The 57,671-nt window shown below is 44.1% G+C and carries 61 protein-coding genes, 4 tRNA genes and 1 pseudogene (1 of these 66 running past the window's edge); 5 read left to right on the forward strand and 61 right to left on the reverse strand.

Going from position 1 to position 57,671, the window contains the following annotated elements; translation table 11 throughout:
- Positions 1–777: 777 nt before the first annotated feature.
- Positions 778–2,049, reverse strand: a complete 1,272-nt coding sequence (umuC, locus tag KPL72_RS17960; protein ID WP_219703963.1) for a translesion error-prone DNA polymerase V subunit UmuC — start codon at positions 2,047–2,049, stop codon at positions 778–780.
- Positions 2,049–2,495, reverse strand: coding sequence for a translesion error-prone DNA polymerase V autoproteolytic subunit (umuD, locus tag KPL72_RS17965; protein ID WP_219703964.1), 447 nt, complete (start codon positions 2,493–2,495; stop codon positions 2,049–2,051). Before umuD ends, umuC begins: the two co-directional genes overlap by 1 nt.
- 522 nt (positions 2,496–3,017) lie before the next feature.
- Here umuD and KPL72_RS17970 point away from each other — a divergent pair.
- Positions 3,018–3,158, forward strand: a pseudogene (locus KPL72_RS17970) (transposase); the annotation flags it as partial.
- A 69-nt stretch (positions 3,159–3,227) separates the two neighbouring features.
- Here the strand turns inward: KPL72_RS17970 and KPL72_RS17975 are convergent.
- Positions 3,228–3,680, reverse strand: coding sequence for an Lrp/AsnC family transcriptional regulator (locus tag KPL72_RS17975; protein ID WP_182674547.1), 453 nt, complete (start codon positions 3,678–3,680; stop codon positions 3,228–3,230).
- A gap of 127 nt (positions 3,681–3,807) precedes the next feature.
- Between KPL72_RS17975 and KPL72_RS17980 the strand changes: the two genes are divergently transcribed.
- A complete protein-coding gene (locus KPL72_RS17980) occupies positions 3,808–4,431 on the forward strand; it encodes a LysE family translocator (RefSeq protein ID WP_219703965.1) in 624 nt (207 codons plus the stop codon).
- Between the two features lie 9 nt (positions 4,432–4,440).
- Entirely contained in the window at positions 4,441–5,286 is an 846-nt protein-coding gene (gene panB / locus KPL72_RS17985; RefSeq protein ID WP_219703966.1) for a 3-methyl-2-oxobutanoate hydroxymethyltransferase, read from the forward strand.
- A gap of 1,351 nt (positions 5,287–6,637) precedes the next feature.
- On the opposite strand, the gene KPL72_RS17990 is transcribed toward panB, so the two are convergent.
- Positions 6,638–7,075, reverse strand: coding sequence for an antitoxin Xre/MbcA/ParS toxin-binding domain-containing protein (locus KPL72_RS17990; protein WP_219703967.1), 438 nt, complete (start codon positions 7,073–7,075; stop codon positions 6,638–6,640).
- A gap of 54 nt (positions 7,076–7,129) precedes the next feature.
- Complete coding sequence (locus KPL72_RS17995) at positions 7,130–7,282, reverse strand: hypothetical protein (RefSeq protein ID WP_219703968.1); 153 nt, start codon at positions 7,280–7,282, stop codon at positions 7,130–7,132.
- Between the two features lie 222 nt (positions 7,283–7,504).
- Between KPL72_RS17995 and KPL72_RS18000 the strand changes: the two genes are divergently transcribed.
- Positions 7,505–7,864 carry a hypothetical protein gene (locus KPL72_RS18000; protein WP_219703969.1) on the forward strand — a complete coding sequence of 120 codons (360 nt, stop codon included), beginning with the start codon at positions 7,505–7,507 and terminating at the stop codon, positions 7,862–7,864.
- A 194-nt stretch (positions 7,865–8,058) separates the two neighbouring features.
- Here KPL72_RS18000 and KPL72_RS18005 read toward each other — a convergent pair whose 3' ends face one another.
- The 9 genes from KPL72_RS18005 to KPL72_RS18045 all read right to left on the reverse strand — a co-directional run bounded on the left by KPL72_RS18005 (position 8,059) and on the right by KPL72_RS18045 (position 21,503).
- A complete protein-coding gene (locus KPL72_RS18005) occupies positions 8,059–11,049 on the reverse strand; it encodes an AAA family ATPase (protein ID WP_219703970.1) in 2,991 nt (996 codons plus the stop codon).
- A complete protein-coding gene (locus KPL72_RS18010; RefSeq protein ID WP_219703971.1) occupies positions 11,046–11,639 on the reverse strand; it encodes an ABC-three component system middle component 1 in 594 nt (197 codons plus the stop codon). Before KPL72_RS18010 ends, KPL72_RS18005 begins: the two co-directional genes overlap by 4 nt.
- 1 nt (position 11,640) lies before the next feature.
- Positions 11,641–13,548: an ABC-three component system protein gene (locus KPL72_RS18015; protein WP_219703972.1), complete on the reverse strand. Its 1,908-nt coding sequence runs from the start codon at positions 13,546–13,548 to the stop codon at positions 11,641–11,643.
- Positions 13,549–13,678: 130 nt separating this feature from the next.
- On the reverse strand, positions 13,679–14,083 hold the full coding sequence (locus KPL72_RS18020; protein WP_219703973.1) for a hypothetical protein: 405 nt from the start codon (positions 14,081–14,083) through the stop codon (positions 13,679–13,681).
- Positions 14,083–16,332, reverse strand: a complete 2,250-nt coding sequence (locus KPL72_RS18025; RefSeq protein WP_219703974.1) for a hypothetical protein — start codon at positions 16,330–16,332, stop codon at positions 14,083–14,085. The genes KPL72_RS18020 and KPL72_RS18025 overlap by 1 nt, the downstream gene beginning before the upstream one ends.
- Entirely contained in the window at positions 16,325–17,866 is a 1,542-nt protein-coding gene (locus KPL72_RS18030; protein ID WP_219703975.1) for a site-specific integrase, read from the reverse strand. Before KPL72_RS18030 ends, KPL72_RS18025 begins: the two co-directional genes overlap by 8 nt.
- A 12-nt stretch (positions 17,867–17,878) precedes the next feature.
- Complete coding sequence (locus KPL72_RS18035) at positions 17,879–19,186, reverse strand: tyrosine-type recombinase/integrase (protein ID WP_219703976.1); 1,308 nt, start codon at positions 19,184–19,186, stop codon at positions 17,879–17,881.
- 175 nt (positions 19,187–19,361) lie between these two features.
- Complete coding sequence (gene ssb / locus KPL72_RS18040) at positions 19,362–20,105, reverse strand: single-stranded DNA-binding protein (protein WP_219703977.1); 744 nt, start codon at positions 20,103–20,105, stop codon at positions 19,362–19,364.
- Between the two features lie 39 nt (positions 20,106–20,144).
- Entirely contained in the window at positions 20,145–21,503 is a 1,359-nt protein-coding gene (locus tag KPL72_RS18045; RefSeq protein ID WP_219703978.1) for an MFS transporter, read from the reverse strand.
- 157 nt (positions 21,504–21,660) lie between these two features.
- Between KPL72_RS18045 and uvrA the strand changes: the two genes are divergently transcribed.
- Positions 21,661–24,483 (forward strand): excinuclease ABC subunit UvrA, encoded by a 2,823-nt coding sequence (uvrA, locus tag KPL72_RS18050; RefSeq protein ID WP_212916902.1) that lies wholly within the window; start codon positions 21,661–21,663, stop codon positions 24,481–24,483.
- Between the two features lie 120 nt (positions 24,484–24,603).
- On the opposite strand, the gene rplQ is transcribed toward uvrA, so the two are convergent.
- The 47 genes from rplQ to KPL72_RS18285 form a co-directional block, all read right to left on the reverse strand.
- Positions 24,604–24,981 (reverse strand): 50S ribosomal protein L17, encoded by a 378-nt coding sequence (gene rplQ / locus KPL72_RS18055; protein WP_113918294.1) that lies wholly within the window; start codon positions 24,979–24,981, stop codon positions 24,604–24,606.
- Positions 24,982–25,023: 42 nt separating this feature from the next.
- Positions 25,024–26,028, reverse strand: coding sequence for a DNA-directed RNA polymerase subunit alpha (locus tag KPL72_RS18060; RefSeq protein ID WP_012071911.1), 1,005 nt, complete (start codon positions 26,026–26,028; stop codon positions 25,024–25,026).
- 33 nt (positions 26,029–26,061) lie between these two features.
- On the reverse strand, positions 26,062–26,682 hold the full coding sequence (rpsD, locus tag KPL72_RS18065; RefSeq protein WP_212916903.1) for a 30S ribosomal protein S4: 621 nt from the start codon (positions 26,680–26,682) through the stop codon (positions 26,062–26,064).
- A gap of 16 nt (positions 26,683–26,698) precedes the next feature.
- Positions 26,699–27,091: a 30S ribosomal protein S11 gene (gene rpsK, locus KPL72_RS18070; RefSeq protein ID WP_012071913.1), complete on the reverse strand. Its 393-nt coding sequence runs from the start codon at positions 27,089–27,091 to the stop codon at positions 26,699–26,701.
- A 65-nt stretch (positions 27,092–27,156) separates the two neighbouring features.
- Positions 27,157–27,513 (reverse strand): 30S ribosomal protein S13, encoded by a 357-nt coding sequence (gene rpsM, locus KPL72_RS18075; protein ID WP_013797821.1) that lies wholly within the window; start codon positions 27,511–27,513, stop codon positions 27,157–27,159.
- 128 nt (positions 27,514–27,641) lie between these two features.
- Complete coding sequence (gene rpmJ, locus KPL72_RS18080; RefSeq protein ID WP_012071915.1) at positions 27,642–27,755, reverse strand: 50S ribosomal protein L36; 114 nt, start codon at positions 27,753–27,755, stop codon at positions 27,642–27,644.
- A gap of 19 nt (positions 27,756–27,774) precedes the next feature.
- A complete protein-coding gene (gene secY, locus KPL72_RS18085) occupies positions 27,775–29,106 on the reverse strand; it encodes a preprotein translocase subunit SecY (RefSeq protein ID WP_072841822.1) in 1,332 nt (443 codons plus the stop codon).
- Positions 29,107–29,541: a 50S ribosomal protein L15 gene (gene rplO, locus KPL72_RS18090; RefSeq protein ID WP_100637475.1), complete on the reverse strand. Its 435-nt coding sequence runs from the start codon at positions 29,539–29,541 to the stop codon at positions 29,107–29,109.
- Position 29,542: 1 nt separating this feature from the next.
- Positions 29,543–29,728, reverse strand: a complete 186-nt coding sequence (gene rpmD, locus KPL72_RS18095) for a 50S ribosomal protein L30 (protein ID WP_012071918.1) — start codon at positions 29,726–29,728, stop codon at positions 29,543–29,545.
- A gap of 6 nt (positions 29,729–29,734) precedes the next feature.
- A complete protein-coding gene (gene rpsE / locus KPL72_RS18100) occupies positions 29,735–30,235 on the reverse strand; it encodes a 30S ribosomal protein S5 (RefSeq protein ID WP_113918292.1) in 501 nt (166 codons plus the stop codon).
- A gap of 10 nt (positions 30,236–30,245) precedes the next feature.
- The gene (rplR, locus tag KPL72_RS18105) at positions 30,246–30,596 is read right to left on the reverse strand and encodes a 50S ribosomal protein L18 (RefSeq protein WP_168826650.1); all 351 of its coding nucleotides are present in this window, start codon (positions 30,594–30,596) and stop codon (positions 30,246–30,248) included.
- A 10-nt stretch (positions 30,597–30,606) separates the two neighbouring features.
- Positions 30,607–31,140: a 50S ribosomal protein L6 gene (gene rplF / locus KPL72_RS18110; RefSeq protein WP_212916905.1), complete on the reverse strand. Its 534-nt coding sequence runs from the start codon at positions 31,138–31,140 to the stop codon at positions 30,607–30,609.
- 8 nt (positions 31,141–31,148) lie between these two features.
- The gene (gene rpsH, locus KPL72_RS18115) at positions 31,149–31,541 is read right to left on the reverse strand and encodes a 30S ribosomal protein S8 (protein ID WP_212916906.1); all 393 of its coding nucleotides are present in this window, start codon (positions 31,539–31,541) and stop codon (positions 31,149–31,151) included.
- 129 nt (positions 31,542–31,670) lie between these two features.
- Entirely contained in the window at positions 31,671–31,976 is a 306-nt protein-coding gene (gene rpsN / locus KPL72_RS18120; RefSeq protein WP_110577373.1) for a 30S ribosomal protein S14, read from the reverse strand.
- A 12-nt stretch (positions 31,977–31,988) separates the two neighbouring features.
- The gene (gene rplE / locus KPL72_RS18125) at positions 31,989–32,528 is read right to left on the reverse strand and encodes a 50S ribosomal protein L5 (protein ID WP_012071924.1); all 540 of its coding nucleotides are present in this window, start codon (positions 32,526–32,528) and stop codon (positions 31,989–31,991) included.
- Positions 32,529–32,545: 17 nt separating this feature from the next.
- Positions 32,546–32,863, reverse strand: coding sequence for a 50S ribosomal protein L24 (gene rplX, locus KPL72_RS18130; RefSeq protein ID WP_212916907.1), 318 nt, complete (start codon positions 32,861–32,863; stop codon positions 32,546–32,548).
- A 17-nt stretch (positions 32,864–32,880) separates the two neighbouring features.
- Positions 32,881–33,249, reverse strand: coding sequence for a 50S ribosomal protein L14 (gene rplN / locus KPL72_RS18135; protein WP_067020125.1), 369 nt, complete (start codon positions 33,247–33,249; stop codon positions 32,881–32,883).
- Positions 33,250–33,300: 51 nt separating this feature from the next.
- A complete protein-coding gene (gene rpsQ / locus KPL72_RS18140) occupies positions 33,301–33,561 on the reverse strand; it encodes a 30S ribosomal protein S17 (RefSeq protein ID WP_013797833.1) in 261 nt (86 codons plus the stop codon).
- 1 nt (position 33,562) lies between these two features.
- On the reverse strand, positions 33,563–33,754 hold the full coding sequence (rpmC, locus tag KPL72_RS18145) for a 50S ribosomal protein L29 (protein ID WP_110577370.1): 192 nt from the start codon (positions 33,752–33,754) through the stop codon (positions 33,563–33,565).
- Positions 33,755–34,168, reverse strand: coding sequence for a 50S ribosomal protein L16 (rplP, locus tag KPL72_RS18150; RefSeq protein WP_110577369.1), 414 nt, complete (start codon positions 34,166–34,168; stop codon positions 33,755–33,757). It lies immediately after the preceding gene.
- 10 nt (positions 34,169–34,178) lie between these two features.
- Positions 34,179–34,859, reverse strand: coding sequence for a 30S ribosomal protein S3 (rpsC, locus tag KPL72_RS18155; protein WP_012071930.1), 681 nt, complete (start codon positions 34,857–34,859; stop codon positions 34,179–34,181).
- A 14-nt stretch (positions 34,860–34,873) separates the two neighbouring features.
- Positions 34,874–35,206 carry a 50S ribosomal protein L22 gene (gene rplV, locus KPL72_RS18160; RefSeq protein ID WP_012071931.1) on the reverse strand — a complete coding sequence of 111 codons (333 nt, stop codon included), beginning with the start codon at positions 35,204–35,206 and terminating at the stop codon, positions 34,874–34,876.
- 14 nt (positions 35,207–35,220) lie between these two features.
- Entirely contained in the window at positions 35,221–35,496 is a 276-nt protein-coding gene (rpsS, locus tag KPL72_RS18165; RefSeq protein WP_012071932.1) for a 30S ribosomal protein S19, read from the reverse strand.
- 15 nt (positions 35,497–35,511) lie between these two features.
- A complete protein-coding gene (gene rplB, locus KPL72_RS18170; RefSeq protein WP_114412702.1) occupies positions 35,512–36,336 on the reverse strand; it encodes a 50S ribosomal protein L2 in 825 nt (274 codons plus the stop codon).
- Between the two features lie 14 nt (positions 36,337–36,350).
- Positions 36,351–36,647 carry a 50S ribosomal protein L23 gene (gene rplW / locus KPL72_RS18175; protein ID WP_012071934.1) on the reverse strand — a complete coding sequence of 99 codons (297 nt, stop codon included), beginning with the start codon at positions 36,645–36,647 and terminating at the stop codon, positions 36,351–36,353.
- Positions 36,644–37,249, reverse strand: a complete 606-nt coding sequence (gene rplD, locus KPL72_RS18180) for a 50S ribosomal protein L4 (RefSeq protein ID WP_113918284.1) — start codon at positions 37,247–37,249, stop codon at positions 36,644–36,646. Before rplD ends, rplW begins: the two co-directional genes overlap by 4 nt.
- Before the next feature lie 12 nt (positions 37,250–37,261).
- The gene (gene rplC / locus KPL72_RS18185) at positions 37,262–37,900 is read right to left on the reverse strand and encodes a 50S ribosomal protein L3 (protein ID WP_212916909.1); all 639 of its coding nucleotides are present in this window, start codon (positions 37,898–37,900) and stop codon (positions 37,262–37,264) included.
- A gap of 128 nt (positions 37,901–38,028) precedes the next feature.
- Positions 38,029–38,340, reverse strand: coding sequence for a 30S ribosomal protein S10 (rpsJ, locus tag KPL72_RS18190; protein ID WP_012071937.1), 312 nt, complete (start codon positions 38,338–38,340; stop codon positions 38,029–38,031).
- Positions 38,341–38,548: 208 nt separating this feature from the next.
- The gene (tuf, locus tag KPL72_RS18195; RefSeq protein WP_212916910.1) at positions 38,549–39,772 is read right to left on the reverse strand and encodes an elongation factor Tu; all 1,224 of its coding nucleotides are present in this window, start codon (positions 39,770–39,772) and stop codon (positions 38,549–38,551) included.
- A gap of 35 nt (positions 39,773–39,807) precedes the next feature.
- Entirely contained in the window at positions 39,808–41,901 is a 2,094-nt protein-coding gene (gene fusA, locus KPL72_RS18200) for an elongation factor G (protein ID WP_219703979.1), read from the reverse strand.
- 21 nt (positions 41,902–41,922) lie between these two features.
- Positions 41,923–42,396: a 30S ribosomal protein S7 gene (rpsG, locus tag KPL72_RS18205; RefSeq protein ID WP_012071940.1), complete on the reverse strand. Its 474-nt coding sequence runs from the start codon at positions 42,394–42,396 to the stop codon at positions 41,923–41,925.
- A 99-nt stretch (positions 42,397–42,495) separates the two neighbouring features.
- Positions 42,496–42,870, reverse strand: coding sequence for a 30S ribosomal protein S12 (rpsL, locus tag KPL72_RS18210; protein ID WP_012071941.1), 375 nt, complete (start codon positions 42,868–42,870; stop codon positions 42,496–42,498).
- A gap of 137 nt (positions 42,871–43,007) precedes the next feature.
- Positions 43,008–47,210: a DNA-directed RNA polymerase subunit beta' gene (gene rpoC, locus KPL72_RS18215; protein ID WP_212916912.1), complete on the reverse strand. Its 4,203-nt coding sequence runs from the start codon at positions 47,208–47,210 to the stop codon at positions 43,008–43,010.
- A 65-nt stretch (positions 47,211–47,275) separates the two neighbouring features.
- Positions 47,276–51,376: a DNA-directed RNA polymerase subunit beta gene (gene rpoB, locus KPL72_RS18220; RefSeq protein ID WP_212916913.1), complete on the reverse strand. Its 4,101-nt coding sequence runs from the start codon at positions 51,374–51,376 to the stop codon at positions 47,276–47,278.
- A gap of 188 nt (positions 51,377–51,564) precedes the next feature.
- On the reverse strand, positions 51,565–51,936 hold the full coding sequence (gene rplL / locus KPL72_RS18225) for a 50S ribosomal protein L7/L12 (RefSeq protein ID WP_212916914.1): 372 nt from the start codon (positions 51,934–51,936) through the stop codon (positions 51,565–51,567).
- Positions 51,937–52,017: 81 nt separating this feature from the next.
- On the reverse strand, positions 52,018–52,518 hold the full coding sequence (gene rplJ / locus KPL72_RS18230; protein WP_012071945.1) for a 50S ribosomal protein L10: 501 nt from the start codon (positions 52,516–52,518) through the stop codon (positions 52,018–52,020).
- Positions 52,519–52,749: 231 nt separating this feature from the next.
- A complete protein-coding gene (gene rplA / locus KPL72_RS18235; RefSeq protein WP_212916915.1) occupies positions 52,750–53,451 on the reverse strand; it encodes a 50S ribosomal protein L1 in 702 nt (233 codons plus the stop codon).
- Positions 53,451–53,885, reverse strand: a complete 435-nt coding sequence (rplK, locus tag KPL72_RS18240) for a 50S ribosomal protein L11 (RefSeq protein WP_012071947.1) — start codon at positions 53,883–53,885, stop codon at positions 53,451–53,453. The genes rplA and rplK overlap by 1 nt, the downstream gene beginning before the upstream one ends.
- A 49-nt stretch (positions 53,886–53,934) precedes the next feature.
- Complete coding sequence (gene nusG / locus KPL72_RS18245) at positions 53,935–54,468, reverse strand: transcription termination/antitermination protein NusG (protein ID WP_212916916.1); 534 nt, start codon at positions 54,466–54,468, stop codon at positions 53,935–53,937.
- Between the two features lie 9 nt (positions 54,469–54,477).
- Complete coding sequence (secE, locus tag KPL72_RS18250; RefSeq protein ID WP_212916917.1) at positions 54,478–54,846, reverse strand: preprotein translocase subunit SecE; 369 nt, start codon at positions 54,844–54,846, stop codon at positions 54,478–54,480.
- A gap of 40 nt (positions 54,847–54,886) precedes the next feature.
- Positions 54,887–54,962 (reverse strand) — tRNA-Trp (locus tag KPL72_RS18255).
- A 116-nt stretch (positions 54,963–55,078) separates the two neighbouring features.
- Positions 55,079–55,154: transfer RNA gene (locus tag KPL72_RS18260), tRNA-Thr, on the reverse strand.
- Between the two features lies 1 nt (position 55,155).
- Positions 55,156–55,230 (reverse strand) — tRNA-Gly (locus KPL72_RS18265).
- 3 nt (positions 55,231–55,233) lie between these two features.
- Positions 55,234–55,317, reverse strand: a tRNA-Tyr gene (locus KPL72_RS18270).
- A gap of 150 nt (positions 55,318–55,467) precedes the next feature.
- Positions 55,468–56,172 (reverse strand): SPOR domain-containing protein, encoded by a 705-nt coding sequence (locus tag KPL72_RS18275; protein WP_219703980.1) that lies wholly within the window; start codon positions 56,170–56,172, stop codon positions 55,468–55,470.
- Positions 56,169–56,918 carry a type III pantothenate kinase gene (locus KPL72_RS18280; RefSeq protein ID WP_249422334.1) on the reverse strand — a complete coding sequence of 250 codons (750 nt, stop codon included), beginning with the start codon at positions 56,916–56,918 and terminating at the stop codon, positions 56,169–56,171. The genes KPL72_RS18275 and KPL72_RS18280 overlap by 4 nt, the downstream gene beginning before the upstream one ends.
- A protein-coding gene (locus tag KPL72_RS18285; RefSeq protein ID WP_212916919.1) for a biotin--[acetyl-CoA-carboxylase] ligase crosses the window boundary here: on the reverse strand, positions 56,887–57,671 show its 3' portion. It continues 169 nt past the right edge of the window; only the last 785 of its 954 coding nucleotides appear in the window; the start codon falls outside the window, past its right edge; its stop codon occupies positions 56,887–56,889. The genes KPL72_RS18280 and KPL72_RS18285 overlap by 32 nt, the downstream gene beginning before the upstream one ends.

Consider the following 57,671-nt stretch of genomic DNA (forward strand, 5'->3'; position numbering starts at 1 on the left):
CCTCTTTTTTTCTTATAATAGTACTATTAAAAGTACGGTCTGGACTTCCCAGACTTTACTAGACACTTGTGGTCTGTATGAGTATCTAAAAAAAACCACTAAAAAATGACTCATCCATCTTCAAGTACACCAATTATATGCAATTATATTTTTTCTTATAAATTATATGTTTTCTTATAATTGGCTACTTTCCTCTAGAGGTATGACATAAAACAACAAAGCCTCACCTTCTAAAAATTAATCATATAATTGATTTTTAAGGTTTTTTATTAAAACTGAGTTGTGGGTTCTTATAGCAACCCAATGCTTTGAGCATAAAACTATTTACACTCAATCAATAAGGCTTCACAAGTTAGAAGACATTGAAAATTCCACTGTCGATTGCTACCGGCACCCCAGACAGTTTCCAGCTATACTACATACCAACAATCAATGGTATTTTAGTTGATAGATGACAACCTCAATCAAGTATTCAAGCATATTTGAAGTAATTGCTGCCAATGAGGAGGAAGCACTGAGCCTAAAGGCTCAAGCAGAGATTCCAAGTTGAAACCATAATACCATCTAGAATAACTCTTGCCTGTTCATCAGATAAGTCCCAACGCTCCTGTGGACATTGTTACAATAGCTATAAGTCAACCGTTGCTATTATCTTGTCTGCTGGCACATTAGTGGCATTTTCTTTAGTACCTTTATCATTCATGGAACACTTCTCAATCAATCATTATAGTTTGAACTTTTGAACTAATAGCCCATTTCTATTTTCTACATTTTGGTTCAAAAAACCTTTGGTAACTCATCCCATCTAGTAGTGTAGGCTGGCGATAGATGTTCTCTTTTCATTGACCACTGAGGTGACACACCTTGCGAGGCGAAGAAGACGTTGCCGAGGCCGCTGTGGTTGATTTTGTCCACGACGTTCATTAAGGCTTTTGAGTTGATTTTTGTGTTGTCGGCTCGGAATAAATCTTGTTGGAATGCACCATGTTCATAGAAGTCGGCGAGCATTACGCCGCCTTTGGCGTAGCGATAACCTGCACGATAGATACGGCGAAACAGCACGTCGGCCACTTCTAATAAGTCTCGCGTGTCGTCTGTTGGGTTGGGGAGTTCTGCAGACAGGGTTTTCGAGTACTGCGGTTCGTTTGGAATGAACGGACTGGTACGAACGAACACACTCACCACACGGCAAAGGCGTTTTTCCCCGCGTAGTTTCTCGGCCGCTCTGGTTGTGTACTTGGCGATGGCTTCCCGTAGTTCTTGCTTGTCTGTCACCTTGTGACCAAATGACCGACTGCAAATGATTTGCTGCTTTGTTGGCCTGACTAATTCCAGATCCAAACACGACACCCCATTCAACTCTCGAATCGTTCGCTCCAACACCACAGAAAACTCGCTTCGAATCGATTTAGGATCAGCATTTGCTAGATCTAACGCGGTATGAATTCCCCTCGCCTTTAGCTTTGCCGTGGTACGACGGCCAACACCCCACACATCACTGACATCAACAATTGCCAATAAACGCTTTTGTCTGTCTGGGTCCATCAAATCTACCACCGAACCCGTGGCTGGGTACTTCTTCGCTGCGTGGTTAGCCAACTTCGCCAGCGTCTTGGTTGGCGCGATGCCCACGCCTACCGTAATGCCTGTCCATTGATCGACCTTGGCTTTTACTCGTTTGCCAAACTCCAGCAAATCGGTCACGTGATCCACACCGGTTAAATCCATAAAGGCTTCATCAATGGAATACACTTCCAGACGTGGCGCTTCCTCTTCTAATATCGTCATCACCCGATTCGACAAATCCGCGTACAGTGCATAGTTCGACGAAAAACACACAATACCGTGCTTTCTTATCTCGTCCTGAACCTGAAACATCGGCACACCCATCTTAATACCTAGCGCCTTTACCTCTTTGGAACGCGCGACAATACAGCCATCGTTATTCGACAACACCGCAACAGGCGTGTGCTTTAAATCTGGCCGGAACAACTTCTCGCAACTGGCGTAAAAGTTATTGCAATCGACCAAGGCAAAAACCGTCTTCATCAACCGCGCTCGTACTTACGAACCACACCCGTTACCACGCCGAAGATTTCCAGCTCAGACTCTTCGGTAATATGAATCGCTTTGTAGGCTTTGTTCTTCGGACGAAGTAACACATTGGGCTTCAGCTCCAACGTCTTCACCGTCATTTCCCCATGAATACAAGCAATCACAATATCCCCATGGCGCGCGGTTAACGACCGATCGACCACCAATACATCACCCGAATAAATGCCCACCTCGATCATCGAATCACCCTGAGCACGCACATAAAACGTCGCGTTCGGATGAGCGACACAGAACTCATTTAAGTCTAACGATTTTTCAACAAAGTCCTGAGCGGGCGAAGGAAAACCCGCCGATACCGAATCCACATAAAGCGGGATTCGCACACTATTGGCCGCGATAAACGCTGCCGACTCAGACACACCAAGATAAGTCACACGCATGATCAACACCAGAATACTGTACATATATACAGTATAGTTTTAAGCAGCGTGAATGACCACGTGAATTTTTTTAAGAGATATGATTTCCGATTTTACGACCAGAAATGAGGGGCCAAAGAGAGTTTTTCATCTGCCCCCAAATATCTACTATGTAGGAAACTGGGTCCATACCAATGAGCTAAAGCTCGAATTGTTATTTTAGATAATTTGCTAGTTTTGATATACAAAAGTAATAGGCGGCAAGAATCAAGGCCAGCCAGCCCCCCCCGCGATTCTCCATTAGATTTTTGAAATGTCGATATCCCGATACTCTAATGCGAAACAGTTATCTTGAGAGATAAAAGCTTCTCGCAGAGTTACTTTGGGCTCATGGCTTTCTCTGTTGGAATTTATGGTGTTAGCTATATTTGCTATTAGCTTTCTCTTATCATCAGGGAAGTCGCACCCTAGCGTAATACTGGACTTCCCAGACTTTACTAGACACCCATTAACGTTAAAATCTAGTTAATCAAGAGGTGTTTTATGAAGTCCAAACGTTACCCCGAAGAATTTAAAAGAGAAGCGGTTAAGCAAGTGACTGAACGTGGTTATTCTGTTGCTGACGTCGCTCAACGACTCGATACGACGACTCACAGTCTATATGCCTGGATCAAAAAGTTTGGAGAGCCACAGCCTAAGCCTTCATAAGTTACACGCATATTTCTAATAAAATCACCGGGAAATTTATGATGGCTACATGGGCAGTGGCTTGTCAGTCACAACCTCTTTCATCACAATAGTCGATGTTAGCCTTTTGACATAAGGTAGAGCCGAAAGCACAGAATCATACAATGCTTGGAAAGCATGGAGATCCTTCTCAACAATATGAAGTAGATAATCAGGTTCCCCAAATAAACGCTGTGCCTGAATTACTTGTGGAATACATCTAACTTCATTCTCAAATTTCGCAACAGCCATGTTATCTCCTTCCTTCATGGTTACAAATACCAGGGCAGAAAACCCTAAGCCGATGCGCGAAGCATTGAGTTGGGCTTTATACCCAGCAATAGCACCTGAGTCTTCCAACGTCTTTAAGCGCCGATGGCAAGGTGACACACTTAACCCTACACGCTCTGCTAAATCTGTGACTGACAATCGCCCGTCTATTTGCAACTCAGCAAGAATTTTCTTATCTAGACCATCCATTTGAAAATATTTCCCAATTTCAACGTAATTTCAGCAAAATATTGAAAGCACATTCTAACGAATACGACATACCATTCACAGTACATACACTTTAAAATTTCACATTCGTTTGGAATATATAAACAAAATGGCAATCAATCTGTTAATCGCGTTCTGGACTGTATCCATACTGTTCGTTATTACCCCAGGTGTTGACTGGGCTTATGCAATCTCTGCTGGTATGAAAGGGCGAGTTGTTGTGCCAGCCGTAACAGGTTTAATACTGGGGCATTTCATTGCAACCTTGATTGTTGCAGCCGGTGTTGGTGTCATTGTGTCGAGTATGCCTTTAGCAATGACCACGTTAACCCTCATCGGAGCAAGTTATCTGATGTGGATTGGGGTACAGCTCTCTAAGAATCCACCAAAGCCAGACGGCAACTCAGCATTGGAGCAACATTCTTGGTGGCGCTGGTTGACAAAAGGGACATGCGTCAGTGGTTTGAACCCGAAAGTGTTTCTGCTCTTTTTAGCTCTACTTCCTCAATTTACCGATCCGACGTCTGATTGGTCGATTTCCACTCAAATCGTCACATTAGGATTGATCCACATTATCAGCTGCACCATTGTTTACCTGATCGTGGGGTACTCCGCTCAGTTTATTCTTTCAACACGACCAAAAGCCGCATTGATGGTTGGTCGGGTTTCCGGTGTGCTCATGATTTTCATCGCACTGGGTTTACTCGCCGAACAAGCAACTTTATTTATCTAGGAGTTTTTTATGTATACAGGACACTTATCCCCTTATGGCAACGGTAATATCATTGATAAAGTTAGCAAAGTACGAATACCTCATTTGCAGCAGCTAAAAATTGAAGGGAAAAAATGGGCCATGTTGACTGCTTATGACATGTTCAGTGCCCAAATTTTTGAAGAAGCCGGGATCCCAGTCTTACTTATTGGTGATTCGGCATCTAATAACGTCTTAGGCAACAGTACTTCTCTGCCCATCACGGTTGATGAAATGTTACCGATGGTTAGGGCGGTCAGTCATTCAACTAAGAAACCGTTGATTATTGCTGACTTACCCTTCGGATCATACCAAGCCTCGGCTGAGCAGTGTTTCCATACAGCGGTAAGGTTTATGAAAGAAGGTGGCGCACACGCAGTTAAAATTGAAGGAAATTTGTCGATCTTACCTCAAGTAGAAAAACTTGCGCTCTCTGGGATCCCCGTCATGGCTCATATTGGTTTTACCCCTCAGTCAGAACACCAACTGGGTGGCTATAAAATTCAAGGTAAAGGTGACAGCGCAGATAAATTAGTTGAAGCAGCAAAAACATTTGAGAAAGCAGGTGCATTTGCACTCCTAGTTGAAATGGTTCCAAGCGACGTAGCAACCCGTATAACACAAGCGGTTTCGATACCGACAGTTGGTATTGGTGCAGGTTCAGGCTGTGATGCTCAAGTCCTTGTGTGGCAAGATATGGCTGGCATGAGAACTCAAGGTTTACCTCGATTTGTAAAGCAATATGCTGATATGCGGTCTATTTTATCCAATGCGGCTAAAGCTTATAGAGAAGACGTGGAACAAGGCACTTTTCCAGATAAAGAACACTCATTTTAAAGATCGTTTTGAAACTCGTTATCTATTTTTGATTAACAAGGTACTAACAGATTTATGCATTACTAAAATTTGGGCATCTTAAGGTCACTAGTCTCAACAATCTGGAACCCACCGACTCAGAATGGGGCATAAACGTTTTAGAAAAGGCAGAGTACCTATGTGATCGCTGCCATTTCAGTATAAAACTTTAATACTCAGTATGAATCTTTAATACTCAGTATGAATCTTTAATACTTAGTATCAAACTGATTACTCTCTCACAACAAGAGATCAAACCTTGTAAGTTTGTTCAGGCTTATCGGTTGGTTGATCTTTGATTAGTTTCACGGCATAACAGAAGGCGTTCGTGTCTGAAGGCCAAAAAATAAAAATTTTGAGACACGGTAATTCGTTTTACTAAGCGATATCTTAGTACGAAAATACAGAAACAAAAGGTGCTTATCGTGACGAAATTACCTACAAACTCACCAACTGACTTTTGCGTAGCCTTTATAGAAAGGGAACTTGAAGATAACCGAGAGAAAAAGATTTGGATGAGCCGCTGGCCACTTATGCAACGGATGTGTCGTGAAGTTACTTCGGCCATAACATCATCTAAGCATTCTTGCTTTAGATATTGGATAAAGTAATAAAACCCTAGATACCATCCATTCTCATGGGACTGCCAACAGTAATCTAAAAAAGTTAGCTTCGAAAATTCTTGTTTTTTAATCCAATTGATTATCAATTTATCATCAATATTGCTCATGTCATCCATTCTTTAAATCACTCGTATTATTAAGATTATGAACAACTAACGGTGTCAGGTCTCGCCTTTTGTTTAATTTGTAGAGTTACTAACAATCTTCAGTCCATCTTTGAGCCAGCTAGCTCATAGCTGACCAGAAATGAGCTTCAGCGGATGGTCAAAAAGTCATAAATACCTAGCGAGAAGTGAGCTGTGCTAGCGTCAGGAGTGGCTTTATTATTTTACTTTTCCACCATTCATCTAAATTCCCTTTTGGTAGAGTGTTGGTTTCTCACAGTGAAGTCATCGCATTGCAAGTCTTTAAGGCCAAGAAAGCGTACGCACTATTCTAAATGGTGTGTACGCTATAAAGATTTTCTGTAAGTATTGGTATAAAAAGGATAGAACTCACTCACACGCGAATACACATAGTTTTTACTATATACTCTCTTTAACGTGCTTTCTTATCTCGTCTTGGACCTGAAACATCGCCCTCCCCATCTTAATGCCCAGCGCCTTCACTTCTTTGGAATGCGCGACATTGCAACCATCGTTATTAGACAACACAGCAATTGCAGATCAAACGTCGAAGAAGTAAACATTTTTGATGAGACAATCGCTTCATTAAACATACTCCCCAAATTCCATTCTTCGAAGCGCTTGACGCACAACTTCGCGGCCAGCATGCGAATCAAGCATGCTCACTGGAGTTTCTCCTCCAAAGGCTGGAATAGACGAATGCATCCATTCCTTCGCCAAATCTAATGATTCATAGATTTTTGCAGCCTGAATATAAACTCGCAGTAGGTCAATTAAATTATCCGTTGCAGTAGAAGATAAGCGTTTAGTTTGATAACTCTTACTTAAATTTGAAGTGGTGCCGATTGACCGAGCAATTAACTCTTTTTCCCCTATAAAATCCGTAATCGCCTTCAATTGATCACCACTAACTCTTGATCGAACGATCGACAGACAACCAGTTGGCGACATGATATCGACACCAGAAAATAGATCATTAATAGAATCAAGTGAAAATTTATTCCTAATTCCAAGCGGTTTCATGGGCTATCCATCAGCTATTGTTTTGATGATATTGAATACTCTAGATCACAGACTTTAATAAAATTGAGACTCCAAATAGTCTTGCAGCTCTTCAATTCTTTCTGCTATCAGATGCTGCTTCTCTAAAGGAATTTTAGAAAGATCCTCAAAAGTGATCGATTTAACAGTAAAAAACAGTTCTAGAAGAAAATCATTTTGGGTAGTCATTTTTCAATCCTTGAATAAATTATCAACAATAGCAATTGCCCTTCCGTGGGCTTTATCTACCTTTTCGGTAGGTTTATGTTCATCGTTGCGGAATTTTACTTCCAGTCCTAATCTCAGCTGCCCATGCGGCAGTACACAAAAAATACTTTAAAAAATAGTTATAACTTACAATAATGTAAACCAATTTTATAAAAAACATCTAATTTCTTTGGTTATTTCTAGATGTCTACTCTTAATGGGTGTCTAGTAAAGCTTGGGAACTCCAAATGGATCATCAATATCGCCATGATCAGCGAAGGGACGGACATACCAAGGTTGCAAGTTTGCTGTAGTCTTACCGAGGTCACCACTGAGCTTTACTTCCGTCAGATTCTTGGTCGAATACTTCGGGTGACCGGACATAAAAAAGATTTAGCTTACATGCGTATACTGGCTAAGCCAAACCTAGTGGAGTTTGTAGAGCGACTAAATAAAGCGATCCTTGGTGCATACAATTACTATAAACTAGAGAAATTATTAGAAGACTTAATCCCTGCCAATATGCACCAATTAACCAAAGTGCTGGAGACTCCGAAAAATTAGAAATATAGTCAAATATATGCTCCTTAGGTTTTATTAAAAACACAGAAAGTCCTACACAACCTCTAACTTCAGATTTAGCAATGACAGCTTTCAACGCTATTAATAAGTTTATCTGTTGTTAGCATATACGCATTAGAGTTCACATCTAGTTTTTACAGATAGGCCTCATAGATTTTACAACACATTCAAACAGGCTAACCTTTACTGGGCCATGGGCTTTCAGAGACGGTGACACCGTCAGGAGTTGGTACGAGAGACAATATACGAGCTTCGATCCCATCATTTTGCAGCTTGCGCATGAAGTAACGCGCTTGCAGGGCGTCATGAGTTGCAATCACAACCTGAAAGCCGTGATCGACGACGTAATCACGAAGCACATCAAATACCGATGAAGCATGCACCAAGTCATGGTGCTGAGTTGGATCGTCTAGAAGTAGACACCGCCAAGAAGACCACTGATGATCAAGTGCCATTGACAGCAGGAAAGTCAACTGCAGATCCGTCAGCTGTGCCTCACTAGCTATCGAAGGTACAGGGACAGCCGCTCCATTTAGTGGAACAGATACTCCAGCATGCACCTTCTTATAAGAGCTACGAAAGTCTAGATTTGCATCGCTAAAGCGCCACTCTCTAACCACTCGTTTCAATAGCGCCTGCCAACGCGGAACTACAGCTAACACATGTTTTTGGACATTTTCGATTTCGCTGGATAGGTGCTGATTAAACGTATCTATCGCTTCAGATAGCAGCAACAGTTTCTTTTTACTCAGTTGTTCTTCTTCTATCAGCTGTTGCAGTTTAATAGTAAACTCATCCTCCGACAACTCGCCACGCCGACGATCTAGGACACCTTGAGCCAAGCTCACCTGCTCCAACTTTTTCCAACCACCAATCTCAATTTTGATGGTTTGGAGCATTTCTGTGTGTCGAACCAACTCGGTAACTGAGGACTGCAACTCAGACTCTCGATTATTAACAACTTCGGCAACTGGGTCTCCTAAGAACGATAGTTGACGCCATGAAGCTCGGATGGTAGCAAGTCGCGATTGTGCATCGGATAGCTTTGTTTCCAGATTTGAGACTCTATTCGCTGAGTCATTAAATTGAGCCTGCTGCCGATCAAAGGCAGATTGCTCGGCCGCTATATTAGCAGTCAGAGCATTGATCTGCTTGGCATTTTGACTACGATCTAGAGACAACTCTTCAACCGATTTGGTTGCAGGAGTGTCTGCATCAATTACTGCCAATGCTATGAACGCTTGCTCAAGCCTGCTACTTGCCTCTGACCGACTTTGCCTTGCTGAGTTCAATACACTAATTGCCGATTCGTAGGCAAGCTTGGTCCTATCACAAATATCTTGAGCTAATGGGAAAGGAAGATTTTGCAGCTTCTCGTCAAGCTGGAGCATTGCTGATGCATTTACATCTTCGCGGCGCCTGATCGACTCTTCTGCGACAGAGACGGTATCACCGCCGAGTAGAGTATTACTTTTGAAATCCCTAATATCTGCCTCTAAAGCCTCATACTGGGATTTCAACTCAACAACCTTTTCCTTGCATGCCTTCAACTCTGCTTCGGCAAGTCCTACCGCTTCTTTGCATTCACGCAAAGCATCAGTTGCTTTCTTGATGCGCAGTTCTGCATGGACAACATTTGGATCGATAGCCTCTAAAGCCTTTTTTATACGCTCATGAAGTTTTTCTGCCCCGTGCTCTTCGCCACATAGGGGGCAGTCACCTTGATTATTCGGCAAGTGAGCCGCGATGGATGCAACAGCTTGTCTTATAGAATCAGCAGCAGAGTTCAAAAACTCATAATGGCTTTTCGCATCTAACTCCTCAGTTTCAGCGGATACCTTTGACGAAATCGCGACGCTAAGGCGCTCTTGAAATACTTTTTCTTTCTTCTCTTCATCCTTGATCAAACTCTTAATATCATCAGCTCGCTGCAGCGACTGCTTCCAGCTTTCCATGAGTTGATTCGCGGTAATGAGGTCTACACTTATTTGCACCAAGCTCTTGCGTTGCTTGTTAATAAGGTCATGTTGGATACCAAGTTGCTCGTTGGCCTCATGCTCTACACGCAAACAAGATGCCTCAGATTCAGCGCTATTCAATTTATTATCAGCAATATCTAATAGCTTCTTGTTCTGATCAACAGTCTCTTTGGCTTTTGTTTTATTTATATGCTGATTTAGCTGTTGAGTGATAGTATTACGCTCACTCTCTGCATCGACCAACTCCAACTGAAGCTTTTCATGACTAGCAGCCAATTTATCCCGATCCTGTTTCTTCTGCACAAGATCCTGCCTAGCACTCACAAGCTCGTTACTAAGTAACTCTGAACGTGCTTGTTCAGAAATAAACTTGTCGATAAGCCCATCAACCTCAGCCAGCGCCGCGATCTGCTCACGAAGTCGATCGAGTTTTGTTTCTACCAATTGCTCAAGCGAGACAAGAGCCGTCTCTAGGCCTCCCTGGCTCGGGGACGACTCCAATAAGCCTGGGGGTAAAAGCTCGAAACTCTGAGCCTTGTGTGCGATGTCCGCAATAGATTTAGCGATAATATCTTTACTTCGAAGTACACCTTGAGACTGAGAGTCTGCCAAATCCCGCTCCAAAACTAGGCTTTGCCATTCACCAAATTCTGCTTCGAGAGTCGTGAGTGTACTCTTAGCTTGTTTTAGCTGCTCTGCAACTGCGCGTCGAATACTTCCAAGAGCTGAGCTAACTTGATCGCCATCTTTTCCGATCGGCAACCGAGCCAGCTGTGAGCCTGCAACCTTAGAATCAGCCTTTACTAACCACTCTCCTTCACGTTGATCAAGTAAATGGGTAAGCCTCAGCAAAAATGGAATATCTTCAGAGGGTATGTCCGGAAAAAGAGAACTAAGGTCACCTTCTCTTTGAACATCACCATTGCTGCTTACTTGAGCAGAAGCTTGTACATCACCAAAATTGAGACTCACCCGAGCCATCGTTTGAGAATCTCGAATGATGGGAGAAAGATTTCCACCAAGTCGAGAAATTTTACCGGTAAGTCCAAATTCGATGGCTTCAAAAATTGCGGTCTTTCCTGTGCCATTAGGAGCTAACAATATGGTTGCACCGCTACCAAGTTCAAGCGTGATGTCGTTACCAAACCTACGGATATTAGAAAGTGTAATGGATTCTAAATTTTTCATTTTGAACTCTCATCATCAAGTACCAAAGCCTTCAAATCTTCAGCAATTTCGCTGCCCGCCCTTCCAGATAAAAGTAACTCTCGCCACATATTAGAATCAACCCAAGAATGCGCCTTAACAAGAGCATTCAAAGAAACTAATAATGGATCGTTAATATTCTCTGAACTACTAGCAGGCGAAAGAGGTGCCAAAAAACCTCGGTTGAGAAATGAGTCAACATCCTCCCCTTCCCTTACCACTATTTTTCTACAGAAGCGATCATCTGTCTCAAGCCGCGCAGCGTCTTCTGACTCAATTCCCTCAATCAACATGAACATATAAAGGTCGGCTGTTTGTGGCTCAGCAAGATTGTCACGGACGTCCGCCGCCCACCTAAATGAGTCTTTTATTTTTTCCAAATCATAGGGAAAAGCTACGATCAACACAGTTTTCCAGCCCGCACCGTCCCGATTGATTCGCCTAAGCTGTAGCGTCTTAGAGTCGACCTCGATCGACGTCTGCACCAAATCAAAAGTCTGTAGCAAGGAAACTTCATAGCGACCTATAGCGCGAAGTGAGATGGCTTCAACCATTGTTTGAATTGTTAACATTTCATAGTCCTTTTGTATTTGCCTCAATAGCTGACTCACGAGCAAGCTGCCGATCTTGCCATTGCTTATTAAAATATTGTCGCACAGAGGCCAAATCCCCATTACGCAGATAATTAAATATTCCAGAACGGGTGACAAGCAGGAGTGGCTGGCGCTCAGCAGCCATACTGGTAGCCGCTTCGACGTCATCAGCCATCCCTATGTCCAACAGCGCTGAAGGAGAAGCACTCACGCCTGAGAGGATTACTACTGGAGCAGGAGACGCTCCGATGACTGCCATCAAATTGTCGTCAGATAACTCACGGACTTCTGATACACTCCCTGCGGGGCCAGACCAGTATTTAAGAGCGATACTCAACACCTGCCCACAATTGGGAAAAGAATTCCAGTCAGCGCCACTTCCACCAATCCCCACTGCAACGAGCAACAAGACTTCAACAGCGGATACTAATAGACCCACTGTACGAGGACCAAGGCGAAATGCGTGTTCCACATTTTTCCCTTCCGTTTCTGGGTACAGAAGCTGCTCCAGAAACTTTCGACGACTCTCGGGATTATTAACGAATCCGGTCATCCATGTCTGCCAAAGCATTTCCATTTCATTTGCGAGAGCTGGATCTTTAATTAAAGCAAATTTTTCGTAAACACCTTGAGCAAGCATTTGCCACATAAATTCATCCATAGCATTGGCAAGCGCATCAGCCTCCGATCGAGCAGCACTTTGCGTACTAAACTCGTGACTCAACGAGCAAACAAGAGGCTCAGAGTTTTCTATCCAATGGAGGTTACTAAGGTCGTTCTCAGCGCAACCAAGAGTGTGTCCGACTTCATTCCCGACACTGACTCTCCATGCAGTTTCGCCTAGGATCAAACTCTGACTACCATTAGGTAAGTGCAAAGCCATGCGCATTATTGCTGATGGAAGAGTGAGATTTGCCCCGAAAGAGGATGTGTATGGCGCGTATATTCTGAGTTTTCGATTTCTAGACTCACTACTCCACATGTGCTCAACAACTCCCTGCCCAGACCTAGGAGTCAGACTACCAAGGTCATAAGTCCCAGCTAACGACCATGATTTGCCGGTCAACAGAGGTTCATCACTTAACATATACTGAACCCAGGTATCTATATCAGGACGAAGTTCGTGCTTAAGTGCTCTTACTACCGCATGACAGCTTAAAGCAGACACATCAGATGTCTCGCTAGTGATGTAGGTTATCAGAGATTTAAGAGCCTTTTCAGGGTCAGTAAAGTACCGACTGAGAGATTCAGCAGAGCGTTGCTCTAAAGCGGTGTCATTGCCTACACAAACAATGGTGACTCGGCGCAAAGTGTCCCTAATTTCACTCCAATCGTTGAAACCACACCAAGTTTTGAGCCATAGATATGTTCGTTCAGTAGGGCCATCCTTGCGGTTGGCAAGATCAACTAGATCAAGCCCATCCAGACGACACAATTTGCACAACGCATCCAAATGGTCGACTGTCAGGTTTTTTTTAATTTTCAGATGAGCACCAACAAGGGTCAGCTGAAAATTGCGATTGGGTCGGGAATTAAAAGTACCTAAACGGGCATGTTTAGCCAGACTTGAGAATGCTGAGTCTATGACTGAGTCAGCGGGGGCTTTGCTGGCAGCCCCCTCTTTGGGTGCTTTGACTTTGTGTTTTGTCTTATCCGGATTTTTGTTGCAGAAATCAGTGGTCTGACGTTTGACTTGTAGATGCTCAATTAAGTCTGAAGAGTGGAGGATTACCACATCATCCCACTCCTCAATCCCCCCCTTTTCTGCACCTATTGAAAGTGGAGCATGTCTGCCACTCAAGAATTTATCGATCATATCCGACAAGCGTTGAGCGATCACCAACTTCTCGTAATGAGACTTCTGCTCCAGTCGGAACCTTCTGATCATCCTGATATCCTTTATTATATTTTCTAGCCCCCCCCAACGTTGAGGGTGAAAGCTGTATGGTATATGAAGTTTACTTCTACCGTGCAAATTAGATTAACACGCCAAGGACAGACCTAAAGAGTTACTCAACTTACATGTCTTTCCTAGGCAAGCTCTCAGACAACTGCTCAGGCGTAATCCCAAAACGATAAGCGTTATAAAGCCAAACATGGAATTGTTCTAATAACTTATTGTTCTCACGCTCTAGTCTCTCAATTTTTCGCTGTTGGCTCTCGATACGCTCTGCAGCAACTTTAAGGCTTGGTGGGAGCTTAGGTTTATTGAAAACAGTTTGACCAGAAACGATCTCTTTAACTTCTTTAAATGCCTTCTTAATTCTGTTTTGCTTTTGCAGTGTCTGCCTTGTTGTCTTGAAGCCATAAGCATGCTCGACAGCTTCTACAAGCCTATCCCATGAGAGTTTCGAGTCCGTAGGCCAGTCATCTAAAATATCAGTAATATTAGAAATGTCTTTATCTGTCAGGTGCTTAGCCATTAACTTTCATCCTCCAACATATAATCTAGGCCTTCAAGACTATCAAGGTCATCAAAAGCACTTTCATCAGGGGTATGATTACTATTTTGGCCAATTAGGTGATCAAGTGTCACTGTCTGAATTCGCTTGAAATTGGTAATCTTCGGGAGGCGCTTCACACCATTTGCGATCATGGCTCTATCAAGCTGTGTAATGTCTTCTACATTACTCAATTTGATTAAGGACCCGTTCTCTATGTCGGGGCTCTCCATAAGCGTCAGCAGTTGTTCAAGGCGCTCTGCTGTGATTTTTCTGCGCTGATACCACTGCTCTGCTCCTTGAACTTTATCATCGACTGCTTTTTTATCTTTTTGCAGAACCTTTTTTTCAAGCTCAAGTCGTCTCCTAATACGATCGCACTTATCATCATCACCCTTTATACAAACGTGCTCATTACAATTAATGCAATCTTTGAACTTTGTACAAGGCTCACTTAAATACGACGTAACACACATTCCAAACTCAGTGGTGTGAGTGGTTAAACTTGCCTTAGTGTTAAGCTCCTGAATAGTGCGAGGGTTAGCAACTTGAACTTGAATCTGTATTTTTGTGTTTTGATCCCGTAAGGCTAGTTCTTTCTCACGATCTTCAATAAAATCGGCACCGTACTCTTCTGAAGTCGTATGATTATAGTAACGATTATGCTTCGGATCAGATCTCTGAGCCCATTTTGCACGTAGCTCTCCATCCATACCATTTACAGCAGCCATAGTATCCAGCATATGCCGCAATTGATGCGATGTCAGAGATAAGTCTCCGTATTCCCATCGTTGAAAGACTGATAAATCATTAAAAGCTAGCCCACCAGTTGATCGATTTATTTTTTTACTTGGCGCTAAATCTTCATTTAAAGTGTTAATTGTCGGAATAAAAAGCTCTGTATAAAGGGTATTTTTTTTAGCATCAAGTGAATTTTTAAAGCCTGCATACAATGCATCCGACCATTTTAATTTCACATTCCCCTCTCCCTTCTTAAAGGAAATATATGGAAAACCTTCAGGTAAATCACGTCGGATAATTTTGTTCAAATCATGAAGATTCACCTGATAATCTGAGCGTTCTATTCCTTTCCGTCTTAACAACTGATTTCGACTTGTTCTCATTTGATTTCTATCTTCATAACTCGACAGGTCTAAGCCTAGAGCCAACGCTGCCTCATCCATGGTGAGCATCGTATCATCTGCAACATCAGGACAGAGATGGTGACGAGGAAAACTAGGCGAGTTTTCCAATGCCTTTGCGAAATTGCGAGCATCTTCAGATAAGGCTTTGAGCCTTTCTACAGCTGTAGTTACCACTTCTAACATGACAGTTGGCAGCCACTTATTTTCGTGCCCGTAACTTTTACCTGAATACCACCGTAACCCTTTTAAAGTCACCTTTTCTTCAAAATCGTTTATTAGCTGGCCTTTATCCTCTTCTACACACCATTTTTTAAGCTGCTCTATGTCTTTCTCTGACAACCCTAATGCTAAAGCTCTCGATGATTTCATTTTTTCTTCATGCAAACAATTAGCGCTCAAATATAGAGGTTCTGACCCACGAGCTGGTGCACTTAATAACAATGTCATTGTTGATACAGTAAATACATCACGAGGACTTAGGTCTTCATTTTTTGAAGCACTTATTTCAGCTAGCGCAATAAGGGCCCGCTCATCCGGCATTTTACTTTGTCTGCGCTTATCACCTTCATCTCCAGTAGCGTTCTCAGCGGGCTTGTTGATTGGACTTTTCCACATAAATCTAGCGATCATCTTATGATCTATTAGAAAAACAAGGAGATTTTTTAGACCTCTACCTGCTTGATATGCGGCTCCAGCGCCAATAGAGCCACGAATAACTTCAGCAGCCAAATCAAATTCAGTGGACGTTAAACTAGTAACGTCAACTCGGCCGTACAGTTTAACGCACGCTGCATTAATCGCCTTCAGTGCATAAAGTTTTACACTCAATCCAGCTTTAGTACTAACACCATAAGTCACATAAGCTTTTGCAAAAGGTAGCAATGAATCATCAAATACATTTGCAGGGTCTCGATCTTGGTTAGATACACCAAAGTTTGTGAAGTTACCAACACCTTGCCAATGATTGCTTTCATAGCTGTACTTATCATTCAACTGAGGTAATTTCTGGGCTAGCTCAATAAAATCTCGAAGGTTTTTTCCATATTCCAATTCATGACGAGGAGTAAATGTATAAACATTAGTCATTTTTCTTCTCCTCACATAGCTTGATAACCTGACATACAGCTACAATCGCTCTGTCATTAATACTAACTAGGGTCATATCTTTATTTGTAATATCAATTAAACTTTTTCTTTCTTCCATCAACCATTGCAAAACTAGATGATGTGGTGCACCAACCCATGGGCGAAACTTCGTACACAAATAACATGCAATAGGAGCATAGTCTTGGCAAAATGCGCTTGACCCGCATGACCCAACATCACAGTCTTTCTCACGCAAAGGTATACGAGTCGCTCCAAAAACCTCCTCATTTGCTTCACTTTCATCCTTGATGATTCTTCCGGCAAAAGCGGATGCATATCGTGCCAGCGGCTGGTTCATTATTTTTGAAATTTCAACTGCATACTCAGGTACATTTGCAACATAGACGTCTGTGTGTTGAGTGTCGGAATGATCTAATAATGTGGCAATAACTTGTTTACCAGCGCTTTCGATAGCAGCACGAGTGCCTATGGTATAACGAAAACGATATGGATTAATTTTAATCAACTGCCCTGTACGCTCAGAAATAACACCAAGAGACGATACTGCTGATACCAACCGACTACTTAAAGTTTGAGTTTTCAAATGAGAAACCTCGGTCTTTAAATAATCCAGTAAATAGCTTCCCAATGGCTTCTCTAACAATTCGTTGTATAAATTCCTACCGACAAATAGGGGCAACTCATTACGCTCCAGTAGAGTCAACTTACGCCCCAAAGAAGCCTGAATACTAAGAACAGTATTACTTATATGTTTTTCAACAATTTGACCAACATAATTTAACAGACCAAAGGCCTTAAACTCACTTCGAAAAAGCTGTCCTCCTTGTTTAATTCTAGGAATTTTAACAACATAGATAGGAGTCCCTATGTGCTTTGAGCTCATAGAAAAGTCCTTCACTTTCAGTGAACATATCTGATCAGGACGCCTGCCTGTAGCCTTAAAAAGTGATATGAGAGCGTAACCCTCCACGGAAAGCTTACCTTCAGCAAACTTTTGAGCCGCACGCATACCAATTGCTTCAAATTCTAAAGCACTAAACGGTCCGTTTTCAGGGTCAAGAGACAAAACAGGAACCCCCCTCACACCCGCTGATAGAGACCATTGATCAAAGAGCTTATAAATACCGTCGTCAATAGTTCCGCTTAAGCCTAAATATTGCATCTGACGAACAAATGTTCTAACTGTAGCGAGATTCGGTTCTCCAGCTTTAGACAGAAAGAGTTTCATTTTTTGAAAACCTAGTACTGAAAACTCATCAAGTTCACTTATATCCATATATTTTTTAATATTTTCAGCAAAACTTTGGACATATTTAGGTGAGTAATTTTCTGCGAAGTACAAAAATGTCTTGCGAATATCCACGGCTAAAGGTCTGTTAAACCGCTCGAGAAAGCTTAAGTTAATGGTAATGTTTCTATTCAATACCCATTTATCTTGATTAAAGTCAAATTCAAACCCCCTCAAAGAAACATAAAGAGACTCATCATTTTGATCTAATTGTTGTAACTCCATACTTAACATCTCTTACCAGTCAATATCGTCATCATAAGCACCAACAATTGAATTAATTTTAGTACTATCTTTTTCTTGTAGCTCTAACCCAACCTCAAATGCCCGCTTATCGTCATGTCTCTTACTATATGTTTTTGCCATTCTTGAGCCTTCACTCCAACCCATTAACTTCTGGCGATCACTCTCAGACTTAGATTCAGAAGTTTTGCCTTCCGCAATACGTTTATCTGCATGAGCGCTAAATTTGTCATTCCAAGCATGACGAAATGCGTGTGGATGTACCCGAAAACCTACGACTTCAGAAATTTCACGGCATAACTTATTAACAGCAGCAGATGAAAGTGCTCTAGGTTGAGAGCCACGATGGTGATGAGTAACAAATAAATAAGGAATCCGCTCTGCTCCATTCACGTTACTACGATGATTTATTAGGTAGTTGTCGTACATATCGGCTAATCGCTTATCCATTGGTACAAGACGCCCTAGAGTTTTTCCCTCAGGTCTGTCCAATCGTTCGTCGTATTGATCGACTTCTGAGCGAACCTTGACATAGCGCAGCCCGTTATTAGGGTTGGTTTTAATATCCTCTGTACGCACTTTCAATAGCTCTCCTCGACGAAAGCCGATAGCTTCAAGCATATTAATAATGAGTTGGTTTCTAAATCGAAGCGATTCATTTTTCCAAGGATTTTGGGGAGAGTCAGGACGAACAACATCTAAGACTCTTAAAACTTGCGGAGAGGTTAGAGATTTATAGCTTTCATCATGATCCCAGGAGTGGCCTTTTGGGCTGTACTTTCTTGGTCGAAGTTGCTGTAATTTTTGTTCTGTCGTTGATTTTTTGGATGGAAAAAATTCCTGCTCTAACCATCCAACGTACTTAGAGAATGTTGTTAGCCTGTTATAGGCTGTAGAAGACTCAATGTCGTCTCGATGATTAATGACTAATGTTGCCCTAGCCGTTTCTAACTTATTTTTGCGGGGAGATAAAACTATGATGTTTTTTGCTTTGTTGACCGCCACATGCTCGCGAAACGCTTTCACTGTACTTTTAGCCCATTTGGCAATGGTTTCCATTTCCTTCTTTTTTAGAAAGTCTCCGCTCCTACACCTTTCAACTAAATCAATATTGAGAAAACTACAAATTTCATAAAAGTATCGTAGGTGCTCAAAAGCGATGTAACAGGTATTGCTAGCATCAGATTTATTTCGATGATGTAAAGTCACAAACAAATTGGGATATGGCATAGGCAAGCCATCGCTACTCAATAAGACTGAATAGTTCTCACCACCTGACATCTTAATTCTTTCAATCTTCACACATCGATCCCCAAACGAGACAAAACATAACAAAAAAAACAAGGTACATCATAACCAAAAAAAGAGTAAAAAAAAAGTTTACAGAAATATTGAAATTCATCTGTAAACTTTTTATAAGGCACTGATTCTATTAGTTAAAAACCATAACTTAACAAAAACATATCTCTAGTAACCGTCAGAACGGGATATCATCGTCAAAATCATCAAAGTTTGGCGCTTGTTGAGGCTTTGGCTCAGGCGCTGGTGCGCGTTGAGGAGCTGGCTGTGGAGCACGCTGCTGTGGTGCTGCTTGAGCCGGAGCTTGCTGTGGCGCATTACCCCAGCTTCCAAATGACTGAGGCTGAGCCGCTTGCGGTGCAGGCTGATGCGCTGGTTGCGCTGGCGCTTGGTAGCCACCTTGAGGTTGATTGAAACCACCTTGAGGTGCATGCTGCTGTGGAGCTTGTTGCGCAGGCGCTTGACCGTACCCACCTTGTTGAGGAGCAGCTGACTGTTGCGGCGCACTGCCATAGCCACCGCCTTGACCACCTTGCATTGAGTCGTAACCACCACCTTGTTGCCCTGCGTTATCGCCACGGCCATCCAGCAATTGCATTTCGTTCGCCACAATTTCAGTTGTGTAGCGTTTAATACCATCTTTTTCCCACTCACGAGTACGCAATGAACCTTCTACGTATACTTTAGAGCCTTTCTTAATAAAGTCGCCTGCGATTTGACCAAGACGGAAATTACCACGATCCATAAAAGCCACACGGTGCCATTCCGTACGCTCTTGCATTTGACCAGTTTGCTTGTCACGCCAGCTTTCTGTTGTTGCCAAGTTAACGTTTGCAACCGCTGCGCCAGATGGCATGAAACGCACTTCGGCATCGTTGCCTGCGTTACCTATCAAGATTACTTTGTTTATTCCACGTGCCATGACGTTCTTCTCCAACTAAAAGATAGAATAGTGTTTTACTTAAAGACGCACTTGCGGTGCCAGACGCACCAGAGCATCTTTGTCTAATATTTTTTTATCGACTTTCAGATAAGCGGTTTGCTCATCTTTAAAAATTTGCATACCTTCCACTCCTTGGATTTGCGTAAGTTGATCCGCCAACTTCGTTACTTCTTCATCTGTCATATTGGGCAGGCTAAACGCCAGACTACTTAACTGACGAGGTGCAGGCTGGATGGCACAAACAAGTGACCAAGCCAAAAACACCACGCCGACAACCCAAAAGACGCCACTGTTTGAATGATGTTGAAGCAGCCAACCGCCACCAACGCCACCCAAAAATGATCCCATAAATTGATGGGTAGAAAACACGCCCATCGCTGTGCCGCGATAACCAACTGGCGCTAACTTGCTAATAAGAGATGGCAACACAGCTTCCAGTGAGTTAAAGCCTACAAAATAAACCCATAACAACACCCCAAACACCCAAAGGTAAGGAGCCCATTGCAGCAATATCGAGCTTAAACCCAACAAAATCATTACGGCGATTAACACACCTTTTGTCTTACCTTTTGATTCGGCAATAATCACCAATGGTAGCATACCTGCGAAGGCAAAACCCATGATAGCTAAGTAAAGCCAGCTATGCTCTGACAAGGGTAAATCAAATTGTTGAATCAACAAATTTGGCACAGTGACAAACAGCGCCATTAGGCTTGCATGCAACAACAAAACACTCACATTCAGGAACCGTAGTTTCGAGTCTTTCAGCACCAAACCAAGAGCCTTAAGGCTCGGAGTCGTGTCACGTTTAAAGGTGTGCTGGACAATATTCGGCACAGCAAAAATGATCAAGAGTATGCCCAGTAAAGATAATGCAAAGGACAAATAAAACAGCCCAGAAAGTCCGACCAAGGCAAAAATCCAAGGCCCTAATACCAAAGACAACATAAACGAGGCGCCGATACTAATACCGACAATCGCCATGGCTTTGGTACGGTTTTGCTCTCTTGTTACATCACTCAATAACGCCATTAAAGTACTGGCAATAGCGCCCGCGCCCTGAACCGCTCGCCCAACAATCAATGTATTGATATTGCTCGCATTAGCACAGATCAAACTCCCTACAGCAAACAGCAACAGCCCGATAATAATGACACGTTTACGGCCGATTTTATCCGACCACATACCCATCGGAATCTGCAAACTCGCTTGAGTCAGGCCATAGATACCGATCGCGGTGCCGATTAAAGCTGCATCCGCTCCAGTTAGTCCATCAGCTGCAACACTAATGACGGGCATAATTAGGAATAAACCTAACATTCGGAATAAATAGATCAGTGCTAAAGCAAGAACTGAACGTCGTTCAAGTAGATCCATAAGGAGGTTTCAACCGTTTAACTAGGTGGTTAAGAAAAAAGATTGTCAATTTTACAAAAAATACCGTTGAAGCTCCATTTCAACTACTGTAAAAATAGACAGTTATTTAATTTACTGACAGATTTCTTTCTGTTGATCGACTTCACATTGGAGACTCATGGATACCATTACCATACGCGGGGCCCGCACACACAATTTAAAAAATGTGGACCTAGACATCCCAAGAGACAAACTTGTGGTGATTACTGGCCTATCCGGCTCAGGTAAATCCTCTCTCGCTTTCGATACTTTGTACGCAGAAGGACAACGTCGCTATGTAGAATCCCTTTCGACATACGCTCGACAGTTTTTGTCCATGATGGAAAAGCCAGACATAGACCACATTGAAGGCCTTTCACCAGCCATCTCTATCGAGCAAAAATCGACTTCCCATAACCCTCGATCAACAGTCGGTACAATAACAGAAATCTATGATTATCTACGATTGTTATTTGCTCGAGCAGGGCAACCTCGCTGCCCAGATCATGGTGAGCCACTAGAGGCGCAAACCATATCACAAATGGTTGATAAAGTTATATCGCTACCAGAAGAAACTAAGATGATGCTACTTGCACCGATCGTCAAGGATCGAAAAGGTGAGCACTTACACACTATCAGCGATCTACTTTCAAAAGGCTTTATTCGCGCGCGAATCAATGGCATCGTCGTCGACTTAGATGATGCGCCAGCATTAGAGAAAAACAAGAAACACACAATCGAAGTGGTTATTGACCGTTTCAAAGTTCGCTCCGATCTACAACTTCGTTTGGCAGAATCCTTTGAAACTTGTCTTGGCTTATCTGACGGTATCGCCAAAGTCATCAATATGGATGATGACCAAGAAGAATATATTTTCTCTAGTAAATTTGCCTGTCCAGTTTGTGGTTACAGCTTAACGGAATTAGAACCTCGTCTATTCTCATTTAACAACCCAAATGGTGCCTGCCAGACATGCGATGGATTAGGCACTCATCAAATGTTTGATCCAGATCGAATCATTCAAGATGAAACACTAACGCTTGCTGAAGGTGCGATCCGAGGCTGGGGCCGACGTAGTATTTTTTACTACCAGCAACTTAGCGCCTTAGCGAAACACTATGGATTCGACATAGAGTCGAAATACAAAGATATACCGAGCGATTTCAAGAAACGCATTTTACAAGGCTCAGGTAAAGACAAAATAGATTTCATCTACATCAATGAACGTGGCGACAAAATGACACGCTCTCATTCATTTGAAGGTGTCATCCCAAATTTGCAACGTCGCTATCACGAAACAGAATCTGATAGTGTACGTGATGACCTTTCACAGTACATCAGCATTCAACCTTGTCCAGATTGCCATGGCTCTCGACTCAATCGGTCTGCTCGTAACGTCTTTATTGCTGAACAAACATTACCGGAAGTCGTGACCTACCCAATCGCAGAATGCTTGAAGTATTTTGAAACACTTGAACTTCCAGGATCACGCGGTGAAATCGCCTCTAAAATTCTTAAAGAGATACGAGACAGATTAACCTTCTTGGTAAACGTTGGCTTGGACTATCTAACATTAGATCGAAAAGCAGACTCACTATCTGGTGGCGAAGCACAACGAATCCGACTTGCTAGTCAAATTGGTGCCGGTTTAGTGGGGGTTATGTATATCCTTGATGAGCCGTCTATTGGTTTGCATCAACGCGATAACGAAAGACTGATAGCCACACTGACCAGACTAAGAGACCTAGGCAATACTGTCATTGTCGTTGAACACGATGAAGACGCCATTCGTATCGCTGACTTTGTTGTCGACATTGGTCCTGGCGCAGGCATTCACGGTGGCGAAATTATCGCCAGTGGTACGCCACAAGACATAATGAATTGTCCTGAATCCATTACAGGACAGTTTCTAACAGGCAAACGCAAAATTGACATTCCAGCTATTCGCCATCAAGCCAAGGACAAACAATTCCTTAAGTTAGTAGGTGCAACAGGTAACAATCTAAATACTGTTGATCTTAAAATCCCTGTCGGTGTAATGACTTGTATCACTGGCGTTTCTGGATCTGGTAAATCGACATTAATAAACGGCACGCTGTACCCACTGGCCGCTACAGCACTTAATGGCGCAACAACACTTAAAGCGGCGCCTCATGAACGTATTGAAGGTTTAGAATTATTTGATAAGTGTGTGGACATTGATCAAAGCCCTATCGGACGCACACCAAGATCAAACCCAGCAACCTATACTGGTATCTTCACTCCAATGAGGGAACTGTTCTCAGCGACACAAGAATCTCGCTCACGAGGCTATAAGCCAGGGCGATTCAGCTTTAACGTAAAAGGTGGCCGCTGTGAAGCTTGCCAAGGCGATGGCGTAATCAAGGTTGAGATGCACTTTCTTCCTGATATCTACGTTCCTTGTGATACTTGTAAAGGTAAACGCTACAATCGCGAAACGTTAGAAATCCATTACAAAGGCAAGAACATTCACGAATGCTTAGAAATGACCATTGAAGACGCTAGAGAGTTCTTTGACCCGGTTCCTTCTATCGCAAGAAAGCTACAAACCCTGATAGACGTTGGTTTGGGTTATATTCGCCTTGGACAAGCGGCGACAACGCTTTCTGGCGGTGAAGCACAGCGAGTTAAACTGGCAAAAGAACTGTCTAAACGTGATACAGGTACAACACTCTATATTCTAGATGAGCCGACAACAGGCCTGCACTTTGCTGATATAGAACAGCTGCTAAAGGTGCTTCATCGATTAAGAGATCACGGCAACACCGTCGTTGTCATTGAGCATAACCTTGATGTGATAAAAACAGCAGATTGGATCGTAGATTTAGGCCCTGAAGGCGGCAGCGGCGGCGGATACATAGTCGCTGAAGGAACGCCTGAAGACATAGCAAAAGCAGAGAAGTCTCACACAGGACGATTCTTGAAACATATGCTAAATTAGTCATCACATAGAAAATAAAAAACCGGTAAATTTTTACCGGTTTTTTTGTGCCTGAACATCAGTTTAATTTTTGCAAAAAAAAGCCGAGCTATTAGCTCGGCTTTTTATTACAAACTGATATTACTCAGCGGCTTCTGTAACTGGACGATCGACCAATTCAACATAAGCCATAGGCGCGTTGTCACCTGTGCGGAAGCCACATTTAAGAATGCGAACATAACCACCAGGACGAGCTTGGTAACGAGGACCAAGTTCAGAAAACAATTTACCTACTGCATCTTTGCTACGAGTACGAGCAAAGGCAAGGCGACGATTCGCAACAGAATCAACTTTCGCCAATGTGATCAATGGCTCAGCAACACGACGTAGTTCTTTAGCTTTCGGCAACGTAGTTTTAATAACTTCGTGTTCGAACAAAGAAGCAGCCATGTTTTTAAACATCGCTTTACGATGTGAGCTAGTACGGTTTAAGTGACGTCCACTCTTACGATGACGCATTTTACATTCCTTACCAAACTACGGTGGTCAGGGAACAATGACCTAGCGAGCTAGAACTTTGCTATCGTCCTTCAAACTAGCCGGTGGCCAATTCTCTAAACGCATTCCCAAAGACAAACCACGCTGTGCTAAAACATCTTTGATTTCAGTTAACGACTTCTTACCTAGGTTAGGCGTCTTAAGAAGCTCAACCTCAGTACGTTGAATCAAATCACCGATGTAATAAATGTTCTCTGCTTTTAAACAGTTAGCACTGCGAACGGTCAATTCAAGATCATCAACCGGGCGTAGCAAAATTGGATCAATCTCATCCTCTTCTTCTACAACAGGTGCTTCGCTTTCGCTTTCAAGGGCGACAAAAACCGCGATTTGCTGTTGTAAAATAGTCGCTGCACGACGAATTGCTTCTTCAGGATCGATAGTACCATTAGATTCGATGTCTAAGACTAACTTATCTAAATCTGTACGCTGCTCTACACGAGCATTATCGACACTGTACGCAACACGGCGAACAGGGCTGAATGAGGCATCCAGTTGCAAGCGACCGATTGGACGAGTCTCATCGTCGCCAGCAACACGAGCATCAGCAGGCTCATAACCACGGCCACGTGCGACTTTGATCTGCATAGTTAATTCAGCAGTGTCATCCAAGTGCGCAATAATGTGATCCGGGTTAGCGATCTCTGCATCAGCAACCAACTGGATATCTCCAGCTGTTACGATACCAGGACCTTTTTTACTTAGAGTAAGAGTTGCTTCATCTTGCCCGTGTAGAGCGATCGCAACTCCTTTCAGGTTAAGAAGAATTTCAATTACATCTTCTTTAACCCCTTCGATTGCGCTGTATTCGTGTAATACACCGTCGATTTCAACTTCAACAATCGCACAACCTGGCATTGAAGAAAGCAAGATACGGCGCAGTGCGTTACCCAAAGTATGACCAAAACCACGTTCTAGCGGTTGCAGTGTAACTTTAGCGCGACAGTTGCCTAGTTCCTGAACTTCAATGTTGCGTGGGGTTAACAATTCGCTCACTGAACGCTGCATAGATCCACCTATTTCTTAATCCTAATTACCGACTTACTTAGAGTAAAGTTCAACAATTAGGTTCTCATTAATTTCAGCTGATAAATCGGCACGTTCTGGAAGTGCTTTGTAAGTAGCTTCCAGTTTAGTTGAATCAACTTCGATCCAATGGATCGGTGCACGACCTTTAGATAGCTCTAGTGCGCTTTGTACACGCAATTGCTTCTTAGCTTTTTCACGGATTGACACAACGTCACCAGCTTTAACTTGGTAAGACGGAATGTTAACCGTAGCGCCATTAACTAGAATGCCTTTATGGCCTACTAGCTGACGAGCCTCCGCACGTGTAGAACCAAAACCTGCGCGATATACAACGTTATCTAAACGTGATTCCAAAAGTTGCAGAAGGTTTTCACCAGTTGCACCTTTAAGGCGAGCTGCAGATTTGTAGTAATTACGGAATTGTTTTTCAAGAACACCGTACATACGACGTACTTTTTGTTTCTCACGTAACTGTAAGCCGTAATCAGAAAGACGACCGCGACGTGCACCGTGCACACCAGGAACCGTTTCTACTTTACATTTCGACTCAAGAGCGCGTGAACCGCTCTTCAATTGCAAGTCGGTACCTTCACGACGAGACAACTTACAAGTTGGACCTATATAACGAGCCATGTATCTGTCTCCTCAATTAAACGCGACGTTTCTTAGGTGGACGGCAACCGTTGTGCGGAATTGGCGTCACATCTGTGATGTTATTAATACGCAAGCCCAATGCATTTAATGCACGAACTGCGGACTCACGACCAGGACCTGGGCCCTTAATCATTACGTCAACGTTTTTAAGGCCGAACTCTTGTGCGACAGTACCGGCACGTTCCGCTGCTACTTGAGCTGCGAAAGGAGTACTTTTACGAGATCCGCGAAAACCAGAACCACCGGCAGTAGCCCAAGACAAAGCATTGCCTTGGCGGTCAGTGATAGTCACGATCGTGTTATTAAATGACGCGTGTACATGAGCAACACCGTCGACGACCGTCTTTTTGACTTTTTTCTTGGTGTTGCGCGTAGCTGGCTTAGCCATATTGCACTTTCCTATTTAATGCTCAGCTCTAGCGAACTTAGTGGCTAGAGCGAAACGCGTTTAAATTACTTACGAATAGGCTTACGAGGGCCTTTTCGTGTACGAGCGTTCGTTTTGGTACGTTGACCACGAACTGGTAGGCTGCGGCGATGACGAATCCCGCGATTACAACCTAGGTCCATCAAGCGTTTGATAGACATACTGACTTCACGACGTAAGTCACCCTCTACAGTATACTTAGCAACTTCACCACGAAGTTCATCAAGGATATCATCACTTAATGAACCAATTTTCGCAGTTTCAGCAACACCCGTAGCAGCGCAGATAGCGCGTGAACGAGTGCGACCAATTCCGAAGATGTAAGTCAGAGAAATGACCGCATGTTTATTGTCAGGAATATTGACACCGGCTATACGAGCCATTCACTTTACTCCGTTGTTATTGATGATTAAATGTTAATTCATCACTTTACTTTCATGAGGGCGGCTGATTATGCCTATCTTTAGGACATAAATCAACCACCCTTTCCCATCATCGAGCGAACTCGCTATTAACCTTGACGTTGTTTGTGACGAGGCTCAACGCAAATCACTCGAACTGAACCGTTACGACGAACGATTTTGCAGTTACGACAGATTTTCTTTACAGATGCACGTACTTTCATGTTCAACTCCAACCTACGCTTAACGCATTAGGCCATTTGGACCATAACCAGTCAGATTAGATTTCTTCATTAATGACTCGTATTGCTGACTCATCAAATGACTTTGCACTTGCGACATAAAGTCCATGACAACTACCACTACGATCAACATAGAAGTACCGCCAAAGTAGAATGGAACATTCCACGCAACAACAAAGAACTGAGGCATCAGAGACACTAGAGTGATGTATAAAGCACCAAACAGTGTCAAACGAGTCATTACACCATCAATATATCGAGCTGTATGATCGCCTGGACGAATACCCGGCAAAAAAGCACCGGATTTTTTTAAGTTATCTGCCACATCTTTAGGGTTGAACACTAGCGCCGTATAGAAGAAGCAAAAGAAAACAATTGCTATCGCAAACAACAGCACATAGAGCGGTTGCCCAGGAGCTAGAGCCAAAGAGATATTTTGCAACCATTCCATTCCTTCACCCTGACCAAACCATTGTCCGATCGAAGCTGGAAACAAAAGGATACTTGAAGCAAAGATAGGTGGAATTACACCAGCCATGTTCACTTTAAGAGGCAAATGACTCTTTTGTGCAGCAAATACTTTTTTGCCTTGCTGACGCTTAGCATAATTAACCGTGATACGACGCTGACCGCGCTCGATGAAAACAACGAATGCGATAGTCGCAATGGCTAATATACCAATTAGCAACAAGGCTAAAATATTAATATCGCCTTGACGAGCCGACTCAAATGAACGGCCTAAAGCAGAAGGCAGGCCTGCAACGATACCCGCAAAGATAAGAATGGATATACCATTACCAATACCTTTCTCGGTAACTTGCTCACCTAACCACATCAAGAAAACAGTACCAGCGACAAGAGTTACAACAGCAACAGCATAGAATTCCATACCATTACTAAATGAGATCCCTTGGCTTGCCAAGCCAACTGCCATACTAGCAGATTGAACAAGAGCAAGAAGCACAGTGCCGTAACGAGTGTATTGAGTAATCTTACGACGACCCGCTTCACCCTCTTTCTTTAGCTGCTCTAGCTGAGGACTCACAACCGTCAATAACTGCATAATAATAGAGGCAGAAATGTAGGGCAAAATCCCAAGCGCAAAAATACTCATGCGCTCAAGCGCGCCCCCTGAGAATACGTTAAATAAACTCAGAATAGTGCCTTCATTTTGATCAAACAACGCAGACAATCTGTCAGGATTAATGCCTGGAACAGGTATGTGCGCACCGATTCGGTATACAATAATTGCTAGAAAAACGAAACGGATACGAGCCCAAAGCTCGCTTAATCCGTTTTGCATACCAGCTGGTAGTGAGCCACGCTTTGCCATTTATTCCTCGACTTTTCCGCCAGCTGCTTCAATAGCGGCACGAGCACCTTTAGTCACTTTAAGACCACGAACAGTGATAGCTTTGTCGATAGAACCAGACAAAATCACACGTGCAGTCTTAATTTGATGACCAAGAATGTCGGCGCTTTTAAGAGCAGCCAAATCTACAACTTCAGCATTTACAGCAGCAAGCTCGTTTAAACGAACCTCAGCAACATACTTTGCCTGACGTGAAGTAAAACCGAATTTTGGCAGACGACGCTGCAAAGGCATTTGACCACCTTCAAAACCAGGTTTTACTGAGCCACCAGAACGAGATTTAAGACCTTTATGGCCTCGTCCGCCGGTTTTGCCCAAGCCGCTACCAATGCCGCGACCAACACGTTTAGGAGCATGCTTGCTACCTTCGCCAGGACGAAGTGTATTTAAGAACATGTTATTCCCCTACCACTTTAACCATGTAATAAACTTTATTAACCATACCACGTACAGAAGGAGTATCTTCCAACTCACGTGTTTGGCCAACTTTACGCAAACCCAAGCCTTTAACAGTTTCACGGTGCTTTGGAAGACGACCGATCGGGCTGCGGGTTAGTTGAACTGTGATGGTATTATTCGCCATGACACATTACCCCAAAATTTGATCGACTGACTTACCGCGTTTTGCCGCGATTTGTTCAGGTGCTTTCATATCCTGCAAACCTTTGATCGTAGCGCGAACTACGTTTACTGGGTTTGTGGAACCGTAACATTTCGCCAAAACGTTGTGAACGCCAGCGATTTCTAGAACCGCACGCATTGCACCACCGGCGATGATACCAGTACCTTGAGACGCAGGCTGCATGTAAACTTTAGATGCTCCGTGATTCGCTTTAACAGGATACTGTAGAGTATCACCATCTAGCTTAACAGAGACCATGTTACGGCGAGCTTGCTCCATTGCTTTTTGAATAGCTTGAGGAACTTCACGCGCTTTACCACGACCAAAGCCAACTTTACCTTTACCATCACCAACGACTGTCAAAGCTGTGAAAGAGAAGATACGACCACCCTTTACAACTTTAGCAACGCGGTTTACTTGAACTAGCTTCTCTTGGAGGTCGCTAGTTTGTTGATCATTAACTGCCATTTGCTACCCCTTAGAACTCTAGACCGGCTTCACGTGCAGCGTCAGCAAGAACTTGAACGCGGCCATGATATTTGAAGCCAGAACGGTCGAATGCGACCGAAGTGACACCTGCTTCTTTAGCGCGTGTAGCAATCAAAGTGCCGACTTCTTTAGCCGCTACTTTATTACCAGTCGCTGAGCCACGAAGAGCTTCTTCAAGAGTAGAAGCACTAGCTAGTACTTTACTACCACAAGGAGAAATCACTTGAGCATACATATGGCGTGGTGTGCGATGTACAGTAAGACGATTCGCACCTAAGTCACGAATATGCAAACGAGCACGACGTGCACGACGAATCCGAGATTGTTTTTTAGTGTTCATGAATGCCTACCTACTTCTTCTTAGCTTCTTTACGACGAATTACTTCGTCAGAATAGCGAACACCTTTGCCTTTATATGGCTCTGGTGGACGGAAACCGCGAACTTCTGCAGCAACCTGACCAACGGCTTGTTTATCAATGCCACGGATCACGACTTCTGTTTGAGAAGCACATTCAGCTGTTACGCCTTCAGGAAGTTCGTAATCTACTGGGTGAGAGAAACCCAGAGATAGGTTAAGTACATTGCCTTTAAGCGCAGCACGGTAACCAACACCTTGAAGAAACAATCTTTTCTCGAAACCTTGACTAACACCAACAACCATGTTGTTAACCAAAGCACGAGTTGTACCAGCTAAGGCACGGCTTTGTTTTGCACCATCGCGCGCAGCGAAGGTAATAACATTTTCTTCTTTAGACACTTGTACGCTTGTGTGAACATTAAACTCTAAAGAACCTTTGCCGCCTTTAACAACAACAGTTTGTCCATTTAGGGTTAAATCTACACCACTAGGAAGCGTCACGGGACTATTAGCAACTCGAGACATACTAACTCCTAGAATACTGTGCAGATTACTTCGCCACCGATACCAGCAGCACGAGCTGCACGGTCTGTCATCACACCTTTAGAGGTAGAAATGATTGCAACACCAAGGCCAGCTTCTACTTTAGGTAGAGCACTAGTGCCTTTGTATTGACGCAAACTTGGGCGAGATGCGCGTTTGATTTGTTCGATAACTGGCTTACCTTCGTAGTATTTCAACTCGATAGTAAGCGTCGGTTTTATTGCTTCGTCTACAGAAAAGTCACCTACGTAACCTTCTTCGCGTAGAACAGCAGCAATCGATGTCTTCATTTTTGATGAAGGCATGCTCACAGAGGTCTTTGCAGCCATCTGTGCATTACGAATACGTGTAAACATATCCGCAAGGGTATCTTGCATACTCATTTAAGAGCTCCTAATTTAAAAACCATTGTGCAGCAAATAGAGCTCGCGCATAGTACACAGCAGCGAGCAGAATGTCCAGTATTTAGACACTCCACTCACTGCCATGTATTATGATCGCGCTCTACTTGCTTACCAACTAGCTTTCTTCAAGCCTGGTACGTCGCCACGCATCGCTGCTTCACGCAACTTGATACGAGACAGACCGAAGCGACGGTATACACCGTGCGGACGGCCTGTAATTTGGCAACGGTTACGTTGGCGTGAAGAAGATGAATCGCGTGGAAGCGCTTGCAATTTAAGCGTCGCTTCCCACTTTTCATCGTCCGATGCATTAACGTCGCTAATGATCGCTTTTAGAGCCGCACGCTTTTCAGCGAATTTAGCTACTAATTTGGTACGTTTTGCTTCGCGCTGAATCATTGATATTTTAGCCATGATTCCTACCTCTTATTTCTTGAAAGGGAAACTAAAGGCTGCTAGCAAAGCACGACCTTCTTCATCGGTACGAGCAGTCGTTGTAATGGTAATGTCCATACCACGTACACGATCTACTTTATCGTAATCGATCTCAGGGAAGATGATTTGCTCTTTAACACCCATACTGTAGTTACCACGACCGTCGAAAGACTTAGGATTAAGTCCACGGAAGTCACGGATACGTGGAATAGCAACATCAACCAAACGGTCGAAGAAATCCCACATACGCTCGCCACGTAGAGTCACTTTACAACCGATCGGGTAACCGTCACGGATTTTAAAGCCTGCTACAGATTTGCGAGCTTTAGTCACTACAACTTTTTGGCCGCTAAGTGCTTCAAGATCATTTACCGCATGCTCAAGAAGTTTCTTGTCTGCGATAGCTTCACCAACACCCATATTTAAAGTGATTTTAGTGATTTTAGGCACTTCCATCACATTCTTGTAGCTAAACTCTTCTGTAAGTTTTGCTACAACTTGATCTTTATAAACTTGCTTAAGTCTCGCCATGGCTATAATTCTCGCTCTTAGGCGTCGATCGCTTCACTATTTGATTTAAAAACACGCACTTTCGTACCGTCTTCGTTCAATTTAAAGCCGACGCGATCCGCTTTACCCGTAGCATTGTTAAAAATGGCTACATTGGAAACCTGGATAGGTGCTTCTTGTTCAACGATACCACCAGTTGACCCCTTCATAGGGTTTGGCTTCTCGTGCTTCTTAACAGTATTAATGCCAGAAACTAGAACTCGGTTTTCGTCTACTACCTTAACAACTTTACCGCGTTTGCCTTTGTCTTTCCCAGCAATCACGATAACTTCGTCGTTACGTTTGATCTTACGCATAATGTCCCCTCTCCCTCTTACAGCACTTCAGGTGCAAGAGAAACAATTTTCATGAACTGCTCAGTACGCAATTCACGTGTTACAGGGCCAAAGATACGAGTACCAATAGGCTGTCCTGAAGCATTCAATAGAACCGCTGAGTTTACATCAAAACGGATCACTGAACCATCAGAACGACGAACACCTTTCTTAGTTCTAACGACAACTGCGTTAAGAACCTGCCCTTTTTTAACACGACCACGAGGGATCGCTTCTTTCACTGTGACCTTAATGATGTCACCGATAGCAGCATAACGACGATGTGAGCCACCCAGTACTTTAATACACTGAACACGCTTTGCGCCGCTGTTATCTGCTACATCAAGCATCGATTCTGTTTGAATCATTACTGCTCTCCAATCAAATTAGATAACAAGTCTCACGAAGGAAGGAGCAGCTTATACAGCTGCTGCTTTCTCTACAACTTGAACCAGATTCCAAGTCTTAGACTTAGAGTAAGGGCGTGTTTCAACGACCTTAACTGTATCACCGATCTGGCACTCATTGTTTTCATCGTGAGCGTGTAGTTTAGTCGAACGACGTACAAACTTACCGTATAAAGGGTGTTTTTCTGTACGCTCAACTAGTACCGTGATGGTTTTATCCATCTTGTCGCTTACTACCTTACCAGTAGCTGTACGCGCTTTTGTTTCTGCCATCTTAGTTACCTGCCTTATCATTTAGCACGGTTTTAACACGTGCGATATTGCGGCGAACTTGCGAGAGCAAATGAGTTTGCGCTAACTGACCAGTGGCTTTCTGCATGCGCAGAGTAAATTGCTCACGTAGCAGTTCAATCAAGGTCGCTTGTAGCTCAGCTACAGACTTTTCTTGCAGTTCTTTTGCTTTCATCTACATCACCGTACGCGTTACGAAAGTTGTGGACAGAGGAAGCTTAGCAGCAGCCAACGCGAATGCTTCGCGAGCTAACTGTTCTGAAACGCCCTCAACTTCATAAAGCATTTTTCCAGGTTGAATCTGTGCAACCCAGTATTCTACGCTACCCTTACCTTTACCCTGACGAACCTCAAGAGGCTTCTGAGTAATCGGCTTATCAGGGAACACACGAATCCAGATTTTACCGCCACGCTTGATGTGACGAGTCATTGCACGACGCGCCGCTTCAATTTGACGAGCAGTAAGACGACCACGTTCTGTGGACTTCAATCCGAATTCACCAAAGCTAACTTGGTTTCCGCGAAGAGCAAGACCGCGGTTACGGCCTTTCTGCATTTTGCGGAACTTAGTACGTTTCGGTTGTAACATGACTTACCCCCTACTTAGACTTCTTCTTTTGTGCGCCTTTGTCAGCTCGCACTTGTTCAATACCGCCCAAGATTTCGCCTTTGAAGATCCACACTTTTACGCCAATGATGCCGTAAGTTGTAGCAGCTTCATAAGTAGCGTAGTCAATGTCAGCGCGTAGAGTGTGTAGAGGCACACGGCCTTCACGGTACCACTCAGCACGTGCAATTTCTGCACCGCCTAAACGACCACTTACCTGAACCTTGATACCTTTCGCGCCTGCACGCATAGCATTTTGTACTGCGCGCTTCATAGCACGACGGAACATTACGCGACGCTCAAGTTGGCTAGCAATATTTTGCGCAACCAATTTAGCATCCATTTCAGGCTTACGAATTTCTTCGATGTTGATGTGGACAGGTACGCCCATCATTTCAGAAACTGCATTACGTAGCTTCTCAACATCTTCGCCTTTCTTACCAATCACGATACCCGGACGGGCAGTGTGAATTGTAATACGAGCGGTCTGAGCAGGACGCTGAATCTCGATACGAGAAACAGAAGCCTGGACCAATTTTTTCTCCAGGAACGCACGAACCTGAAGATCGTTTAATAACAGCTTAGAGTAGTTTTGATTATTCGCATACCAAGTAGAAGTATGATCTTTAACTATCCCTAGGCGTATACCAGTTGGATGAACCTTCTGACCCATTGGGTTTCTCCTAATTAGTCAGCGACTTTAACTGTGATATGGCAACCGCGTTTTAGAATACGGTCAGCACGGCCTTTGGCACGTGGCATAATACGCTTTAGAGTCATAGCCTCATCAACGTAAGCCGTAGACACACGCAAGTCATCTACATCAGCACCTTCGTTATGCTCAGCGTTAGCTATAGCAGACTCTAGTACTTTCTTAACAATTACTGCCGCCTTCTTAGGACTGAACGTTAAAATGTTCAGTGCTTCGCTAACAGATTTGCCGCGGATTTGATCTACAACCAAACGGGCCTTCTGCGCTGAGAGGCGAGCACCCTTCAATGAAGCTTTTACTTCACTCATGTTAATACCCCTTATTACCGTTTGGCTTTCTTGTCCGCAGCATGACCACGATATGTACGGGTCGGAGCGAACTCACCCAATTTATGACCGACCATATCTTCAGTTACTAGAACTGGAACATGCTGGCGACCATTATGGACAGCGATAGTCAACCCTACAAAATCAGGGAAGATAGTAGAACGGCGTGACCAAGTTTTAATTGGACGACGATCATTTTTCTCTACCGCAGCCTCTACCTTTTTCAACAAATGAAGGTCGATAAAAGGACCTTTTTTTAGTGAACGTGGCACAGTCGTTTCCTCTTATTACTTAGTACGGCGACGTACAATAAGTTTGTCAGTACGCTTGTTGCTGCGTGTTTTGTAACCTTTAGTAGGCACACCCCATGGCGTAACTGGGTGACGACCACCTTTGCTACGACCTTCACCACCACCATGCGGGTGATCCACTGGGTTCATCGCCGAACCGCGAACGGTAGGACGAACACCACGCCAACGCGTAGCACCAGCTTTACCAAGAACTCGTAAGCTATGCTCAGAGTTTGATACTTCACCTAAAGTAGCGCGACATTCCGTCAATACTTTACGCATTTCACCTGAACGTAGGCGAAGAGTAACGTAACGACCTTCACGAGCAACTAGCTGAGCAGAAGCACCAGCAGAACGTGCAACTTGTGCACCTTTACCTGGCTTAAGCTCGACACAGTGTACGGTACTACCAACTGGGATATTTTGCAGAGGCAAAGTATTACCCGCTTTGATAGGCGCATCTGCACCACTAAAAACGATATTGCCAGCGACCATACCTTTGGAAGCGATAATGTAACGACGCTCACCATCAGCATATCTAATCAATGCAATATTTGCAGAACGGTTTGGATCATATTCCAAACGCTCAACTACCGCAGAAATCCCATCTTTGTTACGACGGAAATCAACCATACGGTAATGCTGCTTATGACCACCACCTACGTGACGCGTAGTGATGCGTCCGTTATTGTTACGTCCACCAGATTTGCTTTTTGTGTCTAGCAAAGGTGCATATGGTGCGCCTTTGTGCAAATCGTTGTTGGTAACTTTAACAACGTGACGACGGCCTGCAGACGTTGGCTTACTTTTAACAACAGCCATTGACCTATCTCCCCTTATTCAGCGACCATGAAATCAATGTCTTGGCCTTCAGCCAAACGTACATACGCTTTTTTCACGTCTTTACGTTTACCTAGACCACGAACTGTACGCTTAGTTTTACCTTTATGGTTCAACGTGCGAACAGACTCAACTTTGACTTCAAAAAGCGCTTCGATAGCTTGTTTGATTTCAGGTTTCGTTGCATCACCAGTTACACGAAAAACGTACTGACCATTACCTTCGGCAACGATTGTAGCTTTTTCGGAAATGTGTGGACCCAACAGAACTTTATAAATACGTTCGCCGATCATGCTAGTGCCTCCTCAACTTGTTTCAGAGCACCAACTGTCACCAACACTTTGTCGTAAGCAATCAAGCTAACAGGGTCGATAGACGCTGCATCACGTACATCTACGTTAGGAATGTTGCGAGCCGCTAAGAATAAATTGTCATCCAATTGATCGGAAACAATCAAAGCGTTCTCAATATTCAATTCTGCCATTTTTGCTATGAAGAGCTTAGTTTTTGGAGCTTCCAATTTAAGATCTTCTACAACAACAAGACGGTCTTGACGTACAAGCTCAGACCAGATGGTGCGCATTGCTGCACGGTACATCTTCTTGTTCACTTTCTGAGAGTGATCTTGTGGCTTAGCAGCGAAAGTAACACCACCAGAGCGCCATAAAGGGCTACGGATAGTACCTGCGCGTGCACGACCAGAACCTTTTTGTTTCCAAGGTTTGCGTCCACCACCTGCTACTTCAGAGCGTGTTTTCTGTGCACGTGAGCCTTGACGAGCGCCAGCCAAGTAAGATGTAACTACTTGGTGAACCAACGCTTCGTTATATTCACGAGCAAAGGCTACATCAGAAACTTCTACAGTTCCTTCTGCGCCTGTTAGATTCAAGTTCATTGTCTACCCCTCTTAGCGAGCTTTAACAGCTGATTGAAGAATAACATCACCATTTACTGCACCAGGTACGGCACCTTTCACAAGGATAAGGTTACGTTCTGTGTCTACGCGAACCACTTCTAGTGATTGTGTAGTTACTTGTGCAGCACCCATATGGCCAGCCATCTTCTTGCCTTTCCAAACACGACCAGGTGTTTGACATTGGCCGATAGAACCAGGTGCACGGTGAGACAATGAGTTACCATGTGTAGCATCTTGCATACTAAAATTATGACGCTTGATGGCACCTTGAAACCCTTTACCCTTTGATTGACCAGTTACATCAACCATTTGGATAGATTCGAAATCAGCAACAGTCAGCTCATCACCAACATTGATTTCTTTTTCGTCACCTGCCAGGCGGAACTCCCACAAACCACGACCTGCCTCAACATTTGCTTTTGCATAATGACCCGCAGCAGCTTTGTTAACGCGGCTCGAACGGCGAGAACCTACAGTAACTTGAACAGCTTGGTAGCCATCAGTTTCTGATGTTTTCACCTGAGTAACGCGGTTCGGTTCAACCTCGATGACGGTTACTGGCACGGATACACCATCTTCAGTGAAGATACGTGTCATACCGGCTTTGCGTCCGACTAATTGAATAGCCATTTTTTACCTCACTTGCCAGTTGTGTATGGGGCTATCACCCGCTACGGCTGATCATTCCAGATCATTCCACTATTGTGCATATAGCCGACTGATAACCAGCCGGTTGTCGCACCCCAAACTTTGAGCTATTAACCCAAAGAAATTTGTACTTCCACGCCTGCCGCAAGATCTAGCTTCATTAGAGCATCAACAGTTTTTTCAGTTGGCTCAACGATGTCTAGAACACGTTTGTGTGTACGGATTTCATACTGATCACGCGCATCTTTGTTTACGTGTGGAGAAATCAATACTGTATAACGCTCTTTGCGAGTAGGAAGTGGAATCGGTCCACGCACTTGCGCACCTGTACGTTTCGCTGTGTCCACAATTTCTTGTGTTGAAGCATCGATCAGACGATGATCAAACGCTTTCAGACGAATACGGATTTTTTGGCTTTGCATTTCCAACTCCAAATACAATGTTTTGATGACTTAACTGTACATTTATTAAGCCACAATCCTTTTTTAAGGACGGCGAATATTAGCCATTCAAAAACTGGTTGTCAAGTAACCAATTTCTGAACAAACAAAATAAACCATAAAAATAAAAAGGCCACCCGATCTGCGAGTGGCCTTTTCTAAATCAAAGTAAGCAGATATTAATATCTAATTACTTAAGGATTTTAGCTACAACACCAGCACCAACTGTACGACCACCTTCACGAATCGCGAAACGTAGACCTTCGTCCATCGCGATTGGGTGAATTAGCTCAACAGTCATTTGAATGTTATCACCAGGCATAACCATTTCTACGCCTTCAGGCAGAGAACATGCACCAGTTACGTCAGTTGTACGGAAGTAAAACTGTGGACGGTAACCTTTGAAGAATGGAGTATGACGACCACCCTCATCTTTACCCAACACGTAAACTTCTGCTTCAAACTCTGTATGAGGAGTGATTGAACCAGGCTTAGCCAATACTTGACCGCGCTGTACGTCTTCACGCTTAGTACCACGTAGAAGAATACCACAGTTCTCACCAGCACGACCTTCGTCTAGAAGCTTACGGAACATCTCTACACCAGTACAAGTTGTTTTAGTAGTATCAACGATACCAACAATTTCAACTTCTTCTTGGATTTTGATAATACCACGCTCAACACGACCAGTAACAACAGTACCACGACCTTGAATAGAGAATACATCCTCGATAGGCATCAAGAATGCACCATCAATAGCACGCTCTGGCTCAGGAATGTACTCGTCAAGAGTTTCAACTAGTTTACGTACTGCAGTAGTACCCATTTCGTTGTCGTCTTCGCCTTTCAACGCCATTAGCGCAGAACCTGGGATGATTGGAGTATCATCACCTGGGAAGTCGTATTCAGAAAGAAGGTCACGCAATTCCATCTCAACCAACTCTAGCATTTCAGCGTATTCTTCAGAATCCGCACCACCACAGTCTTCAGCCAACAAGTCAGACTTGTTCAAGAAAACAACAATGTAAGGAACGCCTACTTGACGAGAAAGAAGAATGTGTTCACGAGTCTGAGGCATAGGACCATCAGTCGCACCACAAACTAGGATCGCACCGTCCATTTGAGCAGCACCAGTGATCATGTTTTTAACATAATCGGCGTGTCCAGGACAGTCTACGTGTGCGTAGTGACGAGTTGGAGAATCATACTCTACGTGAGAAGTAGAGATAGTGATACCACGCTCACGCTCTTCAGGAGCATTATCGATACCGTCAAAAGCAACAGCTGTTCCGCCGAATACTTCTGCACATACGCGAGTCAATGCTGCAGTTAGAGTTGTTTTACCATGGTCAACGTGACCGATTGTGCCAACGTTAACGTGCGGTTTATTACGTTCGAATTTACTCTTTGCCATGATACATACACCTTAAGAATTAGTAAGTATGATGATTAATCTTCATTTTTGATGATCGCGTCTGCCACACTAGCCGGTGCTTCAGCGTATTTCTCAAACTCCATTGCATAACTTGCACGCCCTTGCGACAAGCTACGCACGTCAGTTGCATATCCGAACATTTCCCCAAGAGGAACTTCAGCACGAATAATCTTCCCTGACGGGGAATCGTCCATCCCCTGAACAACACCACGACGACGATTCAGGTCACCCATCACATCACCCATGTATTCTTCAGGAGTTACAACTTCCACTTTCATTACAGGTTCAAGAACGCAAGGATCAGCATCAGCCGCTCCTTTTCTTAGCCCCTGAGAAGCTGCAATTTTAAAGGCCATTTCATTAGAGTCAACATCATGGAATGAACCATCGATCAGCACAACCTTGATACCCAATAATGGATAACCAGCGATTACACCGTTCTTCATTTGCTCCGAAACACCCTTTTCTACTGCAGGGATGTATTCTTTAGGAATAGCACCACCAACAATCTCGTTAACAAACTCAAGCCCATCTTTATCAGTCGGGATTAACTTCATCACGACGTGACCGTATTGACCACGACCACCGGATTGACGCACAAATTTGTGATTAACCACCACTTCTTTGCGAATTTTCTCCCGATAGGAAACCTGAGGCTTACCAATGTTTGCCTCCACCTTGAACTCGCGACGCATACGATCGACAAGTATATCAAGGTGCAGCTCACCCATACCGGAAATAATTATTTGACCCGTTTCTTCGTGCGTTTCCACCCGAAAAGAAGGATCCTCTTGCGCCAATTTACCCAGCGCAACGCCCATTTTATCCTGATCAGCCTGAGATTTTGGCTCAACAGCGACGGATATAACAGGCTCTGGAAACTCCATACGCTCAAGCACAACAACATCATTCATATCGCAAAGCGTATCACCCGTAGTTACGTATTTCATTCCTACGATAGCAGCAATATCACCCGCCAATACTTCTTTGATTTCTTCACGATTATTAGCATGCATTTGAACCATTCGGCCAATACGCTCACGCTTCTGCTTAACAGAATTGTAAACCGCATCTCCTGAACGCAACACTCCAGAATACACACGAATAAATGTTAATGTACCCACAAATGGGTCTGTCGCTATTTTGAATGCCAACGACGAGAATGGATCCTCATCATTAGCTATTCGAGTTACAACAGTTTCACCATCTTCAAGCGTCCCTTCAATCGCTTTCACTTCAAGCGGTGAAGGTAAATATTCAACAACAGCATCCAAAACAGCCTGAACACCTTTATTTTTAAAGGCAGAACCACAAGTAACCAAGACAATTTCATTGGATAACGTGCGAATTCTCAAACCGCTTTTTATCTCATCAACAGATAGCTCACCTTCTTCAAGGTACCTATCCATTAATTCATCATTCGCTTCAGCTGCCGCCTCAACCATGTGCTCACGCCACTCTTGCGCTTCCTCAAGCAAATCATCAGGAACCTCCTCCAAAGAGAAAGTCATACCATGATCTTCTTCATTCCACACAATAGTTTTCATCAAGATCAAATCGATTACACCTCTGAAATCTTCTTCAGTGCCAACATTGATCTGAATTGGAACAGCATTAGCCCCAAGACGAGTTTTTAACTGACGAACAACAGCAAAAAAGTCAGCTCCCGTACGATCCATCTTATTGATGAAAACCATACGCGGCACTTCATACTTATTTGCTTGACGCCAAACCGTCTCAGTTTGAGGCTGCACACCCGAAGAACCACAAAGCACAACAACAGCACCATCCAAAACACGTAGAGAACGCTCTACTTCAATAGTAAAATCTACGTGCCCAGGCGTGTCTATAATGTTGACACGATGCTCTTCAAACTGCTTATTCATTCCACTCCAGAAGCATGTTGTTGCTGCTGAAGTTATCGTGATACCACGTTCTTGCTCTTGCTCCATCCAATCCATTGTTGCTGCACCATCGTGCACTTCACCAATTTTATGAGATAGACCAGTATAAAAAAGAACGCGCTCAGTTGTCGTCGTTTTACCTGCATCAACATGCGCACAAATACCGATGTTACGGTAGCGGTTGATAGGTGTTTTACGTGCCACTGTGTATCCTTCTCCGGATGATTAGAAACGGTAGTGAGAGAATGCTTTGTTAGCTTCTGCCATGCGGTGAACGTCTTCACGTTTCTTAACAGCAGAACCTTTGTTTTCAGCAGCATCTAAAATTTCGCCAGCTAGACGCAAAGCCATGGATTTTTCACCACGCTTACGAGAAGCATCAACCAACCAACGCATAGATAAAGCTGCGCGGCGAGCTGGACGAACTTCCACAGGAACTTGGTATGTCGCACCACCAACACGGCGAGATTTAACCTCAACCATTGGCTGGATAGATTCCAATGCTTTTTCGAAGATAGCCATTGGCTCTTCAGTTTTAGCGCGAGCTGCTACAGTATTTAGCGCATTGTAAACAATGCTCTCTGCAACAGACTTTTTACCGCTAACCATTACATGGTTGATGAATTTAGCGAGAATCTGGCTTCCGTGTTTAGGATCCGGAAGGATTTCACGCTTAGCGACGACGCGTCTTCTAGGCATATCTATATCCTCTTCAGGTTCGCCCGAGACAATTATATTATTGCTCGGCCTTACTGTATTAAAAAATTATGTCTAAACGATGAATTAAGCTGATTTAACTTACTTCTTAGGACGTTTAGTACCGTATTTAGAACGGCCTTGCTTACGATTTTGTACGCCTGAAGTATCCAAGCTACCACGCACTGTGTGGTAACGAACACCAGGAAGGTCTTTTACACGACCGCCGCGAATCAGCACTACGCTGTGTTCTTGCAGGTTGTGACCTTCACCACCGATGTAGGAAGTAACTTCGAAGCCGTTAGTCAAGCGAACACGACATACTTTACGCAAAGCCGAGTTAGGCTTTTTAGGTGTAGTAGTATATACGCGAGTGCAGACACCGCGGCGTTGCGGACAAGCTTGTAACGCAGGAACGTCACTCTTTGCCACTTTACGTTTACGTGGTTTACGAACCAACTGGTTAACGGTTGCCATTAGACAAGCTCCACAAATCCAATTCTTATGACGGAAATCGCCAAAATTAAGGAGGCGCAAGTTTAATTTGCGCCTATAAAACAGTCAATAGGGAGGCGACTAAAAAATCACCTCCCTTACGATTTAACAGCAAATAACTAGTCTTTCAGTGCAGCACTCAATGCTTCTTCAACATCTGAGGCACTTACTGTCGAACTTCCTTCCTTCGCTGCTAGTGCAAGCTCTTTCTTTCTCTTGCGCTCATTGTGGTAAGCCAAACCTGTACCAGCTGGTATCAAGCGACCCACAACAACGTTTTCTTTCAAGCCACGTAAGTGATCTTTCTTACCAGTTACCGCACCTTCCGTAAGAACTCGAGTTGTCTCTTGGAAAGATGCCGCTGATATAAAGGACTCAGTAGCCAAAGAAGCTTTCGTGATACCTAGAAGCACACGCTCAAACTTAGCAGGGAATTTACCCTCTGCTTCCGCTTTTTCGTTTGAATCTAGCAGATGAGTAAACTCAACCTGATCACCTTGAATAAGATCTGTATCACCAGACTCACCAACTTCTACTTTGCGTAACATTTGGTTAACGATAACCTCAATGTGCTTATCGTTAATTACTACGCCTTGCAAGCGGTAAACTTCTTGCACTTCATTCGTGATGTAATCAGCCAAAGCCTCTACACCCTGAAGACGCAAAATGTCATGAGGGCTCAAAGGACCGTCGGCAATAATCTCACCTTTAGCCACTTCTTCACCATCAAAGATGTTGATTTGACGCCATTTAGGAATCAAAGTCTCGACTGGATCATCACCGTTTTGAGGAGTGATAACCAAACGGATCTTACCTTTTGTTTCTTTACCGAAGCTAACCACACCGCTCGTTTCCGCCATAACAGCAGGATCTTTCGGACGACGCGCTTCGAATAGGTCTGCCACTCGTGGCAAACCACCGGTAATATCTTTGTTACCAATAGATTCTTGAGGAATACGCGCAAGAACCTCACCTGATTTCACTGTCGCGCCATGATCTAGACTCAACAATGCTTTTTCAGGAAGCATGTACTGTACTGGTGATTCAGTACCAGGAATCAATACAGGGTTACCCTCTGCATCAACAACGGCAATCATCGGACGTATGTCTTTACCAGCTGCAGGACGATCACGCATCTCCATAACTTCAATAGTAGTCAAGCCCGTCATTTCGTCAGATTGACGACGAATAGTAACGTTCTCTTCCATACCACTGAACTCAAGGCGACCTTCCATCTCAGATACGATTGGGTGTGTATGTGGATCCCAGTTAGCGACGATTTGACCCGCAGTAACTTGATCACCTTCACGCACACTCAATACCGCACCGTAAGGAAGCTTATAACGCTCTTTCTCACGACCCGCTTCATCAGCAATGGCCAATTCAGAAGAACGAGATGCAACAACTAGGTGACCAGTATGACGCTCGATACTCTTCATTTTATTGAAACGTACTGTACCCGCACTCTTCACCTGGACACTATCAATCGCAGACGCTCGAGATGCCGCACCACCGATGTGGAACGTACGCATCGTTAACTGCGTACCTGGCTCACCGATAGACTGTGCTGCAACAACACCAATGGCTTCACCAATGTTAACTTGATGACCACGAGCAAGATCACGACCGTAACACTTAGCACATACACCATGACGTGTATTACAAGTGATAACAGAACGAATGATCATTTCATCCACACCAGCCGCTTCGATAGTACGAACGTCATGCTCGTCAATCAAAGTACCAGCAGCAAGAACGAAATCGCCTTTACCGTCAATCACATCTTGAGCCACTACACGACCCAATACACGATGACCTAGCGGAACAACTACGTCACCACCTTCAATCATGGCTGCAACGGAAATACCGTTTGTAGAGCCACAATCTACTTCAGTGATAACCAAATCCTGCGCTACGTCTACTAGACGACGAGTCAAGTAACCAGAGTTTGCTGTTTTCAATGCCGTATCGGCTAGACCCTTACGAGCACCGTGTGTAGAGGTAAAGTACTGAAGTACTGATAGACCTTCACGGAAGTTCGCAGTGATTGGTGTCTCGATAATGGAACCATCTGGTTTCGCCATCAAACCACGCATACCACCCAACTGACGCATCTGCGCAACACTACCACGGGCACCAGAGTCAGCCATCATGTAAACCGAGTTAAAAGATTGTTGTTCAACCTCTTCGCCCGCTTTATTGATTGTCATCTCTTTTGCCAAGTTTTTCATCATGGCTTCAGTAACAGTTTCGTTGGTACGAGACCATAAATCGATTACCTTGTTGTACTTCTCGCCTTGAGTTACAAGACCATCAGCGTATTGGTATTCGATTTCTTTAACTTCTGCTTCAGCTTTCGCAATGATCGCTGCTTTCTCCGGTGGAATAACAAAGTCATCAACACCAACAGAAGAGCCTGACGCCGTAGCGTAAGCAAAACCTGTGTACATCAATTGGTCAGCAAAAATACAGCTCTCTTTCAAGCCGACTTTACGGTAACACTCGTTGATCAAGTTAGAGATCGCTTTTTTCTTCATGGTTTGGTTAACCACAGAGAACGGTAGGCCATCAGGAACAATATCAAACAACAAGGCACGACCAACAGTTGTATCTGCAATGAAAGTAGACGGCACTTTGTCGCCATCAAGCGTGGTATCAACTTGGCTGATACGTACTTTTACTTTCGCGTGCAATTCAACCTGTTTAGCACCATACGCACGGTGTACTTCTTTGATGTCAGAAAATGCCATGCCTTCGCCTTTGGCATTGATTTTCTCACGAGTCATATAGTACAGACCCAATACAACGTCCTGAGAAGGAACGATGATCGGCTCACCGTTTGCAGGTGATAGGATGTTGTTCGTAGACATCATCAATGCACGAGCTTCTAGCTGCGCCTCGATAGTCAACGGAACGTGAACCGCCATTTGGTCACCATCGAAATCGGCGTTGTATGCCGCACACACTAGTGGGTGCAACTGAATCGCTTTACCTTCGATCAACATTGGTTCAAACGCTTGGATACCCAAACGGTGAAGTGTTGGCGCACGGTTCAACATCACTGGATGTTCGCGAATAACCTCATCTAGGATATCCCACACTTCAGGTGTTTCACGCTCAACCATTTTCTTAGCCGCTTTGATCGTCGTCGCCATGCCACGAAGTTCAAGCTTAGAGAAAATGAATGGCTTGAATAACTCAAGTGCCATTTTCTTAGGTAGACCACACTGATGTAGACGCAGTGATGGACCTACTGTGATTACAGAACGACCAGAGTAGTCAACACGCTTACCTAGCAAGTTCTGGCGGAAACGACCTTGTTTACCCTTGATCATATCAGCCAAAGATTTTAGAGGACGTTTGTTAGAACCAGTAATGGCGCGGCCACGACGACCGTTATCAAGCAAAGCATCAACAGATTCTTGCAACATACGCTTTTCGTTGCGTACGATGATATCTGGAGCTGATAACTCTAACAGGCGTTTTAGACGGTTGTTACGGTTAATTACACGACGGTAAAGGTCGTTCAAATCAGACGTCGCAAAACGACCACCTTCAAGTGGCACCAATGGACGAAGATCTGGTGGAAGAACTGGCAATACATCTAACACCATCCACTCTGGGTTGTTACCAGAATGATAGAATGCTTCAACAAGCTTAAGACGCTTAGAAAGTTTCTTAATACGAGTTTCAGAATTAGTGCTGTTTAGCTCTTCACGCATGCTGTTAATTTCTACAGGCATATCTAAATCGCGAAGCAACATCTGAACCGCTTCCGCACCCATACGGGCATCAAACTCGTCACCGAATTCTTCTAGCGCTTCAAAATACTGCTCATCGTTTAGCAATTGGCCTTTATCAAGCGTTGTCATACCTGGATCGATCACGATGAAAGATTCAAAATACAAAACACGCTCAATGTCACGCAACGTCATATCTAAGATAAGACCGATACGAGACGGTAGAGACTTCAAAAACCAAATATGTGCAACAGGCGATGCAAGCTCAATGTGACCCATGCGTTCACGACGCACTTTAGACAGAGCCACTTCAACGCCACACTTCTCACAGATAACACCACGGTGTTTCAAACGCTTATATTTACCACACAAGCATTCGTAGTCCTTAATAGGACCAAAGATTTTTGCACAGAACAAACCGTCACGTTCTGGTTTGAACGTACGGTAGTTGATGGTCTCTGGCTTTTTAACTTCACCGTAAGACCATGAACGAATCATATCTGGTGATGCCAAGCCAATGCGGATCGCATCAAACTCGTCAGATTGTCCCTGTGATTTTAGAAGACCTAATAAGTCTTTCATGGATATTCGCCCCACTCGTAAGGCCGGGGAGTCTTGCTCCCCAGCAGGTCAAATGTGATTCGTGCTTATTCGTTTTCCAGCTCGATATCGATACCAAGAGAACGAATCTCTTTCACCAACACGTTGAAGGACTCAGGCATGCCAGGTTCCATACGGTGGTCACCATCTACGATGTTTTTATACATCTTAGTACGGCCATTCACGTCATCGGACTTAACAGTCAACATTTCTTGAAGCGTGTAAGCAGCACCGTATGCTTCTAGTGCCCATACCTCCATCTCCCCGAAACGCTGACCACCGAACTGAGCTTTACCACCCAGCGGCTGCTGAGTAACCAAGCTGTAAGAACCGGTAGAACGTGCGTGCATTTTGTCGTCAACCAAGTGGTTCAACTTAAGCATGTACATGTAACCAACAGTTACAGGACGTTCAAAAGCATCACCAGTACGGCCGTTAAACAATTTAACTTGGCCGCTTTCGTTGATTCCAGCTAAACGCAACATACGTTTAATTTCAGACTCTTTTGCACCATCAAAGGCACCAGACGCCATTGGAACACCACCTGTTAGGTTAGATGCCAAGGTCAAAATTTCTTCGTCTGTAAAGCTGTCCAAATCTTCAGTACGCGCACATTTCAAATCACCTTCGTAGCCGTTATAGATCTCGTCAAGGAAGCTACGCAGTTCTGCAACTGCCTCTGCTTTCTCACGCTCTACAACAAGCATCTCGTTGATCTTACGACCCAAGCCTTTAGATGCCGCACCTAAGTGAGTCTCCAAAACCTGACCAACGTTCATACGCGAAGGAACACCTAGCGGGTTCAAAACGATATCAACTGGATCACCGTTTTCATCGTACGGCATATCTTCAACTGGCATAATTTTAGAAATTACACCTTTGTTACCATGACGACCGGCCATTTTATCACCTGGCTGGATACGACGTTTGATGGCAACATAAACCTTAACGATTTTAAGAACGCCAGGCGCTAGATCATCACCTGTTTGTAGCTTGCGTTTCTTATCTTCGAATTTCGCATCAAGTTCTTTACGGCGCTCAATCAAAGCGGCTTGTGCTTTTTCAAGCTGCTCACTCGCTTCTTCATTAGCAACACGAATTTTAAACCACTCAGGGTGATCTAGATTCGCCAAGTACTCTTCCGTAATAATCGCATTGCGAGCCAAACCAGGACCACCTTCCGCTTGCTGACCGATTAGGGCTTCAGCTAGACGCTCGAAAGTCGCTTTCTCAACAATACGGAACTCTTCGTTCAAGTCCTTGCGAACTTGATCAAGCTGCGACTTTTCAATGAACTTAGCACGGTCATCTTTTTCGATGCCATCACGAGTGAAAACTTGCACGTCGATAACTGTACCGCGCGTACCCGTCTTAACACGTTGCGACGTATCTTTTACGTCGGACGCTTTTTCACCGAAGATAGCTCGCAAAAGTTTCTCTTCAGGCGTTAGCTGTGTCTCACCCTTAGGCGTTACTTTACCAACTAGAATATCGCCCGGCTCTACTTCTGCACCGATGTAAACGATACCGGATTGATCCAACTTAGAAAGCGCACCTTCACCCACATTAGGGATATCAGCAGTAATCTCTTCTGGCCCAAGCTTAGTATCACGCGCAACACACGTTAACTCTTGAATGTGGATAGAAGTGAATCGATCTTCTTCTACAACACGCTCAGAAACGAGAATCGAGTCTTCGAAGTTGAAACCGTTCCAAGGCATAAAAGCAATACGCATGTTTTGGCCTAGTGCCAAATCACCCATATCTACAGAAGGGCCATCAGCCATAATGTCGCCAGAAGCAACCTTCTCACCTTTCATAACCAAAGTACGCTGGTTGATACAAGTGTTCTGGTTAGAACGCACGTATTTAGTTAGGTTGTAGATATCTACACCCGCCTCACCAGCAATTGTTTCTTCTGAATTCACACGTACAACGATACGGCTCGCATCAACAGACTCAATCACACCACCGCGGTTCGCAACGATACAAACACCAGAATCTTTTGCTACATTTTTTTCCATCCCAGTACCAACTACAGGCTTATCTGCCTTAAGTGTAGGTACTGCTTGACGCTGCATGTTCGATCCCATCAATGCACGGTTAGCATCGTCGTGCTCTAGGAACGGAATCAAAGATGCCGCAACAGAAACAACCTGACGAGGTGACACGTCCATTAGGTTTACTTTCTCTTTTGGAATCAAAGTCGTTTCGTGCATGTGACGCACCTGAACCAACTCATCAACCAAACGACCTTCCGCATCAACATTTGCAGATGCTTGGGCTATTACATATTTCGCTTCATCGATTGCAGAGATATAAACTGTTTCATCAGTCATTTTGCCATCGATAATCTTACGGTATGGCGTTTCTAAGAAGCCGTAGCTGTTAGTGCGCGCATAAGTTGATAGCGAGTTAATCAAACCGATGTTTGGACCTTCAGGTGTTTCGATAGGACAAACACGGCCATAGTGAGTAGCGTGTACGTCACGTACTTCAAAGCCTGCACGTTCACGCGTAAGACCACCAGGCCCTAACGCCGAAACACGACGCTTATGCGTTACTTCAGATAGCGGGTTGTTTTGGTCCATAAACTGAGACAACTGGCTTGAACCGAAGAACTCTTTAATAGCGGCAGCAACTGGCTTCGCATTCAAAAGGTCTTGCGGCATAAGGCCATCAGCTTCTGCCATTGACAAACGCTCTTTCACTGCACGCTCAACACGAACAAGACCAACACGGAATTGGTTCTCGGCCATTTCACCAACAGAACGAACTCGACGGTTACCCAAGTGATCGATGTCATCAACCATGCCGTTACCGTTACGGATATCAAGCAAAGTTTTTAGAACAGCTACGATGTCGTCATTATCAAGAACGCCAGCACCCGTATCTTCTTCACGGCCTAAACGACGATTGAATTTCATTCGACCAACGCCAGATAGGTCATAGCGATCTTCGGAGAAGAACAAACCTTGGAACAAACCTTCAGCCGATTCTTTGGTCGGTGGCTCGCCAGGACGCATCATGCGATAGATTTCAACTAGAGCTTCTAACTGATTACTCGTTGGATCAATACGCAGCGTATCAGAAATAAATGGACCATTATCCAAATCGTTCGTATAAAGCGTTTCAACTTCAGTAATACCAGAAGAAACCAACGCCTCTAGCAAATCAACAGACAACTCAGTGTTTGCTTCCGCAATCAACTCACCCGTTGAAGGATGAACCAAGTTTTTCGCTGTTACCTTGCCAAGCATGTACTCAAGCGGTACAGATAGACGCTCAAGACCTGATTTTTCCATCACACGAATGTGCTTAGCAGTAATACGGCGACCTTCTTCTACGATCAGTTCGCCATTCGCATCAGCAATATTAAACAGTGCAGTCTCGCCACGTAGACGATTTGCAACTAGATCCATTTCAAAACCATCACGTTTCAAATAGAAACGAGTAGAGTCAAAGAAAGTATCTAGAATTTGCTCAGTTCCGTAACCCAAAGCGCGCAACAAAATAGTTGCCGGCAACTTACGGCGACGGTCAATACGAACAAATACGCAATCTTTTGGATCAAACTCGAAGTCCAACCATGAACCGCGGTAAGGAATAATACGAGCAGAATGTAGTAACTTGCCTGAAGAGTGTGTCTTACCACGATCGTGGTCGAAGAACACACCAGGAGAACGGTGTAATTGAGATACAATAACACGCTCAGTCCCGTTGATTACAAAGGTACCATTGTCTGTCATAAGCGGAATTTCGCCCATGTAGACTTCTTGCTCGCGAATGTCTTTGATTGCCTTATTGGACGACTCTTTATCATAAATAATAAGTCGCACACGAACACGTAAAGGTGCCGCGTAAGTAACACCACGCAACTGACACTCTTTAACATCAAAGACTGGCTTGCCTAAACGGTAATCGACGTATTCTAGCGCCGCATTGCCGGAAAAGCTGACCATTGGAAAGACAGATTTAAAGGCCCCATGCAGACCTAATTCCCCACGCTCTGCAAGACTTTTACCTTCCTGCAGAAAATTACGATAGGATTCAAGCTGAATTGCCAGCAAGTATGGCACATCCAAAACGGGCGGCAGTTTACCGAAATCCTTACGGATACGTTTTTTCTCAGTGTATGAGTAAGCCATCAGCATTCCCCAGCTTGTGCACATTGACGCAAAAGGCCCAAATCAGGCCTTACCATATATGGGAGCATTATCTCCCATGTGAAAATTCTTTTAAGTTTTATTTGAGTTTCAGAAACCCAAAAAGGCCGGTGACAATAATGTCACCAGCCATTTCGACTATTGGTCGAAATCTGGAAATACAAGTATCATTACTTGATTTCGACAGATGCACCAGCTTCTTCAAGAGCTGCTTTAAGAGCGGCAGCATCTTCTTTAGAAGCAGCTTCTTTAACAGTCATTGGAGCGCCGTCAACGATAGCTTTAGCTTCTTTCAAGCCTAGACCAGTCGCTGCACGAACCGCTTTGATTACGTTTACTTTCTTCTCGCCTGCAGCAGTAAGAACAACGTCAAATTCAGTTTGTTCTTCAGCAGCAGCGCCAGCTTCAGCAGCAGGACCCGCAGCTACAGCAGCAGCTGCAGATACGCCGAATTTTTCTTCCATTGCAGAAATTAGTTCAACAACGTCCATCACAGACATTTCTGCTACTGCATTGATGATATCTTCTTTAGTTAGAGCCATGACTCAGATTCCTAGCATTCTTTATAATCACCCTAGGGTGATAAAACAAATATTTATCAAGAAGGGATACGGTAAGCCGTATTAAGCCGCTTCTTGCTCTTTTTGATCGCGAACCGCTGCAAGAGTACGTACAAACTTGCTTGTTGCGCCCTGAATAACACTCATCAGTTTCGCAATAGCTTCGTCGTATGTAGGCAGTGTTGCCAAACGATCAATGTCGCCAGCTGGGATCAACTCACCGTTGAACGCCAACGCCTTTACTTCAAACTTGCTGTTAGTTTTCGCAAACGCTTTCAACAAACGAGCAGCCGCACCCGGATGTTCGTTAGAAAAAGCAATTAACGTAGGACCAACAAAGCTCTCAGCTAGACATTCGAAGTCAGTGCCTTCAACTGCACGGCGAGCCAAAGTATTACGTACTACACGTACATAAACACCTGCTTCGCGCGCTTCTTTACGTAGTTCTGTCATACTACTCACGGTAACACCGCGAGAGTCAGCAACTACTGCAGATAATGCAGTTTTAGCAACTTCGCTAACTTCGGCGACAATGGCTTTTTTGTCTTCTAGACCTAATGCCACTGGTTTTCTCCTGGATTAGCAGGGAATAAATTCCCCTATTTTTACCAACTCTCCGATTACTCGAAGTACTTGCTGGTGAGTTAGATCCAGTTAATCTGAATCGGGCCACACCATCTGCGCAGGACAAACATTTTTCAACGTTGTTATTAAACCATTAGGTTCCTGCGGTCTTTGACGGCCTGCTCAACAAATAAATGAAGGCAGACCCCAAAGCTCATGATCTAAACACACTTACTTAGTAGAGTTAAGCGCGCCTAGATCAATTTGTAGACCAGGTCCCATTGTAGAGGACAAGGTCACTTTTTTCAGGTAAACACCTTTAGAAGACGCAGGTTTAGCACGACGCAAGTCGGTCAAAAGCGCTTCCAAGTTACCTCTGATAGCATCCGCAGCGAACTCAATAGAGCCAACAGCAGCGTGAATGATACCATTTTTATCTGTACGGTAACGAGCTTGACCTGCTTTTGCATTTCGTACTGCAGTAGCAACATCAGGCGTTACTGTGCCAACTTTAGGGTTAGGCATTAGACCACGTGGGCCTAAAACTTGACCTAGCTGACCAACGATACGCATTGCATCTGGAGATGCAATAACTACGTCAAAATCAAGGTTACCAGCTTTAACTTGTTCAGCTAAATCTTCAAAACCAACAACATCTGCACCAGCTTCTTTCGCAGCTTCAGCATTTGCACCTTGCGCAAATACAGCAACACGAACATCTTTACCGGCACCATGAGGCAATACTGTAGAACCACGAACAACCTGATCAGATTTGCGTGGGTCAACGCCTAGGTTAACAGATACGTCGATAGACTCTTTAAACTTAACAGTAGAAAGCTCAGACAATAGAGCAACAGCTTCTTCTACAGAGTAAAATTTAGTTGCTTCTACTTTTTCAGCGATCAAACGAGCGCGTTTAGTTAATTTAGCCATTAGTTAACACCCTCAACTTCTAGACCCATAGCGCGTGCGCTACCAGCAATAGTACGAACTGCTGCATCCATGTTAGAAGCAGTCAAATCAGCCTGCTTAGCAACAACAATCTCTTCTAGTTGAGCACGAGTAACCGTACCGACTTTTTGAGTATTTGGACGTGGAGAACCACTCTTTAAACCAGCAGCTTTTTTAAGCAAAACTGCTGCAGGAGTAGATTTAGTTTCGAATGTAAAACTACGATCACTGTAAACAGTGATAATAACAGGCGTTGGAAGACCTGGCTCAAGGCTTTGAGTTTTAGCATTGAACGCTTTACAGAATTCCATGATATTCACACCGTGTTGACCAAGTGCTGGACCAACTGGTGGACTTGGGTTCGCTTGACCCGCTTTAACTTGTAGCTTGATATAAGCTTGGACTTTCTTAGCCATTTTTCAACTCCAATTGGGTCACTGCCCTAAGGCTACCCGTTCAACAAAATCAGGCTTTTTCAACCTGACTAAACTCCAAATCAACAGGTGTAGAGCGCCCAAAAATAAGCACTGCCACTTTGATTCGACTTTTATCGTAATCCACCTCTTCCACAACACCATTGAAATCAGCGAACGGCCCTTCATTAACACGAACCACCTCACCCACTTCAAACAAGGTCTTAGGACGAGGCTTATCAACACCATCACTAACACGCTGCAGAATAGCATCCGCTTCACGAGTTGTAATCGGTGAAGGCTTATCCGCCGTACCACCAATAAAACCAAGTACGCGAGATGTGCCTTTAACCAAATGCCAAGAGGCGTCATTCATATCCATTTGAACCAATACATAACCTGGATAGAACTTTCTTTCACTCTTGCGCTTTTTACCATCTCGGATCTCGACCACTTCTTCGGTCGGCACCAAGATGTCACCAAAATTTTCTTCCTGCCCCATAACCTGCACCCGCTCAATAAGCGAACGCATTACGTGCTTTTCGTACCCTGAGTACGCCTGTACTACATACCATCGTTTGGTCACGAGCAACTCCTAACTAATTACCGAGGAAACGATCCAACCAAGGAACGAATCCACCCCCCATAGCACGAGAGACATAAAAACAACAACCGCTAACACTATTAAGGTTGTTTGCATGGTTTCTTGTCTAGTTGGCCATACAACTCTGCGAATTTCAGTTTTAGCTTCTCTTGCCAGAGTAAAAAAAGCCTTACCTTTCACAGTTTGCAACGCAACAAAACCAGCGACACCAGCCAACACCAAGATAGCGATTAAGCGATACAATAGTGACTCAGCAGAATAATAGTTATTACCAATCACGCCTACCGCAACTAGCAGAACAACAATTGCCCACTTAAACACATCTCCGCGAGACGCTTGAGCTTCAGTACTCGAACTCATACTTCAGGTGATCCCTAACTAAGAAATAGGATACGAAAGATGGCAGGCCAAGAGGGACTCGAACCCCCAACAGCCGGTTTTGGAAACCGGTGCTCTACCAATTGAACTATTGGCCTACATTCGTATGGGCGAAGGATGATACCTGAACAAGCCAAATCTGGCAAGGGTATCTGCCCAAAAAACAGACAATAAAAAAGGCGGTCAAACCACCTATCTTTTGCATTGGAAATGCTGGAGCTCATGAGCAGATTTGAACTGCCGACCTCACCCTTACCAAGGGTGTGCTCTACCAACTGAGCTACATGAGCCTGGAGCGGGTAGCGGGAATCGAACCCGCCTCTTCAGCTTGGAAGGCTGAGGTAATAGCCACTATACCATACCCGCAATTGGTGGAGGGAGGTGGATTCGAACCACCGAAACTTTCGTGGCAGATTTACAATCTGCTCCCTTTGGCCACTCGGGAACCCCTCCACGTACTCAGCGCTACAACGCAACACCCCAAAAGGTGGGAGCCATTATATGAATCGTCTTGCCAATTGCAAGCACTANGTACTCAGCGCTACAACGCAACACCCCAAAAGGTGGGAGCCATTATATGAATCGTCTTGCCAATTGCAAGCACTAGCAAGGATTTTTTTCTACTTTTATCATCATCTTGGTTAGATCGAAGCGTGACATAAACTGCTCCCAGTCTTTTTCATCTACTGGCTGCGCAATATCAATCTGCTGAAGCGAGACATTTCGCATATGTTCATAAACATCAACAGCATAGCCAGATACATTTTGTATGCGTACTTTCGCTTGATCAGCTCGCTCTTTTGAGGAATACAATCCTAAAGAAATACGGTTCTTCATTTCTGCGCGATTAATAACAAAGCTATCAATAGATTTAGAGGCAAGTTCTTTTACTATGCGCTCTGCAATGGCAGGGGTTTCTGGTGCCGCAATGTAGAGCCAAAACTTCGGCCGTTTACCTGAGACCTCTCGATCTTTATAAGCCCAGCCAAAACTCTTTAGCACTTTAGTAATTTGTTTTTTATCATCATCTCGCTCCGTTTCTAAGCGTGGGCAATATAATTCAGACGAATCACCAGCAGATTGCTCAATAACTTTACTAAGTGCCTCTTCAAGGCTCTCATTAGCCGCGACTCCGGAACTATAATCTTGCTCACTAACTGCTGGAGCTTCCGACAATAAATGAATCTTTTCACTGACGGGTGGGCCGTAAATCGATTCTTGATTTTTTTCCGGCTTATCTTGAACAAAACTATGCCAGCTCAAGAAGCCAGCATTAAGTAACACTACAAAAAGAAACAGCCACTTCATTTATTGCCTCTTAACTCTTCATCGCCAACAAGCTTTGCACCCAAAGCCACAAGATTAGGCAGACTCTCTAGTGAAATACCCAATGCACCTAATAACGCTTGCGCATCTCCGCCCGTCACAACCCACTTGAATTCTGGGTAACGATGATGAATACGCTCCAAAAAACCCAATGCCATCTCGCGACAACCTTCCGTTACGGCCCTTGCTGTTGAATTAGGCAAGCCGTCCCCTACGACAACCTCATCGGCAGCATAGCGAATGCGAGCTGTTTTTGAGAGCAAAGATTCTTCCATCATTACCAACCCAGGAGCTATATAGCCACCAAGATGAACGCCTTCTTTATTGACCACATCCACCTTAATTGCCGTACCAGCATCCACCACCACAACATCCTCCTTTACCAGATGGTGGGCAGCAATCACCCCAAGCCACCGGTCAATTCCCAAACGCTCAGGTTCAATATAGGCATTGCTAACACCACAAGCAAACGCCTGACTCGTTAATGTGACCCATTCACTGTGTGGGAATTCAGCTTGAATATCCGCATGCAGCAACGCGCTCAACTCTTTAGAACGAACACTGGCAAAATAAATCACATCAGGCGCAAAACCAGTATCAGTAGGAAAACCTTCTCCTCTTTGCACCCATAATACTTGCTCACCTTCAAAGGCGGTAAACTTGATGCTGGTATTACCAGCATCAACCACCAAGACCCTAGCCGCGACGGACACTAATTTCTCCCCCATGAAGAGCCACCAGCTCACCATTTTCTTCTAGAAGCAAGGCGCCTTTTTGGTCAATACCTCGGGCGATCCCTTGACGTTGCTGAGAAACCGTACTGACAGTAACAGATTGATTAAACAAAACGTCATATGCCTGCCACTGATGCTGAAAGTGCTTCATGCCATTACCATCTTCAAACAACTGACAAATACCAATTAGCTCTTTGGTTAATTCACCCAAGATGACATTTCGGCTCGGACGAGATTTCAGGCGAGAAAGCAGATCAGTCCAAGGCTGATCTACGTTCGTCATAAAGGCATCATCCATTGCTACATTAAGCCCAATGCCGATGATCACATGACAAACATCCTGATCCGCCACCATCTCCAATAAAATACCGCAAATTTTCTGACCATCAACTTGTACGTCGTTGGGCCACTTCAAGCCAGGATTCGGAATGCCTGCTTTTTTTAACACCCTAGCTACAGCAACACCCACAGCCAAACTCAGACCCTCAACAACATTTGGGCCATTATCAAAGCGCCACGCAAACGAAAATGTCAGGTTTTTTGCGACACCTGATTCCCATTGACGGCCACGACGTCCCTTGCCTTGAGTCTGACGCTCAACAGAGATCAAAACAGGCAAAGGCTTACCTTGGGATATATACTGCTTAGCATCGCCGTTAGTTGACTCCGTCTCAAACGCTAATTTAATCGCCACGTCATTTGGCACCCCATTTTCGCGTAACAAATCTTCTGACAACAGCTCGACCG

It is taken from the genome of Marinomonas lutimaris (assembly GCF_019426345.1).
GTDB classification, from domain to species: domain Bacteria; phylum Pseudomonadota; class Gammaproteobacteria; order Pseudomonadales; family Marinomonadaceae; genus Marinomonas; species Marinomonas lutimaris.

Bases quoted from the DNA above. Each gene is read 5' to 3' on its own strand.
- KPL72_RS18045 (WP_219703978.1), bottom strand. From the start codon at position 21,503: ATGGATCTACTTGAACGACGTTCAGTTCTTGCTTTAGCACTGATCTAT.
- uvrA (WP_212916902.1), top strand. From the start codon at position 21,661: ATGGATACCATTACCATACGCGGGGCCCGCACACACAATTTAAAAAAT.
- KPL72_RS18030 (WP_219703975.1), bottom strand. From the start codon at position 17,866: ATGGAGTTACAACAATTAGATCAAAATGATGAGTCTCTTTATGTTTCT.
- KPL72_RS18005 (WP_219703970.1), bottom strand. From the start codon at position 11,049: ATGAAAAATTTAGAATCCATTACACTTTCTAATATCCGTAGGTTTGGT.
- rpmJ (WP_012071915.1), bottom strand. From the start codon at position 27,755: ATGAAAGTACGTGCATCTGTAAAGAAAATCTGTCGTAACTGCAAAATC.
- rpoC (WP_212916912.1), bottom strand. From the start codon at position 47,210: ATGAAAGACTTATTAGGTCTTCTAAAATCACAGGGACAATCTGACGAG.
- rplQ (WP_113918294.1), bottom strand. From the start codon at position 24,981: ATGCGTCATCGTAAGAGTGGACGTCACTTAAACCGTACTAGCTCACAT.
- rplX (WP_212916907.1), bottom strand. From the start codon at position 32,863: ATGCGTAAGATCAAACGTAACGACGAAGTTATCGTGATTGCTGGGAAA.
- rplO (WP_100637475.1), bottom strand. From the start codon at position 29,541: ATGTTCTTAAATACACTTCGTCCTGGCGAAGGTAGCAAGCATGCTCCT.
- panB (WP_219703966.1), top strand. From the start codon at position 4,441: ATGTATACAGGACACTTATCCCCTTATGGCAACGGTAATATCATTGAT.
- rplE (WP_012071924.1), bottom strand. From the start codon at position 32,528: ATGGCGAGACTTAAGCAAGTTTATAAAGATCAAGTTGTAGCAAAACTT.
- rplL (WP_212916914.1), bottom strand. From the start codon at position 51,936: ATGGCTCTAACTAAAGAAGATATCATCAATGCAGTAGCAGAAATGTCT.
- rpmC (WP_110577370.1), bottom strand. From the start codon at position 33,754: ATGAAAGCAAAAGAACTGCAAGAAAAGTCTGTAGCTGAGCTACAAGCG.
- rplD (WP_113918284.1), bottom strand. From the start codon at position 37,249: ATGAACTTGAATCTAACAGGCGCAGAAGGAACTGTAGAAGTTTCTGAT.
- rpoB (WP_212916913.1), bottom strand. From the start codon at position 51,376: ATGGCTTACTCATACACTGAGAAAAAACGTATCCGTAAGGATTTCGGT.
- rplF (WP_212916905.1), bottom strand. From the start codon at position 31,140: ATGTCTCGAGTTGCTAATAGTCCCGTGACGCTTCCTAGTGGTGTAGAT.
- umuC (WP_219703963.1), bottom strand. From the start codon at position 2,049: ATGAAGACGGTTTTTGCCTTGGTCGATTGCAATAACTTTTACGCCAGT.
- rpsD (WP_212916903.1), bottom strand. From the start codon at position 26,682: ATGGCTCGTTATATAGGTCCAACTTGTAAGTTGTCTCGTCGTGAAGGT.
- KPL72_RS18060 (WP_012071911.1), bottom strand. From the start codon at position 26,028: ATGCAGCGTTCAGTGAGCGAATTGTTAACCCCACGCAACATTGAAGTT.
- KPL72_RS18280 (WP_249422334.1), bottom strand. From the start codon at position 56,918: ATGGGGGAGAAATTAGTGTCCGTCGCGGCTAGGGTCTTGGTGGTTGAT.
- KPL72_RS18275 (WP_219703980.1), bottom strand. From the start codon at position 56,172: ATGAAGTGGCTGTTTCTTTTTGTAGTGTTACTTAATGCTGGCTTCTTG.
- rplN (WP_067020125.1), bottom strand. From the start codon at position 33,249: ATGATTCAAACAGAATCGATGCTTGATGTAGCAGATAACAGCGGCGCA.
- KPL72_RS17980 (WP_219703965.1), top strand. From the start codon at position 3,808: ATGGCAATCAATCTGTTAATCGCGTTCTGGACTGTATCCATACTGTTC.
- rplB (WP_114412702.1), bottom strand. From the start codon at position 36,336: ATGGCTGTTGTTAAAAGTAAGCCAACGTCTGCAGGCCGTCGTCACGTT.
- ssb (WP_219703977.1), bottom strand. From the start codon at position 20,105: ATGGCACGTGGAATAAACAAAGTAATCTTGATAGGTAACGCAGGCAAC.
- KPL72_RS18020 (WP_219703973.1), bottom strand. From the start codon at position 14,083: ATGGCTAAGCACCTGACAGATAAAGACATTTCTAATATTACTGATATT.
- tuf (WP_212916910.1), bottom strand. From the start codon at position 39,772: ATGGCAAAGAGTAAATTCGAACGTAATAAACCGCACGTTAACGTTGGC.
- rplK (WP_012071947.1), bottom strand. From the start codon at position 53,885: ATGGCTAAGAAAGTCCAAGCTTATATCAAGCTACAAGTTAAAGCGGGT.
- rplR (WP_168826650.1), bottom strand. From the start codon at position 30,596: ATGAACACTAAAAAACAATCTCGGATTCGTCGTGCACGTCGTGCTCGT.
- rplV (WP_012071931.1), bottom strand. From the start codon at position 35,206: ATGAGTGAAGTAAAAGCTTCATTGAAGGGTGCTCGCCTCTCAGCGCAG.
- rpsJ (WP_012071937.1), bottom strand. From the start codon at position 38,340: ATGCAAAGCCAAAAAATCCGTATTCGTCTGAAAGCGTTTGATCATCGT.
- rpsN (WP_110577373.1), bottom strand. From the start codon at position 31,976: ATGGCTAAAATATCAATGATTCAGCGCGAAGCAAAACGTACCAAATTA.
- KPL72_RS17975 (WP_182674547.1), bottom strand. From the start codon at position 3,680: ATGGATGGTCTAGATAAGAAAATTCTTGCTGAGTTGCAAATAGACGGG.
- rpsK (WP_012071913.1), bottom strand. From the start codon at position 27,091: ATGGCTAAGCCAGCTACGCGCAACACCAAGAAAAAAGTCAAAAAGACG.
- rpsQ (WP_013797833.1), bottom strand. From the start codon at position 33,561: ATGGCAGAAACAAAAGCGCGTACAGCTACTGGTAAGGTAGTAAGCGAC.
- KPL72_RS18015 (WP_219703972.1), bottom strand. From the start codon at position 13,548: ATGATCAGAAGGTTCCGACTGGAGCAGAAGTCTCATTACGAGAAGTTG.
- rplA (WP_212916915.1), bottom strand. From the start codon at position 53,451: ATGGCTAAATTAACTAAACGCGCTCGTTTGATCGCTGAAAAAGTAGAA.
- rpsG (WP_012071940.1), bottom strand. From the start codon at position 42,396: ATGCCTAGAAGACGCGTCGTCGCTAAGCGTGAAATCCTTCCGGATCCT.
- rplW (WP_012071934.1), bottom strand. From the start codon at position 36,647: ATGATCGGCGAACGTATTTATAAAGTTCTGTTGGGTCCACACATTTCC.
- secY (WP_072841822.1), bottom strand. From the start codon at position 29,106: ATGGCAAAGCGTGGCTCACTACCAGCTGGTATGCAAAACGGATTAAGC.
- umuD (WP_219703964.1), bottom strand. From the start codon at position 2,495: ATGCGTGTGACTTATCTTGGTGTGTCTGAGTCGGCAGCGTTTATCGCG.
- rpsL (WP_012071941.1), bottom strand. From the start codon at position 42,870: ATGGCAACCGTTAACCAGTTGGTTCGTAAACCACGTAAACGTAAAGTG.
- rplP (WP_110577369.1), bottom strand. From the start codon at position 34,168: ATGTTACAACCGAAACGTACTAAGTTCCGCAAAATGCAGAAAGGCCGT.
- secE (WP_212916917.1), bottom strand. From the start codon at position 54,846: ATGAGTTCGAGTACTGAAGCTCAAGCGTCTCGCGGAGATGTGTTTAAG.
- KPL72_RS18000 (WP_219703969.1), top strand. From the start codon at position 7,505: ATGTCTACTCTTAATGGGTGTCTAGTAAAGCTTGGGAACTCCAAATGG.
- rpsH (WP_212916906.1), bottom strand. From the start codon at position 31,541: ATGAGTATGCAAGATACCCTTGCGGATATGTTTACACGTATTCGTAAT.
- rpsM (WP_013797821.1), bottom strand. From the start codon at position 27,513: ATGGCTCGTATAGCCGGTGTCAATATTCCTGACAATAAACATGCGGTC.
- rpsE (WP_113918292.1), bottom strand. From the start codon at position 30,235: ATGGCAGTTAATGATCAACAAACTAGCGACCTCCAAGAGAAGCTAGTT.
- KPL72_RS17990 (WP_219703967.1), bottom strand. From the start codon at position 7,075: ATGAAACCGCTTGGAATTAGGAATAAATTTTCACTTGATTCTATTAAT.
- rpmD (WP_012071918.1), bottom strand. From the start codon at position 29,728: ATGGCGAATAATACCATCACAGTTCAACTAACCCGCAGCCCGATCGGT.
- rplC (WP_212916909.1), bottom strand. From the start codon at position 37,900: ATGGCTATTCAATTAGTCGGACGCAAAGCCGGTATGACACGTATCTTC.
- KPL72_RS17995 (WP_219703968.1), bottom strand. From the start codon at position 7,282: ATGACTACCCAAAATGATTTTCTTCTAGAACTGTTTTTTACTGTTAAA.
- rpsC (WP_012071930.1), bottom strand. From the start codon at position 34,859: ATGGGTCAGAAGGTTCATCCAACTGGTATACGCCTAGGGATAGTTAAA.
- KPL72_RS18025 (WP_219703974.1), bottom strand. From the start codon at position 16,332: ATGACTAATGTTTATACATTTACTCCTCGTCATGAATTGGAATATGGA.
- KPL72_RS18010 (WP_219703971.1), bottom strand. From the start codon at position 11,639: ATGTTAACAATTCAAACAATGGTTGAAGCCATCTCACTTCGCGCTATA.